The organism is Actinoplanes regularis (assembly GCF_900188005.1).
GTDB lineage: Bacteria > Actinomycetota > Actinomycetes > Mycobacteriales > Micromonosporaceae > Actinoplanes > Actinoplanes regularis.
In genome coordinates this window covers 114084-170498 of the sequence record NZ_FZNR01000013.1, presented here as the reverse complement: position 1 = coordinate 170498, position 56415 = coordinate 114084, and the positions used below count along the sequence as shown (strand labels likewise).

Below are 56415 nucleotides of genomic sequence, written 5' to 3'. Positions count from 1 at the left end.
GTAGACCCCGGGGCCCCCGGTGCAGGAGAGCGACGCGAACGCCAGCCACTTGCCGTCCGGCGACCAGGACGCTCCGGCCGCGGCCCGGTTGGTCAGCCGCCGCAGCCCGCTGCCGTCGGCTTTCATGATCCAGAGTCGGCCGCTCTTGAGCACGGCGAGCTGCCTGCCGTCCGGCGACCACCGGGGCCGGGCGTACCCGCCCCCGGTGGTTATCCGCTTCTCCGCGGGACCGCTGCTGACGTAGACGTCGCCGCTTCGGACGTACGCGACCGGGCTGGGCAGCACCGGCGTCGCCGGAGCCGTCGGAGCAAGCGCCAGAATGGCTGACATCGCTGCAGTGCTGATCATCGGCTGCCCCGTTCCCCGCTGTTCCTACCCGCGCCTACGTCCTGCACCATCGTCGCAACCGGCCCGCTACTTAACGGTTGGCCGGACGACCGCGGCCGAGCCGCTGCCCCGGCGCACCGGTTCGGCGACGGCCAGTTGCCCACCGTGCCCGGTGAACTCGATCGCGGTGGCCGCGCCGATCTCCGCCACGTCCGCCCCGAAGACGTGACCGAGCGCGGTCAGTTCCGGCCCGTACGTCGTGTGGAAGGCCACCTCCGCCTGGATCCCGGCGGTGTTCCGCTGCGCCGCGCGCGGTGCGGCGAGCGCCTGCGGCAGGGTCAGCCCCAGCTCCACCCGGCCGTAGATGATCTGCAGCACCGTCGTGATGATCGTCGAGCCGCCGGGCGCGCCGACCGCCAGGAACGGCTTGCCGTCCTTGAGCACGATCGTCGGCGACATCGAGCTGCGCGGCCGCTTGCCCGGCCCGGGCAGGTTCGGGTCGTCGAAGGTGCCCTGGGTGCCGGCGAAGTTGAAGTCGGTCAGCTCGTTGTTCAGCATGAACCCGCGTCCCGGCAGGACCATCCCGTTGCCACCGAACTGTTCGAGGGTGAGCGTGTACTCGACGACGTTGCCCCACCTGTCGGCGACGGTCAGGTTGGTGGTGCTCATCCCGTTGTCGGGCGTCGCCGTGGTGACCGACGGTGTGCACTGCGAGGGTCCCGGCGCGACCGGCTTGGCCAGCGCCTTACCCGGGTCGATCTGGCAGGCCCGCTGTTTCGCCCATTGATCCGAGAGCAGCTTCCGGAGCATCGGCTCCGGTGTGTTCGCGCCGACGTAGCGGCCACGGTCGGCGAAGGAGAGCGCGGACGCCTCCAGGTAGTAGTGCAGCTTCTCGACGGTCGAGGCGGACGTGATCGGGGACGCCTCGAGGATGTTCAGCGCCTCGCCGACCGCGGTGCCGCCGCTGGACGGCGTGGACATGCCGTACACGGTCAGGCCCTTGTAGTCGGACCTGGTCGGCGCCGGCCGTCGGACCCGGTATCCGGCGAGGTCGGCGGCGGTCAGCACGCCGGGCCGGATCGGGTACGCCCACGGCGACGCCGGGCTGGCCGAGACCGGCGGAGCGGCGACCGCCCTCAGCAGGTCGGCGCCCACCTCACCGCGGTAGAAGACGCCGGTCCCCTGGCGGGCGATCAGCCGGTACGTGCGGGCCAGGTCCGGGTTGCGGATCGTGGCCCCGACCGCGGGCGGCGCGCCGTTCGGCAGGTACAGCGCCTTGGTCGAGTCGAACTGCCCGAAGGCGGCCGCGTTCTCGGTGACCTGACGCCGGAACTCGCCGTCGACGGTGTACCCGCGGTCGGCCACCTCGGCGGCCGTGTTCAGCGCGCCGCTCAGCGGCCGGGTGCCCCACTGCCGGGCCGCGGCCTCCCAGGTGGCCAGGGTGCCGGGCACGCCGACGGAGAGGCCGCTGACCCGGGCCTCGTCGAACGCGTACGGCTGCCCGGTCGCCGGGTTCACGAAGTACGTCGAGGTCATCGTCGCGGGCCCGGCCTCCCGCCCGTCGATGGTGTGCACCCGGTGCTCGCGGGCGTCGTAGTAGACGAAGAATCCGCCGCCGCCGATCCCGGAGGCGAACGGCTCGGTCACGCCGAGGGTGGCCGCGGCCGCGACGGCGGCGTCCACCGCGTTGCCGCCCCGGCGCAGCACCTCGAGGCCGGCCGCGGTGGCGGTGGCGTCCACGGTGGCGATCGCGCCGCCGTATCCCTGAGCGGTGGAGCCCGCGGCGACGGCCGGGGCCGAAATCGCGACGGATCCGACGGTGGTCAACGAAAGTGCTGCTAGCGCGGATAGGAACCGCATCGGCCCTCCAGACAGGACAGTGTCGGTTGTCAATTCCTGCCTACCGCTGACGACAGCCCGGCACAATCGCTTCAACGACTAGCCGATGCCGAACGGTTGGGGTTCGACCGCGGCACAGGTCGTCCCGGTCGGGGGCAGGGCCAGGTCGACCAGGTAGCGCTCGACCGCCGCCTGGACACAGGGGCTGTGCGAGTACGCGACGTGCCCCCAGCCCTGGTAGGTCAGCAGCCGTGCGGACGGCCCGAGCTGATCGGCCACCTGCTGTGCCCAGGTGTGCCCGGTCGCCGGGTCGTGCAGCGCGTTGACCAGCAGCATCGGCACCTTCGCCGGGGACAGCCGGCGCTGCGGGTTGCCCGGCGGCGCCGGCCACCCGATGCAGCCCGCGACCGCGGAGACGGCCAGCGACGAGGCGCGGACCTGCGGCGCGATCTGGAGCAGGGCGTCCAACTTCTTCCGGTACGTCGTGAAGTCGGCCACCGGCAGCGACCAGTCTCCGCAGACCACCGCGGGGAAGCTGTTCGGGGCGATGTCGATCGGCGGCACCGCCTGCCGAGCGGCGGCCGTGGGTTTGGCGGCGTCCCGCAGGTAGTGCGCGAAGGAGAACCACTGCGGGTCGTAGAACGCGCTGAACGAGGCCGAGATCAGTTCCCAGACGCCGAGTTTCTCCGGCGGGTCGTACGGGTCGACGAGGGTCCCGGCCGCCGCCCGCCGCATCAGGGCGGCCCAGAGCCCCGGGATGTCCTGTCCGCGCAGCACGCACCGGGTGTCGCGGGCACACCACTTGACGAACTCGTCGAACGAGTCCTGCACCGAGGCGGTCTCCTGGGCGAGGAACCCGTCCACGTCCACGCTGTGGTCCATCACGCTGTCCAGCACCAGCGCGCGCGAGGTGCCCGGATAGAGGTCGGCGTAGAGCTCGCCGATCAGTGAGCCGTAGGACGCGCCGAAGATGCTGATCCGCGGCTCGGCGAGCGCGACCCGCAGCGCCTCCACGTCGCGGACCACACTGGCGGTGTCCGCGTGGGAGACCACCGGCCCGCTGCGGGCCGTGCAGTCGGTGAACAGCTTGCCGTTGTAGTCGGCCAGGGCCCGGAACCCGGCCTCGGTGGTGACCAGCGGCGACGGTTTCGCGTCGATCAGGGCCTGCTCGCAGAGGACCGGGGCGCTGCGGCCCACCCCGCGCGGGTCGAGCCCGATGATGTCGAACCGTTTCCGCAGCTCGGAGGTGAAGAAGTCGGCTTCGAGGGCCAGGTTGACGGCCGAGCCGCCGGGACCGCCCGGGTTGACGATCAGGACTCCGATCCGGTGGGCCGGATCGGTCGCCTTCCGCCGGGCCATCTGCAGCTCTATCGACGGCCCTTCCGGGTCCTTCCAGTCCGCCGGGACCCGCATCACGCCGCACTGGACCTGCTCGTCCTCGGGGCAGGCCGACCAGGTGACCGCCGGTTCCGTCGCGGCCAGGGCCGGTAGGGCGGCGACCATGGGCACGGCGGTGAGAGTGAGGGCGAGGATCGCTGCCGCGATCGGCCGTCGCAAAGCTCGCAAAACCCAAATCTCCGCCCTGCACGGTGGGACTCGTCCGCGCGGCACCATCTTGGGCCTCGCTTCCACAACGATTCCGGGGAATGCCCCTTTTTGTATTATATGGGGGGATTAGTCGTCGATCTGGCATGGCAGGGTTGCAAAATGCCGACTGTCCCGCACCTGGCCGCCGTCGCCCGATTGGCCGCCGCGTCGGCCGGGGCCGTCCTGCTGACCGCCTGCTCCGCCGGCGAGCCCACCGAGCCGCCCACCGTCGATCCCGTGCCGTCGGTGTCGGCCGCCTCCACCCGGCCGGAGAGTCCCCGGACCCCGGATCTGAGCGCGGAGCCGCAGACCGTGGCGACCGGCATCAAGGTGCCGTGGGGCCTGGCCTTCCTGCCGGACGGCAGCGCGCTGGTCGCCGAGCGGCAGACCGGCGACATCTACCAGGTCCGGCCCGGCGCGGCGAAGAAGAAGGTCTACACGGTGGCCGGGGTGCAGACCGGCGGCGAGGGCGGCCTGCTCGGGCTCGCCCTCCACGACGACTGGGTTTATGCGTACTTCACCGCCGAGAACGACAATCGGATCGTCCGCTTCAAGACGACCGGCGACGGCAAGCCGGAAGTGATCTTCAAGGGACTGGACCGGGGATCGCGGCACAACGGCGGGCGGCTCGCGTTCGGGCCGGACGGGATGCTCTACGTGGGCACCGGCGACGCCGGGCGGGAACCGCAGGCACAGGACCGGAACGACCCGAACGGCAAGATCCTGCGGCTCACCCCGGAGGGCGAGGCCGCGCCCGGCAACCCGTGGCCGGGCTCACCGGTGTGGAGCATGGGCCACCGCAACGTGCAGGGCCTGGCCTGGGACGCGCAGGGGCGGATGTACGGCATCGAGTTCGGCCAGGACACCTGGGACGAGGTGAACATCATCCAGCCCGGCAAGAACTACGGGTGGCCGGAGGCCGAGGGGAAGGCCGGCGACTCGAGGTACACCGACCCGATCGTGCAGTGGCGCACCGACGACGCGTCCCCGAGCGGCGCGGCGGTCTCCGGCAGCACGCTGTACGTCGCCGCGCTCAAGGGCGAACGGCTGTGGACGGTCCCGCTCGGCGGCGGGACGTCGAAGGCGGAACTGATCGGGAGGTACGGCCGGCTTCGCACGGTCGCCGTGGCCGCCGACGGTTCGCTGTGGCTGACCACCTCGAACACCGACGGCCGTGGCGACCCGCGTAACGGCGACGACCGGATCCTCCGATTCCCGGCCCGGTGACGCGTCAGTCCTCCTTCTCCTCGCCGGCCTCCAGCGGTTTCGGCGGGTTCAGCCGCAACCAGAGCAGCATGAGCAGGCCCAGGGCGAGCATCGCCAGGCCCATCCACAGGTTGATCCGGACGCCCTGCGCCTTGTCGATCTCGGCCGGGTCGTCGAAGAGGCCGACCAGCGTGACGATCACCCCGTACGGGGTGAACAGACCGCCGATGACCGCGCGCAGATCGAAGAGCCGATTCATGGCAACCTCACCAGAAGGGGACGTAGAGGACGACGGCCAGCACCAGTGCGACGCCACCTAGCAGCACCGGGTTACGCCACCAGACCCGGTCGCCGGCGACGATCACGTCGGCGCCGGTGCTCGGCCCCGCCAGCCCGTAGACCAGGCCGCGCAGCTCGTGCTCGGGCTTGGCCGGGGTGAAGGGGGTGACCACCACGGCCACCACCACCGCCGTGAGGAACGCCGCGCCCGCACCCCAGAAGCTCTCCTCCAGGTCGGAGTTGAACGCGAAGACGCCGCCCAGATATCCGAGGTAGAGCGTCAGCGAGGCGAGGAAGCCGAGCAGCAGGGACCAGAAGCCGGCCCAGGCGGACATCCTCTTCCAGAACATGCCGACGATGAACGTGGCGAACAGCGGCGCGTTGAAGAGCGAGAACAGGGCCTGGATGTAGTTCATGATGTTGTCGAAGCCGGCCGCGATGAACGCGGTACCGATCCCGACCAGCACGCCGACGATCGTGGCGATCCGGCCGACGCGCAGGTAATAGCCGTCGGGGCGGTCCTTGCGGAGGTAGGACTGCCAGATGTCGTACGTGAAGACCGTGTTGAATCCGCTCACGTTGGCCGCCATGCCGGCCATGAACGACGCCACCAGGCCGGTCACCGCCACCCCGAGCACACCGTTGGGCAGCAGGTCTCGCATCAGCAGCGGGATCGCGTTGTTGTAGGTGAGGTCCCCCTCCTCCGCCCCCAGCCCCTGCACGGTGACCAGGGCGATCAGCCCGGGAAGCACGGTGACCGCGGGGATCAGCAGCTTCGGGAAGGCCCCGATGATCGGGGTGCGCCGGGCCGCGTTCATGTCCTTCGCACTCAGCGCCCGCTGCACCTCGGCGAAGTTCGTCGTCCAGTACCCGAACGACAGCACGAAGCCGAGCCCGAAGACGATCCCGATCCAGTTCGCGCCGAGCGGGTTGCCGGTGCTCGCCGTCTGGGAGAACGTGTGCAGCCCGGCGTCGCCGAGATCGCTCGCCCGCACCTTCTCCACCAGACCGTCCCAGCCGCCGACCTTGACCAGGCCGATCACGGTGATCGGGAGCAGACCGGCCAGGATGACGAAGAACTGCAGCACCTCGTTGTAGATCGCCGAGGAGAGACCACCGAGGGTGATGTACGACAGCACGATCGCCGCACCGATCACGATGGACAGCCAGAGCGGCCAGCCGAGCAGCGCCTGCAGGATCAGCGCCAGGGCGTAGAGGTTGACGCCGGCGATCAGCACCTGGGCGACCGCGAAGCTGATCGCGTTGAACAGGTGGGTCGGCCGGTTGAAGCGCCGCCGGAGGAACTCCGGGACGCTGCGCACCTTGGAGCCGTAGTAGAAGGGCATCATCACGATGCCGAGGAAGACCATCGCCGGCACCGCGCCGACCCAGTAGTAGTGCAGGGTCATCATGCCGTACTGGGCGCCGTTCGCGGCCATCCCGATGATCTCGAGGGCGCCGAGGTTCGCGGAGACGAAGGCGAGACCGGTCACCCAGGCCGGCATCGACCGGCCGGAGAGGAAGAAGTCGGAGCTGTCGCGGATCGCTCGCCGAGCCGCGAAGCCGACCCCCAGCACGAAGACGAAATAGATCGCCAGGATCAGATAGTCGACGAAATCCACATCGAGCCGCAGTCCGCTCATGCCGCCGCCTCCGCTGCGCTCCGGCGTCGACATGAGTAATTGACTGAGCCAGCCGATTCGCTCGCAAGCTCGCTCATGGGGCCACCTCCAGGTTCGGCCCCCGGACCTACCCGGATCGAATCTTTTTCACACGCGCTTCGAGATCAACATCTCCAGGCCGTCGAGAATGCGTTCCAGCCCGAAGCTGAGCGCCTGGTCCTGGCCGCCGCGCACGGCGATGTCGGCCAGCGCCGCGGAGATCGCCGGGAAGCGCTCCGCGTGCTCGGCGAAGGCCGTGAGAAGACCGCTCTCACCCGGCTGGACCACGATGGAGCGGACGTGCCCGGCGATCACCGCGATCAGGTCCATCCGTTCCGCGCCGCTCAACCCTTCCGGCAACCGGGCCAGCGCCACCTCCATCCAACCCAGTTCGTTCGGCCCCACCGGACGGTTTCCGGCCGTCACGTCCAGGGCCCAGGGGTGCTCCCGGTAGAGGGCGAACAGCCGCTCGGCCCAGAGGGTGAGCGTCGCCCGCCAGTCACCGGCCGACAGATCGGGTGGCGCGCTCATCGCCCGCTCCAGCATCACGGCCACCAGCTCCGACTTGCCGGGCAGATAGCGGTACAGCGCCATCTTCGTGTAGCCCACGTCGGCGGCGACCCGCTGCATCGAGACCGCGGCCAGCCCCTCCGCGTCGGCCACCGCGATCGCCGCGTCCGCGATCGCCTCCAGGGTCAGCGCCGGCTTCGGCCCACGTTTCCCACCAGGGCGTTCCTGCCAGAGAAAGTCCATGTCTTGCCCCTCTTGCCAACTGCGTCTACCGTACACAGAAATAACTGAGTCCGACGGACGCAATTTTTGGGAGCAGAGATGGACGTACTGATCTCGGGCGCGAGCATCGCCGGACCGGCCCTCGCCTACTGGCTGGGCCGCTCCGGTCACCGGCCGACGATCGTCGAGGTCGCGCCGCGGCTACGGACCGGCGGCCAGGCCGTGGACTTCCGGGGTGAGCTGCACATGGGCGTGCTCGGCCAGATGGGCGTGCTCGACGAACTGCGCGCGGTCGAGACGCACGGCAAGGCGATGCGGTTCGTCGACGAGCGCGGCGAGCGCCTGATGGAGTGGCCGGCCGAGATGGCCGGCGGTGAACTCGAAGTGCTCCGCGGCGACCTCGCCCGGATCCTCTGCTCCGCCGGCGAGGAGACCGAGTTCCTCTTCGGCGACCGGATCGCCGCGATGGAGGAGACCCCGGACGGCGTCGACGTCACTTTCGCCTCCGGCAAGCAGCGCACGTTCGACCTGGTGGTCGGTGCCGACGGGGTGCACTCCGGGGTGCGGCGGCTGGCGTTCGGGCCGGAGGAGCGCTTCGTCAAGCACCTCGGTTACTACGTCGCCACGTGGCCGATCGCGAACGAGTGGGACCTGGACCCGTCGTACCTGATGCACAACGCGCCCGGGTTGATGATCAGCGTCGGCGCCGACCACAAGGACCCGTTCCAGGCCGGCGCGTTCGCCGCGTTCGCGTCCCCCGCGCTGCGTTACGACCGGCACGATCAGGACGAGCAGAAGGCGATCCTGCGCGAACGCTTCGCCGGCATGGGCTGGCTCGCCCCGCGCCTGCTGGCCGAGCTGGACAAGGTCGACGACCTCTACTTCGACCAGATCTGCCGGGTCGACGCTCCGGAGTGGACGCGCGGCCGGATCGCGCTGCTCGGCGACGCGGCCTGCGGCGCCACGATCGGCGGCCAGGGCACCGGCACCGCGATCGTCTGCGCCTACGTCCTGGCCGGCGAACTCGCGGCGGCCGGCGGTGACCACCGCGTCGCGTTCCCGCGTTACGTGCGGCGGATCTCGCGCTTCGCCCGCGGCACCCAGCAGGGCGGCGACACGACCGGCCGGTTCCTCGCCCCGCGCACCGCCCGCGGCATCCGCCTCCGCAATTACCTCAACAACCAGGAGTGGTTCCTGAACTTCACCTTCAAGATCGCCTCAGGGCGCGCGACCGCTCTCCAGCTGCCGGACTACCCCTTTTAAAACAGTCCGCGGTACGACCTACGCGCCCCGCCCCCAGCCCTCGCGGGCCAAGTCACGCATCCCGGGGCCCGGCGTGTCACCTGCGCGAGACGCCGGGCGTCCCCCTCAGCGAAGCGCTCCGACCGCCTCCGGAGTGACCTCGGTGACCGCACCGACCACCAGTGCCGCCTGCGCGAGCGCGTCCGGCGCCGGCGGATAGACCCCGTGCGGAACGGCGATCACGGCCAGCCCGGCCGCCCCGGCGGCCCGCAGCCCGTTGCTGGAGTCCTCGACCGCCGCGCAGACCTCGGGCGTGAGGCCGAGCTTGGCGACCGCGGTGAGATAGACGTCCGGAGCGGGCTTGCCCCGGGCCACCTCCTCGGTCGACAGGGTGACCTCGAACTCCCCGGTCAGCCCGGCGGTCTCGAGGACCTGGTCGATCAGGATCCGGGCGGAGGAACTGGCCAGCGCCAGCCGGTACCGCTTCCCGAGCGCCCGGACCGTCTCCACCGCACCCGGGATGAGCGGCAGCGACTCCCGGTAGCGAGCGGCCATCCGGCCCAGCACGTCCGCCGCCACCCGGGCGGCCGGGAGCGGGACACCCACCTCATCGGCGAGGTGACCGGACCACTCGGCGGTGCTCATGCCCATCATCCGGTCCTGGCTGTCCGGCAGGAACTCGCGGCCGTGCTCGGCCACGTACGCCCGGCGGACCTCCTCCCAGACCTCCTCGGTATCGATGATCACGCCGTCCAGGTCGAAGACGACCGCCTCGATCGTCACAGCGCCTCCGCCACGGGCCGCGGGTTCACCCGGGTGGGCGCGAGCCTGGCGGCGCCGTCCGGCCGGATGCGGTGCGAAATGCGGAGCCCGAGTCTCATCACGGCACAAACCCTACCGCCTTCGTACGGACGGTGACCGCAGCCGACCGAGCCCGGCCAAGCCGTGGAGACGAAGATCATCCACCGTTCCGATGAGTTGCGGGCAGGTTGCGGCCCGGTAGCTTCGTGCGCAAGCACCGCACCGACCAGTGGGAGCCGCCACTCATGCCCGTCCCACCACTCCGACCGTCGTCACCGTCCGTAAGCGTTGTCATCCCGTCCGGGACGACGGCGCTGCCGGTCCTGCTCGCCGCCCTGCCCGCGGTCGCCGAGGTGATCGTGGTGGTCGGCCGGGACGACGACACCACCGCGGTGACGACCCGCGCCACCCGGGTGATCCGGCAGACCCGCACCGGCGTCGGCAACGCGCTGGCCTGCGGGGTCGCCGCGAGCACCGGCGACATCGTGGTCACCCTGCCCGGGGACGGCTCGTGCGACCCGGCCGAACTGCCCCGCTACCTCCAGGCGCTGCGCGACGGCGCGGACGTGGTCCAGGGCTCCCGCTTCCACGGCGAGGGGCGGGACCTGTCCGGCGCGCGGACGTCCCGGGCCGTCGCGCGGATCGTGCTCTGGTTCATGGCGGTGCTCTTCGGCTGCCGCCGCAGCGACCCGGGCTCCGGATTCCGGGCGTTCTGGCGGGACGTGGCCGGGGCGGTCGGCCTGCCCCGCGTCTCCGGGATCGATCCGGTGCGCGGCGACGGTGCGGAGATCGAGCCGCTGCTGACCGTCCGGGCCGGGCGCAACGGGCTGTTCGTGACCGAGGTGCCGGCGGTGGCGTACCCGCCCACCGCGCCGGCCGCCCGGGCCGGGCTGGCCGACTCCGTGTGGGCCCTCCTCACCGAGCACTTCGCGCTGCGCCGGGCGGTCCGGGAGGCCGAAACCGGCAGCATCGTGGTGCTGACCGGGCGGAAGGCGGAGATCGCCGAGCCGGACGTGCTGGGTCGCACCGGCACCGACGCCGGACTGATCAACTCCGGTCCCCGCCCTCGCGCCGCGACGGCCGGACACGCGGGTTCCGCCCAGCCTCCCGCCGGGCCCCGGACCGGTACGGGCTCCCTGCCGACCGGTCACTGGCCGGCGAGCAACCCACGGCACGACTCACCGGAGCGCGACCGCGTCACCGAGCCCGGCCTGCGACGCACCAGCCTGGACCTGGACCGGCGGCAGGGGTCGCGGCGCCCCGGCGGACACGTCGCGGACGAGCCGGAGCGCACCCCGGAGGACCCGGCCATGATGCGCCGCCAGTGGCGGGACAACGGCGGGGCGAACCGTGCGCCGGGCGAGGCGCGGCAGCGGCTACAGGTTCGGCCGAACCTGCGGGTGATCAACGGCGAAGGAAGCGGGAGCGGATCCCGTACCGGCAGATTGCGCGCCGTCTCCCCGGACGACCCGCACGAATAGGCGAACCGGAGCCTGGCCGCCCGGCCGGAGCCGGGCGGCGGGTCAGGTCAGGACCGGTCCCGCAGGCGGGGCAGGATCTCCGTCGAGTAGAGGCGCAGGAAGCGCTCCTGGTCGGGCCCCGGTGCGTGGAAGACCAGGTGGTTGAAGCCCATGTCGAGGTACTCCGTGACCTTGGCGGCGTGCTCCTCCGGGTCGGAGGAGACGATCCAGCGGGTCGCGGTCCGCTCCACCGGCAGGGCGTCGGCCAGGCGCTGCATCTCGACCGGGTCCTCGACGCCGGTCTTCTCCTCCGGGGAGAGCGCGAGCGCACCCCAGTAGTGGGTGTCGTTGCGCGCCCGGTCGAGATCGTCGTCGAAGGAGACCTTGACCTCGATCATCAGGTCCAGGTCGTCGATCTTGCGGCCGGCCTTCTCAGCGCCCTCGCGGACCGCGGGCAGCAGCGTGTCGGTGTAGAGCGGGTGGCCCTTGCCGCTGGTGGTGATGAAACCGTCGGCGATCCGGCCGGCCAGCCGGGTGGCGGCCGGACCGGAGGCGCCGATGTAGATCGGCACCGGCTGCGCGGGCTTGTCGTAGATGGTGGCGTTCTCGGTCTTGTAGAACTGGCCCTCGTAGGTCACCCGGTCCTCGGCCCACAGCTTCTGGATCAGCAGGACCGCCTCCTTGAGGCGGGCGAAGCGCTCCTTGCCGTCCGGCCACCGTGTGCCGAGCGGCACCTCGTTGAGCGACTCGCCGGAGCCGACGCCGAGCACGGCGCGGCCCGGCGCGAGGCAGCCGAGCGTGGCGAAGGCCTGGGCGACCACGGCGGGGTGGTAGCGGAAGGTCGGCGTCAGGACGCTGGTGCCGACCAGGACCCGCTCGGTGCGCGCGGCCAGCGCACCGAGCCAGGGCAGCGCGGCCGGCGCGTGGCCGCCGTCGTGGCGCCACGGCTGGAGGTGATCACTGACGAAGACCGAGTCGAAGCCGAGCTCCTCGGCGAGGATGCCGTACTTGAGCAGTTCAGCCGGCGCGAACTGCTCCGCCGACGCCTTGTACCCGAACCGAATCATGAAAGTCACCCTAGCCCGCCGCGCGGTACGCCCTACCCGCCTCGGTGGGGCTGTCTCCGTCCCGGTAGAGCCCGAAGTCGACGCTGTCCCCCACGGCCGGCAGCCCGAACCACGCGTAACGCTCGACGTACCGGCGCTTCTGCAGACCGGCCGTGGCGCCCTTGATGAACGTGACCTTCTGCGCGTCACTCGGGTACCTCGGTGAGCCGGAGAAGTTCATCAGGCCGAACTCGGTGATCCAGATCGGCTTGCCGTAACGCTTGTGCACCGCGTCGACGTAGCCGAGGAACTGGCCGACCGAGGCGGCGCTGAAGTCCGAGCCGTACCAGTGCAGCGCGATCGCGTCGACCCGCAGCCCCTTCGACCGCGCCCCGGTCATGAACCGGTCGAGCCAGCCGCCCGCGGTGTCCCCACCGAACGCGACCGCCGGGCTGACCAGGCGCATCCCGGTCGCCTCCAGCCGCGGCCAGGCGGCCAGGGCCTCCTCGACGCTCATGTTCGCCTGCCCGGCCATGTCGGGCTCGTTGAAGCCGAGCAGCACGTCGCCCTCGGCCTTCGCCTGCTTCAGGGTCGCGCCGGTGAGGTTCTGTCGGCCCCAGATCATCGGGACGAACTCGACACCGGCCGGGCCGGGGATCTCGTTGTTCTGCGCGGCCCAGTCGTAGTACCAGCCGGCACCGACGTCCTCGAGCGCCGCCTTGGCGCCGGTGAACCTCCAGACACCGACGCCCTTCTTCGCCGTCTTCCCGGCGGTGGGCACCGCGGCGGCCGGGGACGGCGAGGTCCGGCGCGGAGTGGGCGACGCACTGGCCGGGGCCGGCGCCGAGGACGGCGGGGTGGTGACGATCGGGGGCGGTGCGGCCACGGCGGCCGGATCGTTCTGACCGTTCAGCTCGAGGGCGGCGACCCCTCCCCCGCCGGCGACGCCCACCGTCAGCGCGGTGACCAGTACCTTCTGCATCACGCTCAGGCCGGTCTTGGCGGCGACGACCTTGCCGGGCCAGGCCGTGGCACCGGTCCTCAGCCCGGCGGCGAACGTCGGCGCGGGCACGATCAGGGCCATGCCGGCCAGCAGCCGTTCCGCCGCGACCAGGTCGTGCCAGGCCGGGGCGCAGAGCCGGCAGTCCCGGGTGTGCCGGGCGATCCGCTTGCGCCACAGCGCGCTGGGCCGCTGGTCCCACGGCTCGATCAGCACCGCAAGCTCCGGGCAGAGCGGGCCGCGGTGCAGCGCCCGGACCACCGCCCGGGCCGTCTCCAGCTGAGCCTTCATCCGCTGGATGCGGACCGCCGCGTGCTGGCGGCCCAGCCCGCTGCCCTCGACGATCTCGTCGCGGGTCAGCTCGCCGGAGGCCTCCAGCCACCAGAGCGAGAGCAGCTCGCGGTTCTCGTCGTCCAGCCACCGGGTCGCCTCGGCGGTCTCCCGGCGCTGGCCGGACAGCTCCAGGCGGGTGATCGCCAGGTCGGTGAAGTCCGCACCCGGGTCACGCAGGTCGGCGTCGAGCGGGGCGGCCGGGGCGGCCTGCCGGTCGCGGAACCGGTCGCGCACCTGACGCATCGTGATCGCCACCAGCCAGGAGCGGAACGCCTCGGGCTCGCGCAGCTCACCGAGGTTGCGCAGGACGCGGAGCATGGTCTCCTGCACCACGTCGTCGACGTCCGCGTGCCCCTCCAGCGCCCGGCCCACGATGGTGTAGACGAGCGGGAGGTAACCGGCGACGAGCCGGTCCACCGCGACCGGGTCGCCGGCCCGCGCGGCGACCACCGTGGCGGTGTCGGGTTGATTCGCCATCTGTCCTGCCTTTCTTCCGGCGCCGGGCGCCAGGAGGGGAGACGGGCGCGGGGACCATGGATAACACGAATCGGCCGCGCGATGTCATCGCACGGTTAGCCGACGGATCGATCGGGCACAGAAATCGCGGGCGGGTGTCGGTCCGGCAATCCGCACGTGGAAATATTTGCTGTACAACAAATAAGCAGCCGGAGAGGAGCCAAGGTGTCCGACCGACCGGTCCCCGTCGGCGCGCTGCTGCGTGCCGCGCCGCCCGACCGTCTGCCCGAGGTGGTCGCGGACCTGCTACGCCGGCACTTCGCGGCCGGTCACGTCGAGGTGCTGGTCACCGATCTCACCCTGCGAAGACTCGCGCCGCTGCTCGCCTCCGACGGGCCGGACACCTCGCCGGGCGCGATGCGCTGCCTGGGCAGCCAGCGGGTGGGCACCGAGACCGACATCGGCGGCCGGGCCCGGCTGCACCTGCCGCTCTCCTGCTGGGGTGAGCGGCTCGGAGTGCTCCAGGTCGATCTGGAGGGCCGGCCCGAGCCCGAGGAGGCCGAGCAGCTGCGGGCCGTCGCGGACGAGCTTGCGGTGGCGCTGCGCGCGGCCGACCGGCTGACCGACCGGTACCGGCGGGCGCAATCCCAGGAGCGGCTCACCATGGCCGCCGAACTCCAATGGGACCTGCTGCCCGGCCGGTCGCTCGGGGACGAGCGGTTCCAGCTGGCCGGTCAGCTCGAACCGGCGTACGACGTACGCGGTGATCACTACGACTGGGCGTTGAACGGCGACCGGCTGACCCTCACCGTGCTCAACGGTGCCGGGGAGGGCCTGGACGCGGCGCTGCTCACGGTGATCGCGGCGAACGCGATGCGCAACGCCCGGCGCCGTGGGGCGGACCTCGTCGAGCAGGCCGAGCTCGCCTCGGACGCGCTGCACGCCCGGTACGACGGCGGCCTGCACGCCGCCACCCTGCTGCTGGAGATCGACCTGGTCGGCGGCTGGGTGGACGCCGTCGACGCCGGCTCCCCGCACTGCCTGATCGGCCGGGGCAGCGAGATCAGCCAGGTCCGGCTGGAGCAGCAGCTGCCGCTCGGCATGTTCGGCGAGGCGCGCTACGAGATCGAGCGATTCCGGCTCGAGCCCGGCGACCGGATGCTCGTGGTCAGCGACGGCGTGCACGCGGCCACCGCCGGCGGCACCACCACCTTCGGAGAATCCGCCCTGATCACGGCGTTGCGCCGGACTCGGTTACAGCCTCCCGCCGAGGCTCTCGGTACGGTGATGCGCAGTCTGCGTGACTTTCACGCCGGCACCGAGCCGGAGGACGACGCGGTCATGGTCTGCCTGGATTGGCGCCGTTGACCGGTTTGCGGCGACCGCCGGTGGGGTAGTGAGCAATTTTTTGAACACGTCCATGATTCACGACAGGAACCTCATGGAGCACGCCACCGATGTCGCCGCGGCCGTCGAGTCGTCGGTGGAGTCGCTGGTGGCCGTCCTCGAACAGGCCCGGCTCGCACGGACCCCGGCGATCCCGCCCGCCCAGTTGCGCGTGCTGACCATCGTCGCGGAGAACCGGCACACCAACATGAGCCGCCTCGCCGAGGCCCTGAACGTGGTGCCGTCGTCGGCCAGCCGGCTCTGCGACCGCCTGGAGGCGACCGGGCTGCTGCGGCGGGTGGCCGACCCACGGGACCGCCGCGAGGTGCGCCTGCTGCTCACTCCGGCCGCCGGCCGGCTGCTCAGCGAGCTGAGGGAACGCCGCCGGGCCGCGCTCACCGACGTGCTGGAGCGGATGCCGGTCAGCGCGCGACAGGATCTGGTCCGGGCCCTGCGCGCGTTCGAGGCGGCCGCCACAGTCGTGCCGGCCGACAGCGATCTCCGGACCGCCTGACCGATACGCTGGCCCGATGCGTTTCGGCATCGTGATTCTTCCTGATCAGCGCTGGTCCGAGGCCGCTCGGCGGTGGCGGCTGGCCGAGGAGTACGGCTTCGACCACGCCTGGACCTACGACCACCTGGGCTGGCGCGACCTGGTCGACGGGCCGTGGTTCGACGCGGTGCCGACCCTGACCGCGGCCGCGATGGTGACCGAGCGGATCCGGCTCGGCACATACGTCGCCACGCCGAACTTCCGGCACCCGGTGCGCTTCGCCCGGGAGACGACCACGCTGGACGACATCTCCGGCGGCCGGCTGCTGCTCGGGCTGGGCGCGGGCGGGATCGGATTCGACTCGGCGGTGCTGGGCGGCGACGAGCTGAGCCCGCGCGCCCGGGTGGACCGGTTCGCCGAGTTCCTGGAGCTGTTCGACACGATTCTGCGGTCGCCGTCGACGACCTGGTCCGGGTCGTACTTCGCCGCCGTCGACGCGCGCAGCACCCCGGGACCGGTGCAGCAGCCCCGGCCGCCGTTCGTGGTCGCCGCCAACGGGCCGCGCGCGCTGCGGCTCGCCGCCCGTTACGGCGACGGCTGGGTCACCACCGGCCCGCAGGCCGAGACCACGAAACAATGGTGGTACGAGGTGACCGAGATCCGGGACCGTTTCGAGGCCGCCTTGGCGGCCGCCGGGCGAGCCCCGGAAACGGTGGACCGATACCTCAATCTGGACTCGGCACCGGTGTTCTCGATGAGCAGTGTGGATGCGTTCCAGGAAGCCGTCGGGCGGGCAGCCGAGCTGGGATTCACCGACGTGATCACGCATTGGCCGCGGCAGTCCAGTTGGTATGCGGGCGAAGAGAAGGTACTGGAAGAGGTGGCCGCCGGGCTGCCGCGCCTGCGCACGACTATTTGAAACCATCCAATCTGGACTCCGAGCGCAATTCCCCCGGGGGTCAGCGTCCATGCACCGCCCGATAGGCGTTGCTGACCTCCTGCGGAATGCGGCCCCGCTCGGAGATTTTGTGCCCGTTGCTGATGGCCCACTCGCGGATCAGCCGGTTCTCGTCGCGGGAACCGGCGGTGCGGGCAGGAGCGGCACCGCGCGCCGGGATGCGCCCGGAAGCGGTCCGGCCCAGCCTCGTTCCCGCGTTGATGTACGGATCCAGAGCCTTACGCAGCTTTCCGGCATTGGCCTCGGAAAGGTCGATCGTGTAGCTGACTCCGTCGAGACTGAACTCGACGGTGCGATCCGCCTTCTTGCCGTCCAGATCGTCGATCAGGGTGGTGATTACCTGCCGCGCCATAACGACTCCCGAGAGAAATAAATCGCCCGCGCACAGTCTGGCCCCCGAACCGCATCCGGCGCAACTCCCCGGCACGATCCGGCAATTCTTCGGTCCAGTTGCCAGGTCACTTATCAGAATTGGCCGCGGGTATTCGGCGGCGAATCGAAGAGAAAGCCCGGTTGGCCCCGGCCGGGGTCTCACGTTAGGGTCTGCGCCATGCAGGACGAGCGTGCCGCCTGGCTGGCGCATCACCGCCTGGCCGTGGCCGGCCGTGCCGCCGCGCAGGAGGCCGGGCGCGACGCCGAGGCGCGGCAGGCAGTGACGTTGCTCGAAGACTTCGTCCGCCGGGCCGGCGAGCAAGGGCTGCCCCCACATCCGCTGCGCGCCCGCAGTTACGACGGCCGCCGGTCCTACCGGACCCGGGCTCGCGGGTGGTACCTGAAGTCGAACAAATCCGTCGCGGCCGGCGAGGGCGGGGAGTACTACGTGCTGACCGTGCCGGCCTCACTGCGCGCCCGATTCACCGGCGCCGAGCTGTCACCGAGCACGCCCCGGCTGATCGTCGGGGCCGGCGGCGGTGACGGCGAGCCGGTTCCCCTGGAGCAACTGCTGGAACGCCGCCTGAAAGCAGGAGTCCGCTGGCCGTGACGCGTCGCCGCTTCTTCCCCCTCGTCGTGGCCGCCTCCCTGGCCGTTCCGGCCGTGCCCGCCGCGGCCGCCGGGAAAGCCGAGATCCCCTGTCCGCACCCGAAGATCGCCAAACCGAGCGCTCCGCCCCGCCCGGTCCCGCCCGCCGACGACGCCGAGGCCCTGACGGTCGGCGGCGACGCGCTGGCCACCCACGGGCTGATCGTTCCGGACGGCGCGAAGCGGCCGCCGGCGGTCACCGCGACCACCTGGATCGTGGCCGACCTGGACACCGGCGAGGTGCTCGGCGCGTGCGGGCCGCACGTCTACCAGACCCCGGCCAGCGTGCAGAAGACGCTGCTGGCGGCCACCGCGATCGACAAGCTCGACCCGAACCGGAAAGTCAAGATCGTCAAGAGCGACCTGGACATCGAGGTGAACAGCTCGGCGGTCGGGATCGTGGTCGGCGGCACCTATCAGATCTCCACGCTCTGGCTCGGCCTGCTGCTCAACTCCGGCAACGACGCGGCCAACGCCCTCGCCCGGATGGCCGGCGGCGGTGGACCGGACGGCGTCGCCACGACGGTGGCGGCGATGAACGCCAAGGCCGCGGAGCTCGGCGCTTTCCAGACCCACGCGGTCACGCCGTCCGGATTGGACGGAAAGGGGCAGTTCACCAGTGCGTACGATCTCGCGCTGATCGCCCGCGTCGACTTCGCCAACGCCGACTTCCGCAAATACGTGCTCACCAAGAGCGCGCAGATGCCCGCCCAGAAAACCCCCAAGGTCGGCGGCTTCCAGTTCCAGAACGAGAACAAGCTGATCTACAACTACCCCGGCGCGATGGGCGGCAAGACCGGGTTCACCACGATCGCCCGGCACAGCTACGTGGGCGCGGCCCAGCGCAACGGGCGGCGCCTGGTGGTCACCCTGCTCGGCGCGGAGGCACGCCCGATGCGCGGCTGGCAGCAGGGCGCGGCGCTGCTCGACTGGGGATTCGCCCAGCCCGCCGGCTCCTCGGTGGGGCACCTGGTGACCCCGGAGGAGGTGGCGGCGTCAGCCCGGGCGAGGACCGCCACCACGGAGAAGGCGACCGCGGGCGCGTCCGGCATCGCCGCGAGCCCGGCGCCCAAGTCTCGCGGGCTGGCGCTGCTCGCCGCCGGGACGGTAGCGGTCGTGCTGGCCGCGATGCCGCTCCTGCTGCTGCTCACCCAGCGCCGTCGCCGCCGGATCTCCGAGAAGTAGACCACCGGCCGGCGACCCGACTCGTCACGCGGCGATCAGGCCGAACACCCAGATCACCGCGATGCCCAGCGCGGCGGCGAACTCCACCAGCAGGGACAGCCCGACCGCGGCCAGCGCCCGGCGGGTCGAGGGCCACGCCTGATCGATGCCCAGCCGGGCGGCCTCCATCGCGTAGATGCCCAGCAGGAAACCGAGCAGCAGCCCGACCACCGGGACCACGAAGAAGCCGATCAGCCCGAGCACCCCGCCGACCAGCAGGCTCGGCGTCGGCACCCCGGACTCCTTGAGCTTGCGCCCCGGCCACAGGAACTTGACCACCAGGCCGAACCCGGCGATCACCGTGGCCAACGCCAGGACCAGCCATTTCACCGCCGTCCCGGCGTCCGACAGCAGCACCCAGAGCAGCACCCCGGACCAACTCAGCAGCAGCCCGGGAACCACCGGGAGGATCACCCCGAGCACCCCGGCGGCGATCAGCACCCCGGCGAGAACGTTGACGGCCGTACCGCTGTCGCTCAGTTCCATGCGGCCACCCTGCCGCACCGGCTGAAAACCCTCAACCGGACTCGCGGCCCGCCGATCGACTCGGGCAATGCGGAGGCCCGCCCGGATTCTCAAGCAACCGTAGGGCAACTGTGCGTGACCTTTTCCCGCACCCTCGCGACCTCAAAGTTTCTCCCTGTCAGCCGGTGCCCATCCGCCAACGGGCGCCGACAACAACCGGGGGAATCGACATGACCAGCACCGTGACGACCGCTGCCGACCGTGCCGCCGACACCGCTTCCGCGATGCCGGTCCTGTCCTCCGCCGAGCAGGAGGAGTTGATCCGGACCCACATGCCGCTCGTCGGCCACCTGGTCCGCGACATGCTCACCCGGATCCCGAACCACATCCACCGCGACGACCTGACCAGCGCCGGCCTGCACGCCCTGGTCACCGCCGCCCGGGGCTGGGACGCGGAGCGCGGGGTCCCGTTCCACCGCTTCGCCGGCACCCGGATCCGCGGCGCGCTCCTGGACGAGCTGCGCGCGCTGGACTGGGCGACCCGCTCGGTGCGGTCCAAGGCCCGCAGCACCGACACCACCCGCCAGAGCCTGACCACCAGCCTGGGCCGCACGCCGACCCCGGAGGAGCTCGCTCAGGCGCTCGGCACCACCACCGCCGACCTGCACCAGACGGACAACGACGTGCAGCGCGCGACGGTCCTGTCGCTGCAGGGCTTCACCACCAGCGGGGCCGACGACCTGGTCACCGAGCGCAACCCGGGGCCGGAGGAGATGCTCCTGCGCCGCGAGCAGATCGGCTACCTGCACCACGCGATCGGCTCGCTGCCGGACCGGCTGCAGACCGTGGTCACCGAGTACTTCCTGCAGGAGCGCCCGATGGCGGAGATCGCCAAGGACCTCGGCGTCACCGAGTCCCGCGTCTCGCAGCTGCGCGCCGAGGCCCTCTCCCTGCTCCGGGACGGCCTGAACACCCACCTCGACCCGGAGCTGGCCCCGGTCCCCAACAACCCGGACAGCATCACGGCCCGCCGCCGCGCGTCGTACTACGCCACCATCGCGAACAACACCTCCATGCAGAGCCGGCTCGCGATGACCAACAGCAACGGTCACACCGCCATCGGCCGCGGTTTCCGGCCGGCCGCCTGATCTCGGGTCGCGCGAAGGGGCTCGGCGTTCTCGGACGCCGGGCCCCTTTTCCCGTACGCAGATATCGTCAGTTTATGGGCGATTTCGTAGTGGCCCCCGCCAGCGTCGCCGACATGGGGTTGATCGCGGACTGGGCCGCCGCCGAGGGCTGGAATCCCGGCCTCGGCGACGAGCGGCTGTTCTTCCCGGTCGACCCGGAGGGTTTCCTGATCGGCCGGCTGGACGGCCGGCCGGTGTCGTCGATCTCGGCGATCCGCTACGGCGTCGGCCACGGCTTCATCGGCCTTCACCTGACCGTCCCCGAGCAGCGCGGCCTCGGCTACGGACGGCGCACCTGGCAGGCCGGCCTGCAGCGGCTCACCAACCGCAACGTCGGCTTCGACGGCGCGGTCACCCGGCGGGGCAGATACCGCGAATCGGGCTTCCGGCACTACTGGGACACGCACCGCTTCCGCGGCGTCGCCCGGGTGGACGGCGCTCCGGCCGGCACCGCGGTGGTGGACGCCCGGCAGCTCGGGTTCGACCGGCTGACCGCATACGACCAGCGCTTCTTCCCCACGGACCGGTCCACCTTCCTGGCGCTCTGGATCTCCGCGCCGCGCCGTCGCGCCCTCGCCGCGATCCGCGACGGCGCACTGGTCGGCCTCGGCGTACGTCGCCCGGCCGGTGACGTGTTCCGGATCGGCCCGCTCTACGCCGACTCCCCCGGCACCGCCAGGCTCCTGCTGGAGGCGCTCACCTCCGGCGACGAGGACGACCGCCCGGACGAGATCATCCTCGACGTGCCCGACCTCAACCGGGACGGCATCGCCCTGGCCGAGCAGGCCGGCCTGACCCCGATCTTCGAGACGGCCCGGATGTACACCGGCGACCGCCCGGAAATCGACGTCGACGGAATCTATTCGGTGGCCAGCCTGGAGCTGGGCTGAGCAGTTTCCACCCATACCAGGCGCTTTATTCGCCCATCCACGGCTCGCGACCCTCAACGACCGCGGCGATCTCCTCACCTGTCGAAATTCAAAATCCCTTCCCGGCCAACCGCAGCCGACCCCGGGTCGCGGCGCGCGGCAGTGGCCGCTGGAGCACCGGTCTCGCGCGAGACCGGCACGGCAACGAGGCCGCGAGGCCTGCCTACGGGACTCCACAGGTCGTACCAGGGAATGGGGATTTTGACCCTGTTGCCGGTCACCCTCGAAATGACCGACATTGACACCGGCCGGGATGGGACTCGATGCGACAGTGACGACCAGCCACACTCGCCCGGCTGGTCGTCACGGTCGCTGAGGAGGGCGCGTCAGGCGAGGGAGGAGAGGACCGCGGGAAGCGGGGCCGTGTGCACGATCCCCAGCCGCTGGGTGGCCCGGGTCACCGCGACATAGAGATCGGACATCCCACGCGGACTCTCCGCGATGATCTCGTCCGGGCAGATGACCAGGACGGAGTCGAACTCCAGGCCCTTCGCCTGCCGCACGGTCATCAGGACGACCTGGTTGCGCAGATCCGGCTGCTCCCCCACGGCCGCACCGGGAACGGCGGCGACGAGCGCGGCCCCCAGCGACGGCTCCAGCCGCGCCGGGACGAGGACCCCGACGCGACCCGGCTCCATCGCGGCGGCCTCCTTCCGGACGTCCGCGATCAGCTCCTCGGCGAGCACGCCGGCGGGCACCTGCCGCGCCCACGGATTGACCCCGGCCGACCGGACCGAGCGGGGCGGCTTCACCCCGGAGCCGACCTCGGCCAGCACATCCGCCGCGACGGCCATGACCTCGGCCGGCGTCCGGTAGTTGACGCTGAGTTCGACCAGGCGCCAGCGCTGGCCGACGTACGGCTCGAACACCTGCTCCCAGGTCGTGCTCCCGGCCGGCTCGGACGTCTGGGCGACGTCGCCGACCGCCGTGATCGACCGGCTCGGGCAGCGACGCATCAGCAGCCGCCACGCCATCGGCGACAGCTCCTGCGCCTCGTCCACGATGACGTGCCCGAACATCCAGGTGCGGTCGGCCGCGGCCCGCTCCGCGGCGGTCCTGGTGTCGGCCTCCTCGTGCCGCTCGACGAACGAGCTCGCGTCGACCACGTCGATCGCGGAGAGAATCTCCTCCTCGACGTCCTCGAAGTCCAGCGACCTGGAGCCCTCGACGATCTCCAGCACGCCCTCGGCGTACTCGATCGCGGCCTCCCGCTGCCGGGCCTGCTCCCGCTTCTTGAGGGTGTCGTCGACGCCGAGCAGCTCGGCCAGCTCGTCGAGGAGCGGCACGTCCGCCGGGGTCCACCCGGCCGACCGGTCCCGCAACAGCGACGCCGGCAGCCCCGCCGACTCCAGCCGGCCGGCGTCGGTGAGCAGGTCGCGCAGCACCTGCCGGGGCGTGAGCACCGGCCAGAAGTCGAAGAGCGCCTGCTGCACGTCGATGTCCTCGCGCAGCTCCCGCCGGGTCTCCGCGAGATCCGCCGCGGAGAGCAGGTTCTCCCCGCCCAGCGGGTCGGCCCCGATCCGCTCCGCGATCTGCTGGGAGAGCACGTGGATCGCCTCGGTCACGAAGACCGCCCGGGCCACGTTGTGCGGCCGCCCCGACTTGCGCGCCGCGGCCCGCGCGTCCTCCACCACCGCGCGCTCGATCCGCAGCGGGTAGCCGTCGTGGTCGATCTCGACGAAGTCGTCCGGCACCGTCTGCCGGTCGGCGACCGCGTTCTCCAGCGCCGGGAGCATGAGCCCCAGATCGCCCTTGAGCGCGGCGACCTCGTCCGGATCGGTGCCCCGGGCGCGCACCCCGGGGAACAGGTCGCCGAGGGTGGCGAGCAGCACGCCGGTCTCCGCGAGCGACGGCAGCACCTGTGAGATGTAACGCAGGAACGTGGTGTTCGGGCCGAGGATCAGCACGCCGGACCTGGTGAGCTGCTGGCGGTACGTGTAGAGCAGGTACGCCGCCCGGTGCAGCGCCACCGCGGTCTTACCGGTGCCCGGCCCGCCCTGCACGACCAGCGCCCCGGCCAGCCCGGACCGGATCACCTCGTCCTGCTCGGCCTGGATGGTCTCGACGATGTCCCGCATCCGGCCGGTGCGGTTCGCGGTGAGCGCGGAGAGCAGGGCGGCCTCGCCGGTCACGTCCTCGCGCCCGCTCCCGTCGCCGACGGCCAGGTCGAGGACCTCGTCGTCGATGCCGGTGAGCGTCCGCCCCCGGGTCCGCAGGTGCCGCCGCCGGGTGACCCCGTCCGGGTTGACCGCGGTGGCGAGGTAGAACGCCCGGGCCGCCTGGGCCCGCCAGTCGACCAGAAGCGGATCCTGGTCACGGTCCTCGGCGAAGAGCCCGATCCGGCCGATGTAGCGCGGATGATCCGCGGAAAAGTCGAGTCGGCCGAAACAGAGACCGTTCTCGACGGAATTCATCTGAGCGAGCTGCTCAGCGTAGTGGGCGCGGGTCGCCTCGCGCTGGGTGCGGCCCTGCGGCGTGCCGCCGGCCTCCAGCAGGATCGCCTTGAGCCGGCTGTCGGCCTGCTCACGTAGCTGATCGAGCCGCTGGTAGAGCGCGGTCAAGTACGCCTGCTCAGAATCGATGTCGGCGTCCGAGCTTGACAAAATCGCCCCTTTTCGTGCTATCATTCCGGCCGCTGGCAACCAATGAAAATTGGTTGCCTTTTCTGTTTACGGCAAACGACCAGAATAGCGGAAGCCTCGCGGGTTACGGGCCGGGCGGCAACTGTCTGGAAGCCGTCATGGACACGCCGGGGCCGTTACGTGCGACGGTGTGCCGGGATTAACCCGGTCATGGACATCAACCACCCGTACCGGCGGCTCGCCGGCCTCGCTCTCGCCGCGGTCGCCGTCCTCGGTGTCACCGCCGGCTGCTCGGGCGACGACGCACCGGCGGCCGGCGCCGCCGCGGCTGCCGCCGGTGGCCCGGAGCCGAAGACCATCGACGGTGCGAAGGCCGCCGCGCAGACCGTGTTCGACCGGTTCAGCGGCGGCGACTTCGCGGGCGCGTGGGAGTTGTACACCGCCGCCGGCAAGCAGGCGATCAGCAAGGACGACTACGTCAAGCTCAACCAGGCGTGCTCCCGCAAGGGGCTGGCGATCCAGCTCACGAGCGCCCGGATGGACGGCACCGACAAGGCCGTCGTGATCGCCAAGCAGCTGGTCGCGGCCCAGTCGTACACCATGGTCTACGAGGGCGACGCCTGGAAGCTGGAGCCGGCCCCGGAGGGTCTCAAGCTCTACAAGATGGGCGCCGCCAAGGCGATCGCGGCCCAGAAAAAGGCCGGGACCTGCGCGAACAACTGAGGCACGGGTCGGGGCCCACCACGAGGCGCGGCGGGCCCTTGACCGTGTCGGACCTAGGCGGCTCTCGGCAGGCCGTCCGGGCTGGTGAGGGCCAGGCGGGTGCGCAGCGTGCCCCGGCTGGCGATCCGTTCGTAGTACGCCGCCCGGCGCCGGGCCACGCAGCCCTCCTTCGGCGGGTTCTCGGCGGCGAGCGCCGGGTCCAGGTGGGTGTTCAACCCGTCCCGCAGCAGCACCAGCGCCTCGGCGCGCAGCTGCGACACCCGGGACTCACTGACTCCCAGCTCGCTGGCGATCTCGGCCATCGGGCGCTCGCCGAAGAAGTAGCCCTCGACGACCACGCGCAGCCGGTCCGGCAGGGCGTCCACGGCGTGCCGCAGGTAGCCGAGCCGCTCCCGGCGGATCAGCATCTCCTCCGGGCCGGCCCCCGGCTCGGTGACGATGTCGTCGGCGGTGGCGGTCGCGAAGCCCTGCAGGCTGAACACCGCGGCACGCTGCACGTCGTCCGCGGCGTGCTCGACGTCCTCGACCGTGCAACCGAGCCGATCGGCCAGCTCCCGCACGGTCGGCGTACGGCCGAGCTCAGCGGTCAGCTCCTCACGGGCCGAGTCGGTCCGGCGGGCGCGCTGGCGGACCGAGCGGCTCGCCCAGTCCAGCCCGCGCAGCTCGTCGAGCAGGGCACCGCGCACCCGGGCGGCGGCGAAGCGTGGGAACGGGACACCCCGCTCCTTGTCGAATCCGCGCGCCGCGGCGACCAGGGCCGCGTAGCCGGCCGACAGCAGGTCGTCCCGGTTGACGTGGGCGGGGACCCGGACAAGCATCTCGCGGACCAGGTGCCCGACAAGCGGCATGTTGGCTCGCACGATGTCCTCTTGACGCCGGTCGACGGCAGGTGTTTCACCGCTCATCAGGGGTCTCCTCAGTACCGGCCGGAGTGGGGGCGTCCGGCGCTGAGGAAAAATCTCTGCGATGTTGAGTGCGTCCCGGTTCGATGCCGGGTGCAGAGTGGTTGCCACGGGTGAGCAGTAGGATTGATCTCCAACTGACCTACGGAGTTACCCCCTTAATGACATCGTTCATCGAGCTAGGCGTCCCGGCCGTACTGTCCGGCGCGCTCGCCGCTCTCGGCATCACCACACCGTTCCCGATCCAGGCGGCCACGCTGCCGGACTCCCTCGCCGGGCGTGACCTGCTCGATCCGGGAAGACGTACGCGTTCGTGCTGCCCGTGGTGGCCCGCCTGGCCTCGGTGAAGGCGCCACGCCGGCCCGGCCGCCCGCGCGCCCTGATCCTGGCGCCGACCCGCGAGCTGGCCACCCAGATCGAGGCCACGCTGCGCCCGCTCGCCGAGGCGATGGGCCTGCGCACCCTCACCGTCTTCGGCGGGGTCGGCGCGAACCCGCAGATCACCGCGCTCCGCAACGGGGTGGACGTGCTGGTCGCCTGCCCGGGCCGGCTGGACGACCACATCCGCAACGGGCACGCGTCGCTGGACGCCGTCGAGATCACCGTGCTGGACGAGGCCGATCACATGGCCGACCTGGGGTTCCTGCCGGTGGTCCGGCGGCTGCTCGGACAGACCCCGGCCAGCGGTCAGCGCCTGCTCTTCTCGGCGACCCTGGACAACGGGATCGACGTGCTGGTCCGGCAGTTCCTCCGGAAGGCGGTCACCCACCACGTGGACTCGGCCGCGCAGGCGCCCGTCGAGATGGACCACCACGTGCTGCACATCGACCCGGACGACCGGTTCCCGGTGCTGGTCGAGCTGCTCGCGGCGCCCGGCCGGTCGGTGGTCTTCACCCGGACCAAGCGGCGCGCCAAGGTGCTGACCCGCCAGCTGGTCACGGCCGGGGTTCCGGCTGTCGAGCTGCACGGCAACCTGGCGCAGAACGCGCGCAACCGGAACCTCTCGGCGTTCTCCGACGGGACCGCGGGCACCCTGGTCGCCACCGACATCGCGGCGCGCGGCATCCACGTCGACGATGTGACGTTGGTCATTCACGCGGACCCGCCGGTGGAGCACAAGGCGTACCTGCACCGGTCCGGCCGGACCGCGCGGGCCGGGGCGCGCGGCACGGTGATCACCCTGATGACCGACGATCAGCAGTCGGACGTGCGGGACCTGACGCGTAAGGCGGGCATCCGGCCGGTCACCCGGCGGGCCCGTCCGGGAGACGCGCTGCTGGCGGAGCTGGCGCCGGGCGAGCGGATGTTCGTCGCCCCCACCCAGCCGCAGGCCGCACCGCAGCAGACCCCCGGGGAGGGCGGCGGGCGCCGTAACGGGCGCCGTCGCGGCGGCTCCTCGGAGCGCGCCGGCCGGCCGGCGGCCTCGGCCACCGACGCCCCGGCGACCGGCTCGGGACGATCGGCGACCGGACGCCCGGCGGCTTCGGAGAAGCCGGCCGCGAGGCGGCGCAGCGGCGCGGAGAGCGGCACGGGACAGCGGTCCGGCGCCGGCTCCGGCTCACCGCGGGCGGCTTCGCCCGCCCCGCGCACCGGTTCCGGCGGTACCCGGTCCGCTTCCGGAACGCCCCGGTCCGGACAGGCCAGGACGACCCGTTCCGGTACGCCGCAGCCCCGTCCCGCCGCGGGCGGTGGCGGAGCCGCCGCGTTCTCCGCCAGGACCACCGGCGGCCGCCGCTCCGGCCGCTGACCCGTCGGTCGCCGGCCCGGCCCGCCCTGGCGGTTCCGGGCCCGGCACCGTCGACCGAGCCGGCCGGGACCACTCCCCCGGCCGGCTCGACCAATGGCGTCCGGAAGACGGCTGGTCACGCGTCGGGGACGCGGACCGAGATCTCGTCGCCCAGCAGGAAACCGGCGTTGAGCTCCAGCTCGTCGCCGGACCAGAAGCGGCCGGGGTCGTACCAGTTGGCCTTGCGGTTGCGCGGCAGCAGCCCCATGTCCTCGTAGGTGACCGCGACCACCTCCGCGCAGTACGCCTTCTCCAGGGTCGCGTCGGTGTTCTCGGCCGGCTTCCAGGGTGGCTGGATCTGCGGCACCCGCCCCCGGACCCAGCGCCAGGCGAGCTGCGAGGTGGACGGGAACGGCGTGCCGTCCAGCCGGGCCACCGTCTTGAGGGCCTTGTCCTCCATCGTCCGGGTGGCACCCGGCTCGAGCTGGCGCAACCAGCCACGCTGACCGTACCGACGGGCCCAGACGGTGACCGCGTCGCGCAGGTCGTGCAGCTGCACCCCCCGCTGGAACTTGCCGGACCAGAGGTCGGGCAGGGATTTCCCCAGCTCGGCATGCCACATCAGGGGTGGCATGTCGTCGATCACCAGGGACATCCCGACATGGTTCACCGGGCTGTTGGTGAGGGTCTGAATGGCTCGGTCCGGCCCGGAACGGCCGCGAAAGATCCAGATGTCACCTGTACGGGTCAGTTCAATGGCCTCGTCGAGGCTGATGTCGGCAACCACGTGTCTATTCTCAGCAGATGCGGTGGTGGAAGGTAGCGGGACTGGCGGGCCTGGCGGGAGTCGCGGCGACCGGGGTGGTGATCGCCCGGGCCGAGCGCAAACGCCGGGCGTACTCAGCGGACGAGATCCGGGAGCGGTTGCACGGCCGGGTGGCCGAGGCCGCCGCACCGGCGGAACAGCCCGAATAGGACCTCATTCGGCCAGGTCGGTGTCGCGCAGCAGGGACCAGAGGCCGGCACCGTCCGGGGCGGCGAACCAGGTCTTGCCGCCGGACGGCACGGCCTCGGGCGTCTCGGACGGGCCGGGAATGGCGCCGGCCAGCACCGCCTGGGTGGGCGAGAGCCGCCGGATCGCCACGGCGGCCACATTGTCCGGGTGCTCGCGGGCGAACTCGGAGTAGATCTCCTGGTCGTGCTGGCCGTCGTCACCGATCAGCAGCCAGCGCACCGACGGGAACTCCTTGGCGAGCCGGCGCAGCGAGTTGCGCTTGTGCTCCTGGCCGCTGCGGAACCAGCGGTCCGGGGTCGGCCCCCAGTCGGTGAGCAGAATCGGTCCGACCGGGTAGAGGTGCCGGGTGAGGAAGCGGGTCAGGGTGGGTGCGACGTTCCAGGCGCCGGTGGAGAGATAGATCACCGGGCTGCCCGGGTTGGCGTTGATCAGCCGCTCGTAGAGCACCGCCATGCCGGGCACGGCGGCCCGGGCGTGCTCGTCGAGGACGAACGTGTTCCACGCGGCGAGCATCGGGCGGGGCAGGGCGGTGACCATCACCGTGTCGTCGATGTCGGAGATCAGGCCGAACTTCACCGCCGGGTCGATCACCCGGATCGGAGCGTCCACCGGGGTGGCGCCCTCGCAGTGCAGTCGCACGCTGGCCCAGCCCGGGTCGAGGTCGCCCTTGACGCGGCAGTCGACGTAACCGCTGCGGTCGGTCCGGGTCTCGGTGACGCTGCCGCCGACCTCGATGCGCACCACCGCGTCGCTGACCGGGGTGGTGGTGAAGCTGCGCCAGCCGCGCACCTTCTCCCGGCGCCGGCGGACCAGCCGGGGGCGGGAGAGCAGGACCCGGCCCATCACCCGGGCCCAGCCCGGCGCGCCGTACCCGGTGTAGGCCGTGATGTACGGCTTCCAGCCCCGGTTGCGCAGGTTCCGCTCGATGATCTCGTGCACGGCGTCCTCGACCAGGGCCGCCCGATGCATCCGGGCCACCGCCTTGGACGTCTCCGCCGGTGTTACCGCCACCATCTCCTCCTCGCCGTTCCGGTCGATCGCCGCCGCCGCAAACGTTACCGGGCCGGTGTCACAGGGAACGCGTGAACGTGAACACCATCCAGGTTGGACATCAGGCCGCCGCCGGGAATTCGGTGGCCGTCCACTGCTCGGTCCACCACTGCTGGTCGGTCGGCTCCGGGTCGTCCACCCGCAACGGCGCGGCCGTCGCCTCGGCCCGCAGGCTGCACAACGCCTCGTCGGCCGCGAGCACGCCCCGCCAGGCGATCTGCTCCTTCTCCACGGCCTCGCGGTAGCCCGCCAGCCGGTGCGCCCGGACCGCCTGGGCGAGCACCGCCTCCTGCAGGACCGGATGCAGCCGGGGATTCCAGCCGCGGTGCGCGAAGACGTCGTTGAGCTGGTCGATGGAGAGGTCCTGGGAGCGGCACAGGGCGCTGGCCGCGCGGTGCAGGTAGCGCTGCCGGTCGACGTTCTCGCCGGGCTTGCGGCGCAGACTGACCAGCGGGTACGCGGCGGCACTCGCGATCCGGTGGCAGGCCTGGTCGGCCTTCTCGTACGCCGCCCAGGCCTCGTCGACCGCCGTCTGGGCGGCCACCCACTCGGCACGGCGCCGGCGCGCGGTGCCGGCCGCCCGGTCGGCGGCGATCGCGACCTCCTCGGCGTACCGCTGCCGCTCGGTCACGACCGGGGCCGGCTCGGTCAGCACGCGGGGAATCGAGACGGTCGCCGCCGCGACGGCGACGAGCAGGATGATGATCAGCCAGATCGCGACGGCTTGCGGGACGGAGCTCAGAAACGCGGCGGAATCCACGGAACACCCCAAGGGAAGCGAAGGAGACGACGGGGCCGACGGGAGCGGAACGTCAGCGGGTCGGGGGTGCCCGGGAGCCGGCGGTGGCCGGGAGGACGCCGGTCAGCGGCGCGGGGCCGGACACCGGAACCGCGGCGACCTGGCCTTCCTGCGCCAAAGCGGTCACCTGGATAAACCTACCGGCGCGCCGGACAACGCGCACGGGTCGTTCCGGTCACGGCCACGGATGGGGGTCCCCGCCGGTCACCCGGACGAGGGAGGATTTGTTCATGGACTTCGAGTTGGTGGAGCAGGTGACCCGCCTGGACGGCTGGCTGGGCGAGGGCGGCGTGGTGGTGCTCAGCGGTGCGGGGCTCTCCACCGACTCCGGCATCCCGGATTACCGGGGCCCGTCCGGCTCGGCGCGGCGCAATACGCCGATGACGTACCAGACGTTCACCGGCGACCCGCTCGCCCGCCGACGTTACTGGGCGCGCAGCCATCTCGGCTGGCGCACGATCGGGCTGGCCCGGCCGAACGACGGGCACCGGGCGGTGGCCCGCTGGCAGGAGTGGGGCCTGCTGCACGGGGTGATCACGCAGAACGTGGACGGCCTGCACCAGGCGGCCGGCGCCCGGGACGTGGTCGAGCTGCACGGCAACCTGGCCCGGGTCACCTGCCTGGACTGCGGTGCCCCGAGCGCCCGGGAGGAGCTGGAGCGGCGGCTGACCGCGGCGAACCCGGGCTTCACCGCGGTCGCGGCGGCGGTGAACGCGGACGGCGACGTCGAGCTGGACGATGCCGGGCTGGACGGGTTCACCGTCGTGGACTGTCTGGCCTGCGGCGGGACGCTCAAGCCGGACGTGGTGTATTTCGGCGAGACGGTGCCGGCCGACCGGGTGTCCCGGGCGTTCGAGCTGGTCGCCGGGGCACGCATGCTGCTGGTTCTGGGCTCGTCGCTGACCGTGCTCTCCGGGCGCCGGTTCGTGCTGCGGGCGGCGAAGCAGGGCGTGCGGGTGGCGATCGTGAACCGGGGTGTGACCCGTGGGGAGCCCTACGCGGATTTGATGGTCGACGCGCCACTCGGGGTGGTCCTCCCGAATCTTGCCCCGGAGACCGATACCTACCGATTGTTGTCGCACTGAACGAACCCGGAATCGCGCTGGTTACCGGACCGAAACCTAAATAGATCTGTCGACACGTTGACGTGACCACCCTCACTGCGGTTGACTGCCGAAACCGGTCCCGAAACCGGTTCCGAACCTCCGGCGCAACCCGCCGGAAACAAAACCTCGGAGGAGTTGTGCCGATCACCATCGCCGACGTGGCGGCCCGGGCAAAGGTCAGCAAGACGACCGTGTCCCGGGTTCTCAACGGCAAGGGTGAGCTGGACGAGTCGACCGCCGCCCGGGTCCGCGCGGTGATCGACGAGCTCGGCTACGTCCCCAGCGCCCGCGCGGTCAACCTGGCCCGCGGCCGCACCCGGGTGATCGGCATGCTGGTGCCCTCGCTGACCTGGCCCTGGATGGGCGAGGTCGTGCAGGGCGCGGTCGACGTGCTGGAGGCCGAGGAGTACGGCCTGCTGCTGTTCACCTTCAACCGGGGCGACGACTCGATGCGGCAGTTCGCCGCGCAGGTCGCCGCCAAGTCGTTCGACGGCCTGCTGGCGATCGAGCCGGAGGGCACCCTCGGCTACCTCACCACGCTGCACACCCGCGGCCTGCCGATGGTGCTGATCGACGATCGGGACCAGATCCCGGTCGGCCAGATCCCGACCGTCGGCACGACCAACCACAGCGGGGCGGCCGACGCGGCCCGGCACCTGCTGGAGATCGGGCGCCACAAGCCGCTCGTGATCACCGGACCGTCCCGGTTCGGCTGCACCGTACAGCGCAACGACGGCTTCGTCTCGACCTTCGCCGAGGCGGGCCGCCCCATCCCGGAGACTTATGTGCTGCCCGGCGACTTCACCGTCGCCTGCGGCGCCGACGGGGTCAAGCAGGCGATCGCCTCCGGACTCGACTTCGACGCCGTCTTCTGCCACAACGACCTGTCCGCCTTCGGCGCCGTGCAGGCCGTCCTGGACGCCGGCCGGCGGGTGCCGGAGGACGTCGCGGTGGTCGGCTTCGACGACATCCCGATGGCGGCACACCACCAGCCACCCCTGTCCACAGTGCATCAGCCGATGCGCGAGATGGGCGAAGCCGCGGCCCGCACGCTGCTCGCCCACTTCGAGGGCACCACGCTCCCGAACCGGCCGACGGTGATCCCGGCGACGTTCACCGCGCGCGCCTCCACACAGGCTTAACCGAACCCCTTCCACCGACCGAACCCAAAATTTCTTCGACCGGCCAGCGGGCCGGTCGGGCACTCCCGCGCACCTCGGGGCCGGCTGCCGCCGGTCACGCGATGCCGCACGCCCTCCGGGCACCCCTCCACCCGAATTCCGCCAAATCCGAGGAGATTCTCCGATGCAGAGAAGGAAGCTGTTCGCGGTCGCCCTGGCGGGTGTGCTCGCCACGGGCGGCCTGGCCGCGTGCGGTGACTCGCCGAACGCCAACAAGGACGCCAGCAACAGCAAGGGCGCCGACTTCCTGTCGATCGGCATGCCGAACGGCACGGTCAGCGAGAACAACAACCCGTTCGTCGGCACCTCGGCGGGTGCCTCGCTCGGCTACCGCTGGACCATCTACGAGCCCCTCGGCATGTGGAACAACGTCAAGCCGGCCGACCCGGCCAAGCCGTGGCTGGCCAGCGACATCAAGTGGGCCGCCGACTACAAGGCCCTCGACGTGACCATCCGCGACAACGCCACCTGGTCCGACGGCCAGAAGCTGACCGCCGAGGACGTCGCGTACACGTTCAACCTGATCAAGTCGAACGAGGCGCTGAACATCTTCGCGATCCCGTTCGACCAGATCACCGTCGACGGCAGCAAGGTCAAGATCACCTTCAAGACCTCGCAGTTCACCACCTGGCACAAGATCATCAGCCAGATCCCGATCGTGCCGAAGCACCTCTGGGAGAAGATCTCGGACCCGGCCACCGACCCGATCAAGACCCCGGTCGGCAGCGGCCCGTACACCCTGAAGACGTTCAGCCAGCAGGGCATCGTGCTCGAGCGTCGAGAGAGCGGTTACTGGCAGGACAAGCCGGCCATCAAGGAACTTCGTTACACGTCGTACACCGACAACAACGCGCAGACCACGGCCCTGGCCACCGGCCAGTCCGAGTGGAGCTTCGTCTTCATCCCCAGCTACCAGCAGACCTTCGTCGCCAAGGACCCCGAGCACTTCAAGGTCTGGGCGCCGGGCGTGCTGGGCATCCACGGCCTCTACATCAACACCACCCAGAAGCCGTTCGACGACCCGGCGCTGCGCCGGGCGATGAACAAGGTCGTCAACCGGGCCGACATCTTCAACCAGGCCGAGGCGAGCTACTTCCACCCCGAGCTGAAGAGCGTCACGGGCCTGCCGGAGGGCGCGGGTGACGCGTTCATCACCGAGGCCTACAAGGGACAGACCCTCGCGGTCGACGTCGACGGCGCCAAGAAGATCCTCACCGACGCCGGCTACAAGCTCGAGGGCACCACGCTGAAGGACAAGGCCGGCAAGCCGGTCACCATCAAGCTCAGCGACCCGGCGCCGTGGTCGGACTACCAGACCACGCTCGAGATCATCAAGAGCAACCTGGCCGAGATCGGTATCGCGGCCACGGTCGAGAAGCCGAACCAGAACGTCTGGGACCAGAACGTGCAGAAGGGCGACTTCGGCGCCGTCATGCGCTGGACCAACGGTGGCTCGACGCCGTTCGACATCTACCAGACCGTCATGGACGGCGACCTGCTCAAGCCGATCGGCACCGCGGCACAGCAGGGTAACTTCGGGCGCTTCAAGAGCCCGGAGGCGACCGCCGCGCTGAAGGCCTACGCGAACGCGACCAGCGACGCGGACCGCACCACGGCCCTGGCCGCGATCCAGAAGGTCTTCGTGGAGCAGGCTCCGATGCTGCCGGTCGGCTCGGACAACGTCGGTGGCGCCTACAGCACCAAGAACTGGGTCGGCTGGCCGTCGGACAGCGACCCGTACGCCCCGATGCAGCCCACCCAGTCCGGCGCGCTCGACGTGATCATGCACCTCAAGCCCGCCAGCTCCTGATCGTCTCCAGCGGGCGCCCCGGGTCCCGGGGCGCCCGCGCTTCCCTGTTCGCTGCTTTGTAAGGAACCCGGCATGACGTCGATCCCCGACGCGAAAGCGCCGGCCGGCGAGGTGGTGCTTGAGGCGATCGGCCTGACCAAGCACTTCCCCGTCCGCCGGAAGCTGCGCGACCTCTTCTCGAACCGGAAGGATGTGGTTCACGCCGTCGACGACGTGAACCTCACGCTTCACCGAGGCAAAGTGGTGGCCCTGGTCGGTGAGTCCGGCTCGGGCAAGTCCACCATCGCCCGGCTGCTCGCCCAGCTCTACCCCCGCACCGGCGGGGACATCCGGCTGCACGACGAGTCGACCAGGGTCCGGGGAGGCGCGGCGTTCCGCCGGTACTGCTCCCGCGTCCAGATGATCTTCCAGGACCCGTTCGCGTCACTGAACCCGACGCACACCATCCGGTACCACCTCACCCGGGCGCTGAAGATCCACGGCAACGCCGGCCGGACCGCCGCGGACCTCGACGTCGCGCTGACCGAGCTGCTGGAACGCGTGCAGCTCACGCCCCCGGAGCGGTACCTGGACAAGTTCCCGCACGAGCTCTCCGGCGGTCAGCGCCAGCGCGTGGCGATCGCCCGGGCGCTGGGCGCGCGGCCCGAGGCGCTGCTCGCCGACGAGCCGGTCTCCATGCTGGACGTCTCGATCCGCCTCGGCGTCCTGAACCTGCTGCGTGACCTGCGCGACCGGCTCAACCTGGCGATCCTCTACATCACCCACGACATCGCCTCGGCGCGCTACTTCGCCGACCAGACGATGGTGATGTACGCGGGCCGCATGGTCGAGGGGGGCGACAGCGAGACGGTGACCCAGTCGCCGGCTCACCCGTACACGAAATTGCTGATCCATTCCGCGCCGGACCCGGACCGGCTCACCGGGATCTCCGAGGCCGAAGGCGAGGACGCCGGCAACGGCGAACCGCCGAGCCTGATCCACCCGCCCACCGGCTGCCGGTTCCACCCGCGCTGCCCGGTCGCGATGGAGCGCTGCCGCACCGACCTCCCGGTGCCCCTGGAGATCGGCGACGCGCCCGGCCACTGGGCCGCCTGCTGGTTGTACGACCGCGAGGAGGTGTCCCAGTGAAGTACCTGCTCCAGCGGATCGCGTTCTACCTCTTCACCGCGTGGGCCGCGATCACCCTGAACTTCTTCATCCCGCGGATGGTGCCGGGCGACCCGGTGCAGGCCCTGATCACCAAGTACCAGGGCCAGCTCAGCAGCCAGGCGATCGACTCCCTGTACGTGCTCTTCGGACTCGACAAGGACAAGAGCGTCTGGGAGGAGTACGTCGACTACTGGAGTCAGCTCCTGCACGGCGACCTGGGCCTGTCCTTCACGTTCTTCCCCACCCCGGTCTCCGAGATCATCTCGACCAGCCTGCCGTGGACCCTGCTGCTGGTCGGCATCACCACGATCATCAGCTTCTTCCTCGGCACCGGCCTCGGCGTGCTGGCCGGCTGGCGCCGCGGCTCCTGGGCGGACGGCCTGCTGCCGGTGACCACGTTCCTCTCCTCGGTGCCGTACTTCTGGCTCGGCATCATCGCGATCTACCTGCTCACCGGCCCGGACAGCTTCTTCCCGTCGTCCGGCGGCTTCGACAACGGCCTGGTGCCGGCGTGGGACCAGTACTTCATCCCGAACGCGCTGAAGCACAGCCTGCTCCCCGCGCTGACCATCCTGATCTCCTCGGTCAGCGGCTGGATCCTGAGCATGCGCAACATGATGGTGACCGTCGCCAGCGAGGACTACATCACCGTCGCGCACGCCAAGGGGCTCTCCGACCGGCGGGTGGCGATGAGCTACGCCGCCCGGAACGCGCTGCTGCCGAACGTCTCCGGCTTCGCGCTGTCGCTCGGCTTCATCGTCGGTGGCACGCTGCTGGTGGAGATCGTCTTCTCCTACCCGGGCATCGGCTTCCAGCTCTTCCAGGCCTTGGGCGCCCAGGACTACCCGCTGATGCAGGGCGTCTTCCTGATCATCACGATCTCGGTGCTGGTGGCGAACCTGATCGCGGACGTGGCCTACCTGCTCCTCGACCCGCGTACCCGCAAGGAGGGCTGAGCGGTGACAGTTCTCATCTCCAGAGTCGACCAGTTCATGTCCGGCCAGGGCTCGCGGAGGACTGCGCGGTGACGATTCCCACCTCCAGCATCGAGCAGGTCATCCCCGGCCAGGGCTCGATGGCGCAGCCCGAGTCCGGCAAGCCCGCGAAGGCCAAGCGGCAGCGGTTCCGCTTCGTCACCAACAAGAAGGCCGCCACCGGTCTGATCATGCTGAGCATCTACGTGCTCTTCGCGATCATCGGGCCGTGGATCGCGCCGTACGAGCCGGACGCCCGGAGCAACGACCTGATCCAGAGCCCGTCAGGCGCGCACTGGCTCGGCACCACCCACCTCGGCCAGGACGTCTTCAGCCAGCTGCTGGTCGGCACCCGCAGCGTCATGTTCGTCGGCTTCGTCGCCGGCATCGTGGCCACCGTGCTCTCGGTGATCATCGGCGTGACCGCCGGCTACCTGGGCGGCAAGACCGACGAGGGCCTCTCCGCGCTCTCCAACGTGTTCCTGGTCATCCCGGCGCTGCCGCTGATCATCATCATCACGTCCACCCTGGAGAGCGCCGAGGACTGGCTGATCGCTCTGGTCATCGGCCTCACCTCGTGGTCGTGGAACGCCCGGGTGCTGCGGGCGCAGACGCTCTCGCTGCGCCGGCGCGACTTCGTCGACGCGGCCCGGGCGACCGGCGAGAAGACCTGGCGGGTCATCGTCTTCGAGCTGATGCCGAACCTGACCGCGGTGATCGCCTCCGGCTTCGTCGGCACGGTGATCTTCGCGGTGCTCTCCGAGATCACCCTGGCGTTCATCGGCGTCACCTCCAGCACCACCTGGAACTGGGGCACGATCCTGTTCTGGGCGCAGGGCCAGCAGGCGCTCGCCCAGGAGGCGTGGTGGTGGTTCATCCCGGCCGGCCTGGCGATCGCCCTGCTCGGCACCGCGCTCTCCCTGATCAACTTCGGGATCGACGAGTTCGTCAGCCCGCGCCTGCGCAGCGTCGGCAAAACCAAGATCAAGACCGTCGACGGCCGGACGGTACGGATGCGCATCGGGTTCACCCCGGTGCTCAGCAACTCCCCCGCGCCGCACACCCAGGCCAGCCCGACACCTGTCGTGCGGAAGGAGGTCACCCAATGAGCGAGCTTGCGAGCGAATCGATCAGCTCAGTCATTAGCTCATGGCGACGCCGGAGCGAAGCGGAGGTGGCGCTATGAGCGAGCTTGCGAGCGAATCGATCAGCTCAGTCATTAGCTCATGGCGACGCCGGAGCGAAGCGGAGGTGGCGCTATGAGCAAGCCGGTTCTGGAGATTCGCAACCTGAACGTGGAGTACGGCCTGGGCGATCAGGCGGTCCGCGCCGTCCGGGACGTCAACCTGACCCTGCACCGCGGCGAGGTGCTCGGCCTCGCCGGGGAGAGCGGCTCCGGCAAGTCCACCCTGGCGTACGGCATGACTCGCCTGCTCCCGCCGCCCGGCGTGATCACCGGCGGTCAGGTGCTCTACCACCCGGAGCAGGGCGAGGCGTACGACGTGCTCGGCCTCTCCGACCGGGACCTGCGCGCGTTCCGCTGGGCCGAGACGGCGATCGTGTTCCAAGGCGCGATGAACTCGCTCAACCCGGTGCACAAGATCTCCACCCAGCTCACCGACGTGCTCCGGGCGCACCGTCCGGAGATGTCCGAGGCGGCCTGCAACGACCGCGCCCGGGAGATGCTCAAGCTGGTCGGGATCGCCGCGGACCGGATGGACGCGTACCCACACCAGCTCTCCGGCGGCATGCGCCAGCGCGTGATGATCGGCATGGCGCTGATCCTCCAGCCGCAGGTCGTGATCATGGACGAGCCGACCACCGCACTCGACGTGGTGATGCAGCGGCAGATCCTCAGCCAGCTCATCGAACTGCGTGAGCGACTGGGCTTCTCGGTCGTCTTCATCACCCACGACCTGTCGCTGCTGGTCGAGTTCTCGAACCGGATCGCGATCATGTACGGCGGCCGGATCGTCGAGGAGGCGCCGGCGGCGGCCATCTACCGGGACTCGCTGCATCCGTACTCGAAGGGCCTGCTCGGGTCGTTCCCGGCCCTGCGTGGCCCGCGCCGTGAGCTGACCGGCATCCCGGGCTCCCCGCCCGACTTGAAGGGGATGCCGAGCGGGTGCTCGTTCCACCCGCGCTGCCCGAAGGCCTTCGACCCCTGCTCCGGGAACATCCCGGTGCTGGGTCGCCCGGACACTCCGGATGGGCCGACGCGCTCGGTCGCGTGCTGGTTGCACCCGACCGAGCAGCCCGTCGGCTAGCTGGACAGGCGGCCGGCCCCCTGCCGTCGGGGCCGGCCGCCACTTTCTTTTACGGAGAAATATCGTGACATTTACCTGGGGTGTGGCCACCTCCGCCTACCAGATCGAGGGCGCGGCCGCCGAGGACGGTCGCACGCCGTCCATCTGGGACACGTTCGCGCACGATGTCGTCGGCGAGCACGGCGACGTGGCCTGCGACCACTACCACCGGATGCCCGACGACGTGCGGCTGATCAAGAGCCTGGGCGTGGACGCGTACCGCTTCTCGGTCTCCTGGCCCCGGGTGCAGCCCGGCGGGCGCGGCCCCGCCAACGCGGCCGGCCTGGACTTCTACGACCGGCTCGTGGACGAGCTGCTGGGCAACGGCATCGAACCGTGGCTCACCCTCTACCACTGGGACCTGCCGCAGGAGCTGGAGGACGCCGGGGGCTGGCCGCACCGGGACACCGCGTACCGGTTCGCCGACTTCTCGAAGCTGGTCTTCGACCGGCTCCAGGATCGCGTGCGCAACTGGCAGACCCTGAACGAACCGTGGTGCGCGGCCTATCTCGGCTACCAGCACGGGGTGCATGCCCCGGGACGGCGCGACTTCGGCGCCGCGCTGGCCGCCACCCATCACCTGCTGCTGGCGCACGGGCTGGCCGCGTCGATCGTCAAGAGGCCGGACAACTCGGTCGGGCTGGCGCTGAACATCGGAACGGCGACCCCGCACACCGACGACCCGCTGGACCTCGCCGCGGCCCGGCGCGCGGACGGCAACGTCACCCGGATCTTCCTCGACCCGGTGGTCCACGGCCGCTATCCGGCCGACGTCCTGGAAGACCTCGCGGCGCAGGGCCACAGCCTGCCGATCCGGGACGGCGACCTCGCGCTGATCGCGAAGCGGCCCGACGTGCTCGGCGTCAACTTCTACTTCGGGCAGGACTTCGCCGGCCGCGACGAGCAGGGCAACACGCACGACGCGCTGGGCCGGCCGGTGGTCCGGGAGATCCAGCCGGACGCGCCGAAGACCGCGATGGGCTGGCCGGTCACCCCGGACCGGTTCACCACCCTGCTGCTGCGCCTGCACCACGACTACGGGGTGCCGCTCGCGGTCACCGAGAACGGGGCGGTCTACGACGACAGCCCGGACGAGAACGGGTACGTCGCGGACGAGGAGCGGACGGCGTACCTCAGGGCGCACATCGAGGCCACCCTCGCGGCCCGTGCCCAGGGCGCCGACGTGCGCGGATACTTCGCCTGGTCGCTGATGGACAACTTCGAGTGGGCCGAGGGTTACCGCAGCCGGTTCGGGCTGGTCGCGGTCGATTACGAGACCCAGCGGCGGACGCCGAAACAGAGTGCGCTGTGGTTCCAGGACCGCATACGCTCCGGCCTGTGAGTGACTACCTGACCGTCAACCGGGCCAACTGGGACGAACGGGCACCGGCGCACGCCGCCTCGCCCGGCTACGGCGTCTCCCGTTTCGCGAGTGACCCGGCGCATCTGAGCGACGTGGTCCGCTTCGACGTTCCACTGCTCGGCGACGTCACCGGGCAGCGAGCCGTGCACCTGCAGTGCCACATCGGCACGGACACGGTCTCGCTGTCCCGGCTCGGCGCCCGGATGACCGGCCTGGACTTCTCCGGCGAGTCGCTGAAGCAGGCGCGGATCATCGCCGAACAGGCCGGCGCGGACATTCCGTACGTGCAGAGTGACGTCTACGCCGCCCGGGAGGTTCTGGAGGGCGAGTTCGACCTGGTCTACACCGGGATCGGGGCGCTCGGCTGGCTGCCCGACATCCGGCGCTGGGCGGCGACGGTCGCGTCGCTGCTGGCGCCCGGCGGACGACTCTTCATCCGGGAGGGCCACCCGGTGCTCTGGGCCTGCGACTACGACCGCACGGACGACGTCATCGCGCTCGCCGAGCCGTACTTCGAGCTGGCCGAACCGAGGGTGTACGACGAACCGGGCACCTACGTGGACACCGATCAGGAGTTCACGCACACCGTCACGCACGAGTGGAGTCACGGGATCGGCGAGACCGTCACCGCGGTTCTGGACGCCGGCCTGACCCTGACCGGGCTGGTCGAGCACCAGAGCGTGCCGTGGAACGCGCTGCCCGGGCGGATGCGCCGGCTCGACAACGGCGAGTGGCAGCTGGCCGACCGCCCGGAACGCCTCCCCCACACCTACACCCTGCAGGCCCGCAAACCCGCCTGACCCCACTCGACGCCGTCATCTCCAAGACCGCAAACCATTCCGCGGTACGACCGAAGGATGGGTTTTCCTTCTTTGCCGTTCTCCGCGAAGCGGGCGCCGTTTAGAGATCGAACGGTTCCGGGTATCTGCCGCGCATCCCCCCTAAGGAGGCTCTCGATGCGCGCAGGCGCGGTAGTAATCGTCATCTGGCTTCTGCTCGGGCTGGTCGCGGCGTACCAGCGCGGTTACTTCAAGGACACCGGCGACGCGAGTTGCGCGGAGGCCGGAACCGTCATCGTCACCACGATCGCCGGGCCGCTCAACTGGCTCGGGGTCAACCCGAAGATCACGTGCAAGGTGCCGGAGCCGAGCAAGTGACGGCTTGATCTGGAGCGCGCTCCAGGTCCTAGCGTTCCGGCCATGGAGCTACGGAACTTCGGACGACTCGGCCGGATCAGCGCACTCACCCTGGGCGGCGGCGGCATCGGCGGTGTCTGGGGCACGACGGATCGGCGCGAGGCGGTGGCCACCGTGCACGCCGCCCTCGACGCCGGCATCACGATGCTGGACCTGGCGCCGAGCTACGGCGCCGGCTTCGAAGCGGAGCAGGTGGCCGGCGAGGCCCTCCGCTCCGCTTCCGTCCCCGCCGAGGTGATGATCACGTCGAAGGTGGGGTTGCCGGACGACACCGAGCGTGACCTCGCATTTGGGGCGCGCATCCGCCGCGGCCTGCACGCCAGTCTGGACCGGATCGGCCGCACCCACCTCGACCTCTTCCTGCTGCACACCCAGATCCGGGCTCTCTCCCCGGTGCCCGAGACCATCGGATGGGACGAATATCAGGAAGCCGCCGCGGAGTTCGAGCGGCTGCGCGACGAGGGCCTGATCCGGGCCTGGGGCATCACCGCGGTCGGCCATCCGGAGCGAGTGCTCGCCGCGCTCGGGGACACGCCGCGCCCGGACGCGGCGCAGGTTGTCGTCAACGCGCTCGACCTCAACGGTTACTGGTACTTCAACGGGGTCCGGCCGGAGAGCGACGAGATCGTCCAGCGCGCGAACGAGAACGGGGTCTCGGTGATGGGTATCCGCGCGGTCGCGGCCGGGGCCCTCACCACGAGCATCGACCGTCCGATGACGGCCACCGATCCGGTGGCGGCCGATTTCGCGCGGGCCGTTTCGTTCCGCAAGCTCGCCGCGGATTGGGGGACCACTCCGGCCGCGCTGGCACACCGCTACGCGCTGTCGGTGCCCGGCGTCCCGACCGTGGTGCTCGGTGTGAAGAACCGCAGCGAACTGGACGAATGCCTGGCCGCCGAGGCCGCCGGGCCACTGTCCGGAGCCGAGTTGGACACGCTGCGGGCTCTGCGCGCCGCCCGCTGACGGTTCGGTGCGGGGCCGGGACCTGCTCCCGGCCCCGCACCGTGCGGGCCGGCCGGATGGTCAGGACACCCAGGGCGGGCTGATCACCGAGCCGTCCGGCAGGGTCCCCCTCATGCCGACGCTGGTGGTCACCCACGCCTCGGCGGTCTCGGCGGTCGCGTTGTCGACGCCGAACTCGACGCCGACCGGCACCCGGAACACGTCACCCGCCGTCACCTCCTCGGTGACACCGTCGAGATGGACGCGGATCCGGCCGGCGAGCACCAGGATCACCTCCTCGCGGCTGACCCGGTGCCGGACCCCCACGGTCCCGCCGGCGATCTCCAGCCGCCAGGCGCAGAGCTCCGCGCTGCCCGCCGACGGCGAGACGTACGAATGAAAGGCCGAACCGTGCAGACGGTGCACGACCGCCTCGTCCCGACGATGGATCGCCATGCTTTCTCCCTCAAATTTAGTCAAGCAGCTTGACTAAATAGTCAAGCAACTTGACCTGTATGTCAAACTTCTTTCGTGCGACGTGATCTTCTGGACCTGCCGGTGCTGCTGCTCGGCGCCGCATCCACCCTGGTCGACGGCATCCACGAGGGCGTCCGGGCGCGCGGCTTCACCGACCTGCGCCCGGCGCACGGCTTCGCCTTCGTCCGCCTCGCCCCCGACGGCGCCACCGTCGCCGAACTGGCCGACCACCTGGGCGTCACCAAGCAGGCCGCCAGCCAGACCGCCGACGAGCTGGTCCGCAAGGGCTACGTCGAGCGCCGCCCGCACCCCACCGACGCCCGCGCCCGCCTGCTGGTCCTCACCGCACGGGGCTGGGCGTGCACCCGCGCCGCCGACGAGTCAGCCGAGGAGGTCCTCCGCGCCTGGGCCGACGCCCTCGGCCCGGACCAGCTTGCCGGCGTCCGCGCGGCCCTGTCCCGCCTCGCCGTCCCCGGCCGCATCCGCCCCACCTGGTGACCCGGATGCGACCCGTCTGGCTGCTGGACGTCGACGGCGTCCTCAACGCGAACCGTCCCGGTTGGGGCGCCGCACCGCGCCGCGGCTACGCCCACGCCGGCGGCTTCAGGTACACCATGCGCTGGGCTCCGGCGCTGCTCGATCGCATCCGTGCGCTGCATCGCACCGGAACCGTCGAGATCCGCTGGTGCACCACCTGGTGCGGGCACGCCGACCAGCTGGAACGCCTCTTCGGCCTGCCCCATTTCGAACCCTGCTGGCTCGACAACCTGAACCCACGCGAGGCCGCGACGGCCAAGCTGGCCGCCGCCCGGCAGGTGGTGGCTTCCGGCCACCCGTTGATCTGGACCGACGACGCCGACATCTCGCCCTCGGCGCACGACGAGCTGTCCGGGCTGGACCGCGTACTCCTGATCACGCCGAAGCCGAACCGCGGACTGCAGCCGGAGCACCTCGACGCGATCGAGACCTTCGTCATGACCTTCGGCACTTCCCGGCCGACGCCGTGATCACTATCCTCCGCGCGACGTACGAAGATCACGGAGGAGCGTCATGAACCAGAAACTTCAGACCCGCGCATTCGAGCAGATCGCGCACCTTCTGCAGCCCGGCGAGCAGCCGGTCGCCGCGACCCGCGCGCAGGTCGGCAGCTTCTCCTCGAGCCGCCTCGGCACCGTCATGAAGCAGGCCCTGATCATGGAGGCCGGCGGCGCACTGGGCGCCGCGCTCGTCAACACCGGGCGGCAGTTCGTGGTGGTGACCACCCATCGGATGATCTTCCTGTCCCAGAGCTTCCTGGGCGGCCCGGGCAAGAGGGTGCTCGGCGAGATGCCGCGCCAGCACGTCGCCGTCGCCGAGGTCAAGATGGGCATCGTCAGCCTGGTCCGGATCGCCTTCGGCAACGCCGGCGACGGCATCGCGCTGACCTTCCCGCGGGTCGACAAGAAGAACGCCGAGGCCCTGGTCGCCGCCCTCCAGCAGGCCTTCATCCACTGACCCCAGGCATCCTGCCCGGGGTGTTCGGAAAAGCGAACCGCCCGCCGGAAGGTTCCGGCGGGCGGTCAGGAAGTGCCGGGTCAGTCGCGTTCGATGTGGTGCCCGATCAGCTGCGGGCCCATCATCACCGCGACGCCGGAGCCGTCCCGGCGAGCATCGGGCTCGGGCAGCTCGACCGGCTCGCCGGTGCTGCTCGCGCCGACCGGGCGCGGGCCGACCCAGGCCACCGTCAGCTCGCACTCGCCCCGCAGGAACCGCTGCGCCCGGACCCCGCCGGTCGCGCGGCCCTTCGCCGGGTACGACGCGAACGGCGACACCTTCACCTGGGCGCCCGTCGAGGTGACGACCATCGGCTCCCCGTGCGACGGATCCGACGTGGACACCGCGTTGAACGAGATCACGCTGGCCTCCGGCGACAGGTTGACACCCGCCATGCCACCGCCCTTGAGGCCCTGTGGCCGGACCAGCTTGGCCGGGAACCGCAGCAGGTTCGCGTCCGACGTGATGAAGACCAGCGACTCGGCGCCGTTCATCAGCCAGGTGGCCTCGAGGACCTCGTCACCCTCCTTGAGGGTGATCACCTCGAACTCGTCGGACCGCACCGGCCACTCCGGCGCGCAGACCTTGACCACGCCCTGCCGGGTGCCGAGCGCGATGCCCGGGGAGTCGCCGGCAGTCAGCGGCGCGAGCCCGACCACCCGCTCGCCCTTCTCCAGCGGCACCAGCTCGGACGCCGACATGCCACCGCGCAGCGACACCGTCCCGGACTGCTCCGGCAGCACCGGCAGCGGCAGCACGTCGGTCTTGAACGCCCGCCCCCGGTTGGTGATCAGCAGGATCCGGCCGCGGGCCGTGGAGTGGATGATCGCGCGGACCGTGTCGTGCTTGACCCGGCCGCTGCGCTTGCGCGCCTCGGTCGACTCCTCGCTCTCCGCCGCCGTCCGGGCGATCAGCCCGGTGGCGGAGAGGATCACCTGACACGGGTCGTCCGCGACCTCGAGCGGGCCGGCCGGCACCGAGGCGGCGAGCACCTCCTTGAGGTCACCGTCGATCAGCGTGGTCTGCCGCGGCCGCCCGAACTCGGCGGTCACCTCGGCCAGCTCGTCCGAGACCACCTGCTTGAGCACGTCCTCGTTGTCCAGGATCCGGCTGAGCTCGGCGATCTCGTTGCGCAGCCGCTCCTGCTCCGTCTCCAGCTCGATCCGGTCGAAGCGGGTGAGCCGGCGCAGCGGCGTGTCCAGGATGTACGTCGCCTGGATGTCGCTGAGGCCGAACTCGCTCATCAGACCCGACTTGGCCGCGGCCGCGTCGTCGCTGGCCCGGATGATCGCGACCACCCGGTCGATGTCGATCAGGGCGATGAGCAGACCGTCCACCAGGTGCAGGCGGTCCTGGCGCTTGGTCCGGCGGTACTCGGTCCGCCGGGTGACCACGTCGTAGCGGTGCTGGACGAAGACCTCCAGCAGCGCCTTGAGCCCGAGGGTCCGCGGCTGCCCGTCGACCAGCACCAGGTTGTTGATGCCGAACGAGCTCTCCAGCGGGGTCAGCCGGTAGAGGTCCGCCAGCAGCGCCTGCGGGTTGACGCCGACCTTGCACTCGATCACCAGGCGGGTGCCGTGCTCGCGGTCGGTCAGGTCCTTGACGTCGGCGATGCCCTGCAACCGGGCGGCCTGCCGCTGCCCGCGCCGCGGGCCCGAGGTGATCAACTTGCCCTTCACCTCGTCGGTGATCGCCTCGATGATCTTCTCGGCACCGATGCCGTACGGCAGCTCGGTGATCGTGATCGCCTGCCGCCCGCGCCCACCCTCGAGCAGGCCGGTCTGCGCCCGGGCGCGCATCCGCACCACGCCACGACCGGTCTCGTACGCCCTGCGCACCTCATCGAGGCCGAGCAGCTGACCACCGGTGGGCAGGTCGGGACCGGGCACGAAGCGCATCAGCTCGTCGAGCTCGGCCTCGGGGTTGGTGATCAGGTGCCGGGCGGCCGCCACCACCTCGCCGAGGTTGTGCGGGATCATGTTGGTCGCCATCCCGACCGCGATCCCGGACGTGCCGTTGACCAGCAGGTTCGGGAACGCCGCCGGCAGCACCCGGGGCTCGATGTCGTCGCCGTCGTAGGTCGGCTTGAAGTCGACCGTGCCCTCGCCCAGCTCGCCGACGAGCAGCATCGCCTCGCGGGACATCCGCGCCTCGGTGTACCGCGCGGCGGCCGGCCCGTCGTCGGGCGAGCCGAAGTTGCCGTGGCCGTCGATCAGCGGGGCGTTGAGCGAGAAGTCCTGGGCGAGCCGGACCAGAGCGTCGTAGATCGCCACGTCGCCGTGCGGGTGGTACTTACCCATCACGTCGCCGACCACGCGGGCGGACTTCACGTACGCCCGGTCGGGGCGGTGACCCTGCTCGGACATCGACCAGAGGATCCGGCGGTGCACCGGCTTGAGGCCGTCCCGCGCGTCGGGCAGCGCGCGTGAGTGGATCACCGAGTACGCGTACTCCAGATAGGAGTCCTCGACCTCGGTGGTCAGCGGGTTGTCGATGACGTTGGCGCCGGCCTGGTCGAACGCGGACAGGTCGACGCGGTTCTCGGTGTTCTTGCGGCGTGCCATGAAACAGCGACCTCTCAGGCGTCGATCGTCTCCTGATCGATGCGGCCAGCCGCCTCGATCAGCCAGTTCTTCCGGGGCTCGACACGCTCGCCCATCAGCAGCTCGAGGGTGGCCTCGGCGCGGTCGACGTCGTTCAGGGTGATCCGCCGGACGGTACGGCTCGCCGGGTTCATCGTGGTGTCCCACAGCTCGTCGGCGTCCATCTCGCCGAGGCCCTTGAACCGCGGCACCGGCTTCTGCACGGTCTTGCCGGCGCGCTCGAAGCGGGCGACGGTCGACTCCATCTCCTGCTGCGTGTACGTGAAGATGGTCTCCGAGTTACGCCCCTTGGTGACCACCTTGTGCAGCGGCGGCATGGCGGCGAAGAGCCGGCCCTCCTCGATCACCGGGCGCATGTACTTCGCGAAGAGCGTGATCAGCAGCGTCCGGATGTGCGAGCCGTCCACATCGGCGTCCGCCATGATCATGACGCGGCCGTACCGCATCGCGCCGATCTCGAAGGTCCGCCCGGAGCCGGCACCCAGCACCTGCACGATCGCCGAGCACTCGGCGTTGTCCAGGACCTGCTGGAGCGACGCTTTCTGGACGTTGAGGATCTTGCCGCGGATCGGCAGCAGCGCCTGGTACTCCGAGGAACGGGCCATCCGGGCGGTGCCGAGGGCGCTGTCACCCTCGACGATGTAGAGCTCGCTGCGGGCGATGCCGGTGGCCCGGCAGTCGACCAGCTTGGGCGGCATCGACGCGCCCTCCAGGGCGGTCTTGCGCCGGGCCGCGTCCTTCTGCTGCTTCTGGGTGAGCCGGACGCGGGCCGCGTCCACCACCTTCTGCAGGACGGTGCGGGCCTCGACCTTGGTGCGCCGGCCCTCGATCCACTCCTTCAGGTACGCCTCGACCAGCGTCTGCAGCACCCGGGTGAGGCCGGCGGTGGAGAGCTCGTCCTTGGTCTGCGAGGTGAACTGCGGCTCCGGCACCCGCACGTGCAGGACCGCGGTCATGCCCTCCAGCAGGTCATCCAGGACCGGCGGCTCCTCCTTGGGCTTGAGCAGGCCGCGGGTGTTGCGGATGGCCTCGGTCAGGGCGCGCACCAGGGCCCGCTCGAAGCCCTTGCGGTGCGTGCCGCCGTGCACGTTGCGGATGGTGTTGGTGAAGCACTCGACGGTGCGCTCGTAACCGGTGCCCCAGCGGAAGGCGACCTCGATCTGCGCGGTCCGCAGCACGTTCGACTGCATGACGCCGTTGGCGTCGGCGGCGTTCTCCTTGTACGTCCCCTCGCCGGTGACCATCAGGATCCCGGAGACCGGCTTGTCGGCGGCCGGCGTCAGGAACTCCACCATGTCGACCAGGCCGTTGGGGTAGTGGAACGTCTCGGTCTGCGGCTCCTCGGCGTTCGCGTCGAAGAGCGTGTACTGCACACCGGGGACCAGGAACGCGGTGTTGCGCAGCTTGGCGCGGACGGCGTCGACGTCCAGGCGGGCGCCGGTCTCGAAATACCGGGCGTCGTACCAGTACCGGGTCGAGGTGCCGGTGGGCTCGCCGCGCTTCATCCGGCGGACGACCCGCAGACCGGCCTCCCGGGTGAACGGCGCGTCCGGGCCGGGGCCGTCGAAGACGCCGGGCACGCCGCGCTGGAAGGAGATCTCGTGCACCTTGCCGTCGCGCTTGACGGTGACGTCGTAGCGGAGCGCCAGCGCGTTGACCGCGGAGGCGCCGACGCCGTGCAGACCACCGGACGCCTTGTAACCCGAGCCGCCGAACTTGCCGCCGGCGTGCAGCCGGGTGAGCACCAGCTCGACGCCGCTCAGGCCGCTCTTGGCGTGCACGTCGGTGGGGATGCCCCGGCCGTCGTCGTCGACCTGGACCGAGCCGTCGCCGTGCAGCGTGACGGCGATCCGGGTGGCGTGGCCGCCGACGCCCTCGTCGGTGCAGTTGTCGATGATCTCGTTGGCGAGGTGGTTGATGCCGCGGCTGTCGGTGGACCCGATGTACATGCCTGGGCGTTTCCGGACAGCGTCCAGCCCTTCCAGGTGCGTGAGGTCGTCAGCCCCGTACAAGGTCTCTGGCTGTGCGGTCACGAGATGGCTCTCCCGGTCGCCGTCGGTGGTCAGAACGGCGCGAGCCTACCCGGCGCGTCCGACACTTCCGCCTCAGGCGAGCCAGGTCATACCCTGTGGACCCGAAAATTCGGGAAAAAGGTTACAAAATTTGGCTAGCAAGCTCCCACCAACCGGACAGACTGCGGCTGTAGCGCACGCCACAGGTCCAACGGGTACGACTTGCCCGGCACCGAGACCGGCGGCAGCTCCTGATAGGCGATCAGCTCGTCGGTGACCTCCCGGGTCGCCGAACAGACCACCACCGTGTCGTGCGGCGCGTACGCCTGCAGGCGGGCCGCGGTCGCCACCACGCTGCCACTGATCATCCCGTAGCCACCGTCGAAGGCCATCAGTGGATCCACGATCACTTCGCCGGTGGCGAGCCCGACCCGGGTCCGCACCCGGTGCCCGCCGGCCAGGAGACGCCCCCTCAACGCCTCCTGGACCGACAGGCCCGCGCGCACGGCCGAGGCGGCCGCCTCCGGCTCGAAGCCGCCCTCGTCCGCGCCGAACACCGCCATCACCGCGTCACCGACGTACTTCTCGACGATGCCGCCACAGTCGCGGACCACCCCGGCCACCGCCGAGAAGTAGTCCCGTTGCAGTGCCCGGACCTCCGCGCAGTCCAGCCGGTCGACCAGTGCGGTGAAGCCGACGATGTCGACGAACAGCACGGTCACGGTCTGGCGCCGCTCCTGGACGGCGGCAGTGGTGATGATGGTCATGTCTCACGCTCCCGGAGATCACTGCGTTGACCGGGAGAACGGTGCCAGCCCGGCCCGGCCTTTGGATCCGCAGAACGACGTATCTCTGACCGCATCCACCATCGTCATTTTTGTGACGCAGAACAGTCCGAACCGACGACAACGTGGTAGGTGCTTTCGCATTAGGCTGCCGGACATGGCCAGCCAGGGGGACGACGGGCCGCTTGTCGGGCGCACCGGCACGCTGGCCGACCTTCAGTCCTACCTCCGTGACGTCGGGCCCGGTGGGACAGCCGCGGTCTTCGTGACCGGGGAGAGCGGCGTCGGCAAGAGCCGGCTGCTGCGTGAGACCGCCGACGCGCTGCGTGGCGGGGGCTTCGCGGTGCTCTCCGGCACCTGCCTGGACATCGGCGACGCCTCGCCACTGCACCCGGTGCTGCAGGCGTTGCGGCGGCACGACAGCGCACTCGCCACAGTGGCCGACGACGCCGGCGCGCTGCTCGACCGGGTCTCGCGCGAGCTCCGGATGATCGCCGGCGACCAGCGCCTGCTGCTGGTCCTCGACGATCTCCAGTGGGCCGACCGGAGCACCCGTCAGCTGCTGCTCTACCTGCTCGCCGGGCTGGGCGACGTGCGCGTCTCGGTGCTCGCCGCGATCCGCGCCGAGGCCCTGCACGGCACCCACCCGCTGCGCCGGGTGCTGGCCGAGCTGCGCCGGCTGCGCTCGGTGCGGGTGGTCGACCTGGCCCCGCTGGACCGGGAGCAGACCCGGGAGCTGGTCAGCGCGATCGCCGCCCGGGACGTGGCCGTCGAGGACGCCGACCGGGTCTACAAGCGCAGCGGCGGCAACCCGTTCGTGGTCGAGGAGCTGGCCCGGGACCTGCGCGACGGCCGGGTCGAGCTCTCCGACACGCTCCGCGAGATCTTCCTGGCCCGCATCGACGAGCTGCCGGCCAACGCGCACGCGGTGGTGAACGCGCTCGCCGCCGGCGTCGAGCCGGTCGAGCACCCGGTGCTGGCCCGGGTGGTGCGCCTGCCCGAGGACGAGTTGCTGGAGGCGATCCGCGCCGCGGTGGCGTACCGGTTCGTCGTCGGCGACGGTGAGGGCTACCGGTTGCGGCACCGCCTGGTCGCCGAGGTGCTGGAGCAGGAGGTGCTGCCGGCCGAGGCGGCCGCCCTGCACCGGCGGTACGCCGAGGCCCTCGAGGTGTGCCCGGGCGACGCGGATCACGCCCGGCTGGCCCACCACTGGCAGCGGGCCGGGTCACCGGACCGGGCGCTGCCGTCGGTGATCGCCGCGGCCCACTCCGCCGAGAGCCTGTACGGCTTCGCCGAGGCCCATCGCCACTGGACCCTCGCGCTGCGGCTGACCGGCGACGACGTGGCCGGCGCGGACCCGATCCAGCGCACCGAGCTGCTCGGCCACGCCGCCGAGTCGGCGCACCAGTGCGGCGAGCACCTGCTCGCCCTGGCCCGCCTGGAGGAGCTGGCCGGCCGCAAGGACGCCCCCGGCGAGTGCGAGCTGCACCTGCGCCGGGCCCGTTACCTCGCGGCGGCCGGCCGCTCGGAGCCCGCCGAGCGGGAGTACGAGCTGGCGCTGGCGGCGCCGGACTGCACGCCCCAGCTGCGGGTCACCGCCGCCGCCTTCCTCGCCGAGCTGCTGCTGCACCTGGGCCGGTACGCGGACGCGAACCAGTACGCCCGGGACGCCCTGGAGCTGGCCGCGATCAACGGCTCGACCGCCGACCTGGTCCGGGCCAGCGCCGCGCTGGGCTTCAGCGCCGCCTTCCGGGAGGACCCGGACGCCGGGCTGGCCGTCATCCGGCAGGCCGTGGAGATCGCCGAGCGCTCCGGCCACCCGGACGACCTGGGCGTCGCCTACCTGCACCTGGCCGAGCTGCTCACCGGCCCGCTGAACAGCATCGAGGAGGGCGTGCTGGTCGCCCGCCGGGGCGCCGACCGGCTCGCCTCGCGCGGGGTCGGCCGCACATATCAGACCCGGCTGCTGGCGATCGCCGGCAACGGCCTGTTCCGGATCGGTCAGTGGGCCGAGGCGGACAGCGTGCTGGAGGAGGCGATGCGGCACCGGCCGTCCGGCGCCGACGCGGTCGAGTTGCTGCTCGCCCGCAGCCGGCTCTGGGTCGGTTTCGGCGAGGTCGACAACGCCCGCCGCGACCTCGACGCGGCGGCGACGCTGCTGGCCGGCGGCGGGGCCCGGCACGTGCTGCCGATGCTCACCCTGCGCGCCGGGCTGGCGATGTGGCAGAAGGAGCACGCCACCGCCCGCGCGGCGGTGCAGCGCGGCCTGACCGAGACCCGCTCCGACGACCTGGTGCTGCTCGGCGTGCTGGCCTGGCACGGGCTACGGGCCGAGGCGGAGGCGCGGGCGGCCGGCTCCACTGTCGACCCGGGCGCGCTGCGCCGGCTGAAGACCGTGGTCGCCCGCCTGGAGACGGGGGCCGGCAACGCGGCGCCCGAGGTCCGCGCGGTGATCGACGGGTACCTCTATCTCTGCGCCGCCGAGCTGAGCCGGGTCGAGGACCGGCAGGATCCGGAGCCGTGGGCCCGGGCGGCGGCCATCTGGGACCGTCGTGAGCAGCCCTACCCGGCCGCGTATTCACGGCTGCGGCATGCCGAGGTGGCGCTGGCGCGCCGGGCCCGGCGCACGGCCGCGGTGGCCGGGCTGCGTCAGGCGTACGCGACGGCGATCGCGATGGGCGCCCGGCCGCTCGCGAACGAGATCAAGGGCGTCGCGCAGCGGTTCCGGGTCTCGCTCGCCGAGGAGGCGGACACCGTGCCGATGCCGCCGCCGGAGCCGGATCCCGGCGACGAGCTGGCCGTTCTCACCGGGCGGGAGCGCGAGGTGCTGGCCGCTGTCGCCGAGGGACTGACGAACCGGGAGATCGGCGAGTTACTGTTCATCAGCGAGCGCACGGTCGGCGTGCACCTCGGCCACATCTTCGACAAACTCCAGGTGCGTACTCGCGTACAGGCCAGCCGGGTCTTTCTGACAGCGGCCTGACCAGGCATTCGTTATCCCGCCGTGACATACGTACGGGGAATACGTCTTTCTACCGATCCCCCTTGACGCCGCCGGTGAAAGGCTGTGCGCACGGGGGAGCACCGCCCGGTGGTCTGGGAACCGCCGGGCGGTGCTGGGGGCCCTCCGCACATCAGCAAGTCTGTGGAGGATCCGATGATTCAGCCCATCTGGGGACCAGTGCAGTCTCAGATGTCCGCGATCCTGCAGGAGCACCCGGACGATGTGCCCGCCGTCGTCGACCAGCTCGCCAAACTGCAGGACGTTCTCTGTCAGGTGCCACCGTTGCTGGACGGCAACCCGCTGGCCGACTTCAACAGGCTCTATCTGACCATCACCGAGAACGTGCTGGACCGGCTCTACGCGGGCAAGTTCAAGGATCCGGCGTTCCTGTCCCGGTTGGACGTGGAGTTCGCCGCGCGCTACTTCGACGCCCTGCGCTACTGGACCGAGAGCAGCCCGGCCTGCCCCGGCGCCTGGGCCGGCCTGTTCAGCCGGATCCCCGGGCCGGACCCGCGCCCGCTGCCGTCCGCCGTCGCCGGCGTCAACGCGCACATCAACTTCGACCTGCCGTTCGCGCTGGTCACCACGTTCGACCACCTGGGCACCGACCCGATCGACGGCAGCGACCAGCACCACGACTACCTCCAGGTCAACGACATCTTCGCGGAGGAGATCCCGGGTCTGCGGCGCGGCTACCTGGACCGGTGGCAGCTGCTCATCGACACGATGAACGGTGACCTGGACGACTGGTGGCAGGGCGAGATGGTGGAGTACACGCGCAATGTCGCCTGGCGCAACGCCCAGAAGATCTGGGCGGTCCGGCACGAGCAGATCGCCCTCGACCGGGAGCGGCGCCGGCTCGATCGCACCGCCTCCGGCCTGGGCAAACTGCTGCTCTCGCCGTTCGCCGAATTTCTGCAGTGAGGATCAGGCGGCGATCGTTCGCGTCCGGTGCGGAAGCTCCACCGTGAACATCGCCCCGCCCTCCGGAGCGTGCCCGGCCTCGATCCGCCCGCCCAGCCGGCCGACCAGCCGCGCGGCGAGGGCCAGCCCGAGCCCGCTGCCCACCTTGCGCAGACCCCGGTAACGGCGGTTCAGCGCGCCCCGCTCGAACGCCACGGCCAGGTCGTCGTCGGTGAAGCCCGGCCCGCCGTCACGCACCTCGACCACCCCGCCGGACTCCCCCGCACGTACCGCCAGCACCAGCGGCGCGCCGGCCGGGACCACCCGCAGTGCGTTCTCGCACAACCCGTCGAGCACCTGCCGGATCCGGCCGGGATCGGTCTCGACGATGACCGGGCCGGCCGGCAGCTCCACCGAGAGACTCGGCCCGTCCGCCGCACACCGCGCCGACCAGGCCCGGCCGGCCTCCTCGACCAGCGCCACCAGGTCCACCGCGACCACGTCCAGCGGCAGGTCGGCCGCTTCCAGGCGGGACAGCACCAGCAGGTCGGAGATCAGCCGATCGAGGCGGTCGGCCTCGGCCAGCATGGTGGCCCCGGCCCGCACCGCGCCGTCCTCGACGACCACCCCGTCGGCGAGGGCCTCGGCGTAGCCACGGATGGTGGCCAGCGGCGTACGCAGCTCGTGGGAGACCGACAGCAGGAAGTCGCGCTCCCGGCCCTCGCTCGTCTGCAACGCCTCGGCCAGCAGATTCACCGCCTCGGCGAGCCGCACCGCCTCGGCCGGTCCGCGCCGGGCGATCCGCACCGACCGGTCACCGTCGGCGAGCCGCCCGGCCGCCGCCGCGGCCAGCTCGATCGGCCTGGTGACGAAGCGGGCCAGCAGCGCGCCGGCCAGGATCCCACCGAGCAGGCCGGCCAGCAGCGCCCACCAGACACCGCCGAGCACCTTCAGCGCGAGGCCGGAGGCGACCGGACGGGTGAGCACCACACCGGCGTCGACCCCGGGGAGCGGACGGCCGGCGATGAACGAGGGCCGCCCGCCGACCCGGCCCCGGATATTGACCAGGCCACCGCCGCTCACCTGGGTGATCACCCGGTTCGGCAGGCCGCGCCGGTCCGGCACGCCCCGCCGGATCAGATAGATCTCGATGTCGTCCTGACGCAGCCGGTTGGCGATCTTCTCCCGGGCGGCCGGGCGCTGATCGGTGAGGAGTTCGACCGCGAGCGCGCTCTTCTCCACCAGTTCGTCGCGGACCTGGGCGTTCACCGAACGGACCGCGACCGGGATCGCGACCAGCGCCGTGACGATCACCGAGACCACCGCGGTGGCGGCGGTGACCAGGACCGCACGACCGGTCAGGGTGCGGAAGAAGTCACGCATCGGCGGTGTACCCGACGCCACGGACGGTCCGGATCAGACCGGCCGCGCCGCCCAGCTTGGCCCGGACCTGCGCGACGTGCACATCGACGGTGCGGGTGCCGGCGTGCGAGGCGTACCCCCAGACCGCGGCGAGCAGTTCCTCCCGGGTGAATACCCGGCCGGGACGGCCGATCAGGTGCGCCAGCAGGTCGAACTCGGTGGCGGTCAGGGTCAGCGGCTGGTTGCCGATCGCGGCCGTACGCCGGCTCTGGTCCACCGTGACCGGGCCGAGGCTGCGGATCCGATCCGTCTCCGGCGGCCCGGCCGCCCGGCGCAGCAGCGCCTTGACCCGGGTGACCAGCTCCCGCGGGCTGAACGGTTTCGTCACGTAGTCGTCGCCACCCAGTTCCAGGCCGAGGATCCGGTCCACCTCGTCGTCCCGCGCGGTCAGGAAGATCACCGGTGTCCAGTCGCCGTCGGCCCGCAGCCGCCGGCAGATCTCCGTGCCGTCCAGGCCGGGCAGCGCGATGTCGAGGATGCACGCGACCGGGCGCAGCCGGCGGGCGGCCGCCAGCCCGGCCGCTCCGTCGTGCTCGACCTGCACACCGAAACCCTCCCGGCTCAGGTAGAGCCGGACCAGATCGGCGATCGGCCGCTCGTCCTCGACGACCAGGACGAGCCCCTTCGACGTATCAATCACGGAACACATCATGCCGTCGCGGCGGATCAACGAATGTTCGAGCAACGTAAGGCGGCCGGCGGCGAGTGCCGGATGTCGTCGTGGTCACAGTCCGGATCGCCGCCGGTCACGGCCGCCGCGCCCGCCGGGGTCGACTGTGGGCGCGCTCAACCCGACTTTCCCGGGTACGACCTGTGGAGCTCCGTCCGCGGGCCTCTCGGACCTCGTCCCGTGGTCATCTCGCGCGGCGTGACCACCGGCCCGGGCCGCGACGCGCGACCGGACCCGCCGCGGTCGCCGAACGAGTGAACGTTCACAAGAAGCCTTGAACACCCACCGTCCACTCAGTAATGGTCGATGGATTGGGTGCGCTCCCAAATTGCCCGAGATAACGGAAAGCGCTCTCCCCTCGTGCTATAAAGGCGGCGGCCCCGACGCGCGGGTCGTCGTCCGGCAGCGCGGGCCGCCGCACGGGCAGCGTGGGCCACCGGCCGCGTGGGATTGCCCGGCGCCCCGAGCCGGGCGAGGCGTCGCACACGGGGGGATGCCTCGCCCGCCATAATCCACTACCCGGCCCGCCACTCAGCGAACGGCCGCGAGCA

Annotated in this window: 51 protein-coding genes and 1 pseudogene (2 of these 52 running past the window's edge); 29 read left to right on the top strand and 23 right to left on the bottom strand. The window is 71.2% G+C overall.

Going from position 1 to position 56415, the window contains the following annotated elements; all coding sequences use genetic code 11:
* From CHC09_RS29390 to CHC09_RS29380, 3 genes are all read right to left on the bottom strand, one after another.
* Positions 1–330, bottom strand: partial view of a hypothetical protein gene (locus CHC09_RS29390; RefSeq protein WP_239138562.1) — the 5' portion only. Its footprint begins 585 nt before the window's first position; the window shows 330 of its 915 coding nt (coding positions 1–330); its start codon is at positions 328–330; its stop codon lies off the left edge, out of view.
* A gap of 84 nt (positions 331–414) precedes the next feature.
* Positions 415–2187 carry a gamma-glutamyltransferase family protein gene (locus CHC09_RS29385; protein WP_089296472.1) on the bottom strand — a complete coding sequence of 591 codons (1773 nt, stop codon included), beginning with the start codon at positions 2185–2187 and terminating at the stop codon, positions 415–417.
* Between the two features lie 78 nt (positions 2188–2265).
* Positions 2266–3669, bottom strand: coding sequence for an alpha/beta hydrolase (locus CHC09_RS29380; protein ID WP_244911614.1), 1404 nt, complete (start codon positions 3667–3669; stop codon positions 2266–2268).
* A gap of 204 nt (positions 3670–3873) precedes the next feature.
* Here CHC09_RS29380 and CHC09_RS29375 point away from each other — a divergent pair, with 204 nt between their 5' ends.
* A complete protein-coding gene (locus CHC09_RS29375) occupies positions 3874–4980 on the top strand; it encodes a PQQ-dependent sugar dehydrogenase (protein WP_089296470.1) in 1107 nt (368 codons plus the stop codon).
* 4 nt (positions 4981–4984) lie between these two features.
* Here the strand turns inward: CHC09_RS29375 and CHC09_RS29370 are convergent, their stop codons facing one another.
* The 3 genes from CHC09_RS29370 to CHC09_RS29360 form a co-directional block, all read right to left on the bottom strand.
* The gene (locus CHC09_RS29370) at positions 4985–5218 is read right to left on the bottom strand and encodes a hypothetical protein (protein ID WP_089296469.1); all 234 of its coding nucleotides are present in this window, start codon (positions 5216–5218) and stop codon (positions 4985–4987) included.
* Positions 5219–5225: 7 nt separating this feature from the next.
* Entirely contained in the window at positions 5226–6881 is a 1656-nt protein-coding gene (locus CHC09_RS29365; RefSeq protein ID WP_089296468.1) for a sodium:solute symporter family protein, read from the bottom strand.
* 126 nt (positions 6882–7007) lie between these two features.
* Positions 7008–7652 (bottom strand): TetR/AcrR family transcriptional regulator, encoded by a 645-nt coding sequence (locus CHC09_RS29360; protein ID WP_089296467.1) that lies wholly within the window; start codon positions 7650–7652, stop codon positions 7008–7010.
* A gap of 78 nt (positions 7653–7730) precedes the next feature.
* Here CHC09_RS29360 and CHC09_RS29355 point away from each other — a divergent pair, with 78 nt between their 5' ends.
* Positions 7731–8894 (top strand): FAD-dependent monooxygenase, encoded by a 1164-nt coding sequence (locus tag CHC09_RS29355; RefSeq protein ID WP_089296466.1) that lies wholly within the window; start codon positions 7731–7733, stop codon positions 8892–8894.
* 105 nt (positions 8895–8999) lie between these two features.
* On the opposite strand, the gene CHC09_RS29350 is transcribed toward CHC09_RS29355, so the two are convergent.
* Complete coding sequence (locus CHC09_RS29350; RefSeq protein WP_089296465.1) at positions 9000–9656, bottom strand: HAD family hydrolase; 657 nt, start codon at positions 9654–9656, stop codon at positions 9000–9002.
* 263 nt (positions 9657–9919) lie between these two features.
* On the opposite strand from CHC09_RS29350, the gene CHC09_RS29345 reads away from it, so the two are divergent.
* Positions 9920–11155: a glycosyltransferase gene (locus CHC09_RS29345; protein ID WP_143232642.1), complete on the top strand. Its 1236-nt coding sequence runs from the start codon at positions 9920–9922 to the stop codon at positions 11153–11155.
* Between the two features lie 47 nt (positions 11156–11202).
* On the opposite strand, the gene fgd is transcribed toward CHC09_RS29345, so the two are convergent.
* Together fgd and CHC09_RS29335 are read right to left on the bottom strand one after the other, a co-directional pair.
* A complete protein-coding gene (gene fgd / locus CHC09_RS29340) occupies positions 11203–12201 on the bottom strand; it encodes a glucose-6-phosphate dehydrogenase (coenzyme-F420) (RefSeq protein WP_089296536.1) in 999 nt (332 codons plus the stop codon).
* Between the two features lie 10 nt (positions 12202–12211).
* Complete coding sequence (locus CHC09_RS29335) at positions 12212–13990, bottom strand: sigma-70 family RNA polymerase sigma factor (RefSeq protein WP_089296463.1); 1779 nt, start codon at positions 13988–13990, stop codon at positions 12212–12214.
* A gap of 204 nt (positions 13991–14194) precedes the next feature.
* On the opposite strand from CHC09_RS29335, the gene CHC09_RS29330 reads away from it, so the two are divergent.
* The 3 genes from CHC09_RS29330 to CHC09_RS29320 all read left to right on the top strand — a co-directional run bounded on the left by CHC09_RS29330 (position 14195) and on the right by CHC09_RS29320 (position 16767).
* Complete coding sequence (locus CHC09_RS29330; protein WP_089296462.1) at positions 14195–15337, top strand: PP2C family protein-serine/threonine phosphatase; 1143 nt, start codon at positions 14195–14197, stop codon at positions 15335–15337.
* Between the two features lie 73 nt (positions 15338–15410).
* Positions 15411–15869: a MarR family transcriptional regulator gene (locus tag CHC09_RS29325; protein WP_089296461.1), complete on the top strand. Its 459-nt coding sequence runs from the start codon at positions 15411–15413 to the stop codon at positions 15867–15869.
* A gap of 16 nt (positions 15870–15885) precedes the next feature.
* Complete coding sequence (locus CHC09_RS29320; protein ID WP_089296460.1) at positions 15886–16767, top strand: LLM class flavin-dependent oxidoreductase; 882 nt, start codon at positions 15886–15888, stop codon at positions 16765–16767.
* A 40-nt stretch (positions 16768–16807) separates the two neighbouring features.
* Here the strand turns inward: CHC09_RS29320 and CHC09_RS29315 are convergent, their stop codons facing one another.
* Positions 16808–17158 (bottom strand): histone-like nucleoid-structuring protein Lsr2, encoded by a 351-nt coding sequence (locus CHC09_RS29315; protein WP_089296459.1) that lies wholly within the window; start codon positions 17156–17158, stop codon positions 16808–16810.
* 198 nt (positions 17159–17356) lie between these two features.
* Between CHC09_RS29315 and CHC09_RS29310 the strand changes: the two genes are divergently transcribed.
* Both CHC09_RS29310 and CHC09_RS29305 read left to right on the top strand, forming a co-directional pair.
* Positions 17357–17788: a hypothetical protein gene (locus tag CHC09_RS29310; protein ID WP_089296458.1), complete on the top strand. Its 432-nt coding sequence runs from the start codon at positions 17357–17359 to the stop codon at positions 17786–17788.
* The gene (locus CHC09_RS29305; protein WP_089296457.1) at positions 17785–19011 is read left to right on the top strand and encodes a D-alanyl-D-alanine carboxypeptidase family protein; all 1227 of its coding nucleotides are present in this window, start codon (positions 17785–17787) and stop codon (positions 19009–19011) included. Before CHC09_RS29310 ends, CHC09_RS29305 begins: the two co-directional genes overlap by 4 nt.
* A gap of 24 nt (positions 19012–19035) precedes the next feature.
* Here CHC09_RS29305 and CHC09_RS29300 read toward each other — a convergent pair whose 3' ends face one another.
* Positions 19036–19536, bottom strand: coding sequence for a DUF456 domain-containing protein (locus CHC09_RS29300; RefSeq protein ID WP_089296456.1), 501 nt, complete (start codon positions 19534–19536; stop codon positions 19036–19038).
* Positions 19537–19745: 209 nt separating this feature from the next.
* Here CHC09_RS29300 and CHC09_RS29295 point away from each other — a divergent pair, with 209 nt between their 5' ends.
* A complete protein-coding gene (locus CHC09_RS29295) occupies positions 19746–20663 on the top strand; it encodes a sigma-70 family RNA polymerase sigma factor (RefSeq protein WP_089296455.1) in 918 nt (305 codons plus the stop codon).
* Positions 20664–20737: 74 nt separating this feature from the next.
* Complete coding sequence (locus CHC09_RS29290; RefSeq protein WP_089296454.1) at positions 20738–21592, top strand: GNAT family N-acetyltransferase; 855 nt, start codon at positions 20738–20740, stop codon at positions 21590–21592.
* 365 nt (positions 21593–21957) lie between these two features.
* Here the strand turns inward: CHC09_RS29290 and CHC09_RS29285 are convergent, their stop codons facing one another.
* Positions 21958–24258 carry a HelD family protein gene (locus CHC09_RS29285; protein WP_089296453.1) on the bottom strand — a complete coding sequence of 767 codons (2301 nt, stop codon included), beginning with the start codon at positions 24256–24258 and terminating at the stop codon, positions 21958–21960.
* A 165-nt stretch (positions 24259–24423) separates the two neighbouring features.
* On the opposite strand from CHC09_RS29285, the gene CHC09_RS29280 reads away from it, so the two are divergent.
* Positions 24424–24936: a hypothetical protein gene (locus CHC09_RS29280; RefSeq protein WP_089296452.1), complete on the top strand. Its 513-nt coding sequence runs from the start codon at positions 24424–24426 to the stop codon at positions 24934–24936.
* Between the two features lie 53 nt (positions 24937–24989).
* Here CHC09_RS29280 and CHC09_RS29275 read toward each other — a convergent pair whose 3' ends face one another.
* Positions 24990–25841, bottom strand: a complete 852-nt coding sequence (locus CHC09_RS29275; protein ID WP_089296451.1) for a sigma-70 family RNA polymerase sigma factor — start codon at positions 25839–25841, stop codon at positions 24990–24992.
* Positions 25842–25999: 158 nt separating this feature from the next.
* Here CHC09_RS29275 and CHC09_RS29270 point away from each other — a divergent pair.
* Positions 26000–27345 (top strand): annotated as a pseudogene (locus CHC09_RS29270) (DEAD/DEAH box helicase); the annotation flags it as partial.
* Between the two features lie 355 nt (positions 27346–27700).
* Here CHC09_RS29270 and CHC09_RS29265 read toward each other — a convergent pair.
* Positions 27701–28351, bottom strand: coding sequence for a hypothetical protein (locus CHC09_RS29265; protein ID WP_089296450.1), 651 nt, complete (start codon positions 28349–28351; stop codon positions 27701–27703).
* Positions 28352–28368: 17 nt separating this feature from the next.
* On the opposite strand from CHC09_RS29265, the gene CHC09_RS46630 reads away from it, so the two are divergent.
* On the top strand, positions 28369–28539 hold the full coding sequence (locus CHC09_RS46630; protein ID WP_179277330.1) for a hypothetical protein: 171 nt from the start codon (positions 28369–28371) through the stop codon (positions 28537–28539).
* A 4-nt stretch (positions 28540–28543) separates the two neighbouring features.
* Here CHC09_RS46630 and CHC09_RS29260 read toward each other — a convergent pair whose 3' ends face one another.
* Complete coding sequence (locus tag CHC09_RS29260) at positions 28544–29593, bottom strand: App1 family protein phosphatidate phosphatase (RefSeq protein ID WP_089296449.1); 1050 nt, start codon at positions 29591–29593, stop codon at positions 28544–28546.
* Positions 29594–29690: 97 nt separating this feature from the next.
* Positions 29691–30389, bottom strand: coding sequence for a hypothetical protein (locus CHC09_RS29255; RefSeq protein ID WP_089296448.1), 699 nt, complete (start codon positions 30387–30389; stop codon positions 29691–29693).
* 269 nt (positions 30390–30658) lie between these two features.
* On the opposite strand from CHC09_RS29255, the gene CHC09_RS29250 reads away from it, so the two are divergent.
* From CHC09_RS29250 to CHC09_RS29200, 11 genes are all read left to right on the top strand, one after another.
* Complete coding sequence (locus CHC09_RS29250) at positions 30659–31513, top strand: NAD-dependent protein deacetylase (RefSeq protein ID WP_089296447.1); 855 nt, start codon at positions 30659–30661, stop codon at positions 31511–31513.
* A gap of 158 nt (positions 31514–31671) precedes the next feature.
* The gene (locus CHC09_RS29245; protein WP_089296446.1) at positions 31672–32676 is read left to right on the top strand and encodes a LacI family DNA-binding transcriptional regulator; all 1005 of its coding nucleotides are present in this window, start codon (positions 31672–31674) and stop codon (positions 32674–32676) included.
* A gap of 163 nt (positions 32677–32839) precedes the next feature.
* A complete protein-coding gene (locus CHC09_RS29240) occupies positions 32840–34525 on the top strand; it encodes an ABC transporter substrate-binding protein (RefSeq protein ID WP_089296445.1) in 1686 nt (561 codons plus the stop codon).
* A gap of 72 nt (positions 34526–34597) precedes the next feature.
* Positions 34598–35653, top strand: a complete 1056-nt coding sequence (locus tag CHC09_RS29235; RefSeq protein ID WP_089296444.1) for an ABC transporter ATP-binding protein — start codon at positions 34598–34600, stop codon at positions 35651–35653.
* The gene (locus CHC09_RS29230; protein ID WP_089296443.1) at positions 35650–36630 is read left to right on the top strand and encodes an ABC transporter permease; all 981 of its coding nucleotides are present in this window, start codon (positions 35650–35652) and stop codon (positions 36628–36630) included. The genes CHC09_RS29235 and CHC09_RS29230 overlap by 4 nt, the downstream gene beginning before the upstream one ends.
* 68 nt (positions 36631–36698) lie before the next feature.
* Positions 36699–37757, top strand: coding sequence for an ABC transporter permease (locus tag CHC09_RS29225; protein WP_089296442.1), 1059 nt, complete (start codon positions 36699–36701; stop codon positions 37755–37757).
* 150 nt (positions 37758–37907) lie between these two features.
* Positions 37908–38915 carry an ABC transporter ATP-binding protein gene (locus tag CHC09_RS29220; protein ID WP_089296441.1) on the top strand — a complete coding sequence of 336 codons (1008 nt, stop codon included), beginning with the start codon at positions 37908–37910 and terminating at the stop codon, positions 38913–38915.
* 64 nt (positions 38916–38979) lie between these two features.
* The gene (locus tag CHC09_RS29215; RefSeq protein WP_239138556.1) at positions 38980–40296 is read left to right on the top strand and encodes a GH1 family beta-glucosidase; all 1317 of its coding nucleotides are present in this window, start codon (positions 38980–38982) and stop codon (positions 40294–40296) included.
* Entirely contained in the window at positions 40293–41117 is an 825-nt protein-coding gene (locus CHC09_RS29210) for a class I SAM-dependent methyltransferase (RefSeq protein ID WP_089296439.1), read from the top strand. Before CHC09_RS29215 ends, CHC09_RS29210 begins: the two co-directional genes overlap by 4 nt.
* 156 nt (positions 41118–41273) lie before the next feature.
* Positions 41274–41474 carry a hypothetical protein gene (locus tag CHC09_RS29205; RefSeq protein WP_089296438.1) on the top strand — a complete coding sequence of 67 codons (201 nt, stop codon included), beginning with the start codon at positions 41274–41276 and terminating at the stop codon, positions 41472–41474.
* Positions 41475–41516: 42 nt separating this feature from the next.
* Positions 41517–42476 carry an aldo/keto reductase gene (locus tag CHC09_RS29200; protein ID WP_089296437.1) on the top strand — a complete coding sequence of 320 codons (960 nt, stop codon included), beginning with the start codon at positions 41517–41519 and terminating at the stop codon, positions 42474–42476.
* 60 nt (positions 42477–42536) lie between these two features.
* Here the strand turns inward: CHC09_RS29200 and CHC09_RS29195 are convergent, their stop codons facing one another.
* A complete protein-coding gene (locus CHC09_RS29195) occupies positions 42537–42911 on the bottom strand; it encodes a cupin domain-containing protein (protein ID WP_089296436.1) in 375 nt (124 codons plus the stop codon).
* A gap of 75 nt (positions 42912–42986) precedes the next feature.
* Here CHC09_RS29195 and CHC09_RS29190 point away from each other — a divergent pair, with 75 nt between their 5' ends.
* From CHC09_RS29190 to CHC09_RS29180, 3 genes are read left to right on the top strand one after another with little or no spacing between them, the layout of a single operon-like run.
* A complete protein-coding gene (locus CHC09_RS29190) occupies positions 42987–43430 on the top strand; it encodes a MarR family winged helix-turn-helix transcriptional regulator (protein ID WP_239138555.1) in 444 nt (147 codons plus the stop codon).
* A 5-nt stretch (positions 43431–43435) separates the two neighbouring features.
* On the top strand, positions 43436–43939 hold the full coding sequence (locus CHC09_RS29185) for an HAD domain-containing protein (protein ID WP_089296435.1): 504 nt from the start codon (positions 43436–43438) through the stop codon (positions 43937–43939).
* 43 nt (positions 43940–43982) lie between these two features.
* Positions 43983–44426, top strand: coding sequence for a hypothetical protein (locus CHC09_RS29180; RefSeq protein ID WP_089296434.1), 444 nt, complete (start codon positions 43983–43985; stop codon positions 44424–44426).
* Between the two features lie 80 nt (positions 44427–44506).
* Here CHC09_RS29180 and CHC09_RS29175 read toward each other — a convergent pair whose 3' ends face one another.
* From CHC09_RS29175 to CHC09_RS29165, 3 genes are all read right to left on the bottom strand, one after another.
* Entirely contained in the window at positions 44507–47029 is a 2523-nt protein-coding gene (locus CHC09_RS29175) for a DNA gyrase/topoisomerase IV subunit A (RefSeq protein WP_089296433.1), read from the bottom strand.
* A gap of 14 nt (positions 47030–47043) precedes the next feature.
* Positions 47044–49101 (bottom strand): DNA gyrase/topoisomerase IV subunit B, encoded by a 2058-nt coding sequence (locus CHC09_RS29170; protein ID WP_089296432.1) that lies wholly within the window; start codon positions 49099–49101, stop codon positions 47044–47046.
* 134 nt (positions 49102–49235) lie between these two features.
* Positions 49236–49847, bottom strand: a complete 612-nt coding sequence (locus tag CHC09_RS29165; protein ID WP_089296431.1) for an adenylate/guanylate cyclase domain-containing protein — start codon at positions 49845–49847, stop codon at positions 49236–49238.
* A gap of 175 nt (positions 49848–50022) precedes the next feature.
* On the opposite strand from CHC09_RS29165, the gene CHC09_RS29160 reads away from it, so the two are divergent.
* Together CHC09_RS29160 and CHC09_RS29155 are read left to right on the top strand one after the other, a co-directional pair.
* Positions 50023–52848, top strand: a complete 2826-nt coding sequence (locus tag CHC09_RS29160) for a helix-turn-helix transcriptional regulator (protein ID WP_089296430.1) — start codon at positions 50023–50025, stop codon at positions 52846–52848.
* Positions 52849–53022: 174 nt separating this feature from the next.
* Entirely contained in the window at positions 53023–53793 is a 771-nt protein-coding gene (locus tag CHC09_RS29155) for a DUF5995 family protein (RefSeq protein WP_089296429.1), read from the top strand.
* Between the two features lie 3 nt (positions 53794–53796).
* Here CHC09_RS29155 and CHC09_RS29150 read toward each other — a convergent pair whose 3' ends face one another.
* The 3 genes from CHC09_RS29150 to CHC09_RS29135 form a co-directional block, all read right to left on the bottom strand.
* Positions 53797–55155: a HAMP domain-containing sensor histidine kinase gene (locus CHC09_RS29150; protein WP_089296428.1), complete on the bottom strand. Its 1359-nt coding sequence runs from the start codon at positions 55153–55155 to the stop codon at positions 53797–53799.
* Positions 55148–55843 (bottom strand): response regulator transcription factor, encoded by a 696-nt coding sequence (locus CHC09_RS29145; protein WP_089296534.1) that lies wholly within the window; start codon positions 55841–55843, stop codon positions 55148–55150. The genes CHC09_RS29150 and CHC09_RS29145 overlap by 8 nt, the downstream gene beginning before the upstream one ends.
* Before the next feature lie 552 nt (positions 55844–56395).
* On the bottom strand, positions 56396–56415 hold the final stretch of the coding sequence (locus CHC09_RS29135) for an exonuclease domain-containing protein (protein WP_089296426.1). The gene runs 1198 nt beyond the window's last position; only the last 20 of its 1218 coding nucleotides appear in the window; its start codon lies off the right edge, out of view — the gene reads right to left on this strand; its stop codon occupies positions 56396–56398.

What these genes read in the sequence shown, in the direction of transcription:
- CHC09_RS29385 (WP_089296472.1), bottom strand. Translation starts at nt 2,187, where the DNA reads ATGCGGTTCCTATCCGCGCTAGCAGCACTTTCGTTGACCACCGTCGGA.
- CHC09_RS29380 (WP_244911614.1), bottom strand. Translation starts at nt 3,669, where the DNA reads ATGGTCGCCGCCCTACCGGCCCTGGCCGCGACGGAACCGGCGGTCACC.
- CHC09_RS29375 (WP_089296470.1), top strand. Translation starts at nt 3,874, where the DNA reads ATGCCGACTGTCCCGCACCTGGCCGCCGTCGCCCGATTGGCCGCCGCG.
- CHC09_RS29370 (WP_089296469.1), bottom strand. Translation starts at nt 5,218, where the DNA reads ATGAATCGGCTCTTCGATCTGCGCGCGGTCATCGGCGGTCTGTTCACC.
- CHC09_RS29365 (WP_089296468.1), bottom strand. Translation starts at nt 6,881, where the DNA reads ATGAGCGGACTGCGGCTCGATGTGGATTTCGTCGACTATCTGATCCTG.
- CHC09_RS29360 (WP_089296467.1), bottom strand. Translation starts at nt 7,652, where the DNA reads ATGGACTTTCTCTGGCAGGAACGCCCTGGTGGGAAACGTGGGCCGAAG.
- CHC09_RS29355 (WP_089296466.1), top strand. Translation starts at nt 7,731, where the DNA reads ATGGACGTACTGATCTCGGGCGCGAGCATCGCCGGACCGGCCCTCGCC.
- CHC09_RS29345 (WP_143232642.1), top strand. Translation starts at nt 9,920, where the DNA reads ATGCCCGTCCCACCACTCCGACCGTCGTCACCGTCCGTAAGCGTTGTC.
- fgd (WP_089296536.1), bottom strand. Translation starts at nt 12,201, where the DNA reads ATGATTCGGTTCGGGTACAAGGCGTCGGCGGAGCAGTTCGCGCCGGCT.
- CHC09_RS29335 (WP_089296463.1), bottom strand. Translation starts at nt 13,990, where the DNA reads ATGGCGAATCAACCCGACACCGCCACGGTGGTCGCCGCGCGGGCCGGC.
- CHC09_RS29325 (WP_089296461.1), top strand. Translation starts at nt 15,411, where the DNA reads ATGGAGCACGCCACCGATGTCGCCGCGGCCGTCGAGTCGTCGGTGGAG.
- CHC09_RS29320 (WP_089296460.1), top strand. Translation starts at nt 15,886, where the DNA reads ATGCGTTTCGGCATCGTGATTCTTCCTGATCAGCGCTGGTCCGAGGCC.
- CHC09_RS29315 (WP_089296459.1), bottom strand. Translation starts at nt 17,158, where the DNA reads ATGGCGCGGCAGGTAATCACCACCCTGATCGACGATCTGGACGGCAAG.
- CHC09_RS29310 (WP_089296458.1), top strand. Translation starts at nt 17,357, where the DNA reads ATGCAGGACGAGCGTGCCGCCTGGCTGGCGCATCACCGCCTGGCCGTG.
- CHC09_RS29300 (WP_089296456.1), bottom strand. Translation starts at nt 19,536, where the DNA reads ATGGAACTGAGCGACAGCGGTACGGCCGTCAACGTTCTCGCCGGGGTG.
- CHC09_RS29295 (WP_089296455.1), top strand. Translation starts at nt 19,746, where the DNA reads ATGACCAGCACCGTGACGACCGCTGCCGACCGTGCCGCCGACACCGCT.
- CHC09_RS29290 (WP_089296454.1), top strand. Translation starts at nt 20,738, where the DNA reads ATGGGCGATTTCGTAGTGGCCCCCGCCAGCGTCGCCGACATGGGGTTG.
- CHC09_RS29285 (WP_089296453.1), bottom strand. Translation starts at nt 24,258, where the DNA reads ATGATAGCACGAAAAGGGGCGATTTTGTCAAGCTCGGACGCCGACATC.
- CHC09_RS29280 (WP_089296452.1), top strand. Translation starts at nt 24,424, where the DNA reads ATGGACATCAACCACCCGTACCGGCGGCTCGCCGGCCTCGCTCTCGCC.
- CHC09_RS29275 (WP_089296451.1), bottom strand. Translation starts at nt 25,841, where the DNA reads ATGAGCGGTGAAACACCTGCCGTCGACCGGCGTCAAGAGGACATCGTG.
- CHC09_RS46630 (WP_179277330.1), top strand. Translation starts at nt 28,369, where the DNA reads ATGCGGTGGTGGAAGGTAGCGGGACTGGCGGGCCTGGCGGGAGTCGCG.
- CHC09_RS29260 (WP_089296449.1), bottom strand. Translation starts at nt 29,593, where the DNA reads ATGGTGGCGGTAACACCGGCGGAGACGTCCAAGGCGGTGGCCCGGATG.
- CHC09_RS29250 (WP_089296447.1), top strand. Translation starts at nt 30,659, where the DNA reads ATGGACTTCGAGTTGGTGGAGCAGGTGACCCGCCTGGACGGCTGGCTG.
- CHC09_RS29240 (WP_089296445.1), top strand. Translation starts at nt 32,840, where the DNA reads ATGCAGAGAAGGAAGCTGTTCGCGGTCGCCCTGGCGGGTGTGCTCGCC.
- CHC09_RS29235 (WP_089296444.1), top strand. Translation starts at nt 34,598, where the DNA reads ATGACGTCGATCCCCGACGCGAAAGCGCCGGCCGGCGAGGTGGTGCTT.
- CHC09_RS29220 (WP_089296441.1), top strand. Translation starts at nt 37,908, where the DNA reads ATGAGCAAGCCGGTTCTGGAGATTCGCAACCTGAACGTGGAGTACGGC.
- CHC09_RS29205 (WP_089296438.1), top strand. Translation starts at nt 41,274, where the DNA reads ATGCGCGCAGGCGCGGTAGTAATCGTCATCTGGCTTCTGCTCGGGCTG.
- CHC09_RS29200 (WP_089296437.1), top strand. Translation starts at nt 41,517, where the DNA reads ATGGAGCTACGGAACTTCGGACGACTCGGCCGGATCAGCGCACTCACC.
- CHC09_RS29195 (WP_089296436.1), bottom strand. Translation starts at nt 42,911, where the DNA reads ATGGCGATCCATCGTCGGGACGAGGCGGTCGTGCACCGTCTGCACGGT.
- CHC09_RS29185 (WP_089296435.1), top strand. Translation starts at nt 43,436, where the DNA reads ATGCGACCCGTCTGGCTGCTGGACGTCGACGGCGTCCTCAACGCGAAC.
- CHC09_RS29180 (WP_089296434.1), top strand. Translation starts at nt 43,983, where the DNA reads ATGAACCAGAAACTTCAGACCCGCGCATTCGAGCAGATCGCGCACCTT.
- CHC09_RS29175 (WP_089296433.1), bottom strand. Translation starts at nt 47,029, where the DNA reads ATGGCACGCCGCAAGAACACCGAGAACCGCGTCGACCTGTCCGCGTTC.
- CHC09_RS29165 (WP_089296431.1), bottom strand. Translation starts at nt 49,847, where the DNA reads ATGACCATCATCACCACTGCCGCCGTCCAGGAGCGGCGCCAGACCGTG.
- CHC09_RS29160 (WP_089296430.1), top strand. Translation starts at nt 50,023, where the DNA reads ATGGCCAGCCAGGGGGACGACGGGCCGCTTGTCGGGCGCACCGGCACG.
- CHC09_RS29155 (WP_089296429.1), top strand. Translation starts at nt 53,023, where the DNA reads ATGATTCAGCCCATCTGGGGACCAGTGCAGTCTCAGATGTCCGCGATC.
- CHC09_RS29150 (WP_089296428.1), bottom strand. Translation starts at nt 55,155, where the DNA reads ATGCGTGACTTCTTCCGCACCCTGACCGGTCGTGCGGTCCTGGTCACC.
- CHC09_RS29145 (WP_089296534.1), bottom strand. Translation starts at nt 55,843, where the DNA reads ATGTGTTCCGTGATTGATACGTCGAAGGGGCTCGTCCTGGTCGTCGAG.